The 57,671-nt window shown below is 65.3% G+C and carries 44 protein-coding genes (1 of these 44 cut by a window edge); 24 read left to right on the top strand and 20 right to left on the bottom strand.

What is annotated here, in order from left to right; translation table 11 throughout:
• Together K414_RS0122630 and K414_RS0122625 are read left to right on the top strand one after the other, a co-directional pair.
• On the top strand, positions 1–712 hold the 3' portion of the coding sequence (locus K414_RS0122630; RefSeq protein ID WP_027498007.1) for an enoyl-CoA hydratase/isomerase family protein. Its footprint begins 80 nt before the window's first position; 712 of the gene's 792 nt are visible here — the last part of the coding sequence; its start codon lies beyond the left edge, outside the window; its stop codon occupies positions 710–712.
• Positions 713–722: 10 nt separating this feature from the next.
• Positions 723–1,664, top strand: a complete 942-nt coding sequence (locus tag K414_RS0122625; protein WP_027498006.1) for an adenosine deaminase — start codon at positions 723–725, stop codon at positions 1,662–1,664.
• A gap of 1 nt (position 1,665) precedes the next feature.
• Here the strand turns inward: K414_RS0122625 and K414_RS0122620 are convergent, their stop codons facing one another.
• Together K414_RS0122620 and K414_RS0122615 are read right to left on the bottom strand one after the other, a co-directional pair.
• Positions 1,666–3,153, bottom strand: coding sequence for a molybdopterin-dependent oxidoreductase (locus K414_RS0122620; protein ID WP_037220487.1), 1,488 nt, complete (start codon positions 3,151–3,153; stop codon positions 1,666–1,668).
• 61 nt (positions 3,154–3,214) lie between these two features.
• Positions 3,215–4,528: a D-arabinono-1,4-lactone oxidase gene (locus tag K414_RS0122615; RefSeq protein ID WP_027498004.1), complete on the bottom strand. Its 1,314-nt coding sequence runs from the start codon at positions 4,526–4,528 to the stop codon at positions 3,215–3,217.
• Between the two features lie 75 nt (positions 4,529–4,603).
• On the opposite strand from K414_RS0122615, the gene K414_RS0122610 reads away from it, so the two are divergent.
• Positions 4,604–5,245, top strand: coding sequence for a helix-turn-helix domain-containing protein (locus tag K414_RS0122610; RefSeq protein WP_027498003.1), 642 nt, complete (start codon positions 4,604–4,606; stop codon positions 5,243–5,245).
• Between the two features lie 83 nt (positions 5,246–5,328).
• Positions 5,329–6,543, top strand: coding sequence for an alanine racemase (locus K414_RS0122605; RefSeq protein ID WP_051365244.1), 1,215 nt, complete (start codon positions 5,329–5,331; stop codon positions 6,541–6,543).
• Here K414_RS0122605 and K414_RS0122600 read toward each other — a convergent pair.
• On the bottom strand, positions 6,513–9,962 hold the full coding sequence (locus K414_RS0122600; RefSeq protein WP_027498001.1) for a bifunctional RecB family nuclease/DEAD/DEAH box helicase: 3,450 nt from the start codon (positions 9,960–9,962) through the stop codon (positions 6,513–6,515). The two genes, K414_RS0122605 and K414_RS0122600, sit on opposite strands and share 31 nt — an antisense overlap.
• Positions 9,963–10,043: 81 nt before the next feature.
• On the opposite strand from K414_RS0122600, the gene K414_RS0122595 reads away from it, so the two are divergent.
• A complete protein-coding gene (locus K414_RS0122595; protein ID WP_027498000.1) occupies positions 10,044–10,661 on the top strand; it encodes an alpha/beta fold hydrolase in 618 nt (205 codons plus the stop codon).
• Positions 10,662–10,767: 106 nt separating this feature from the next.
• Here K414_RS0122595 and K414_RS0122590 read toward each other — a convergent pair whose 3' ends face one another.
• Positions 10,768–12,555 (bottom strand): long-chain fatty acid--CoA ligase, encoded by a 1,788-nt coding sequence (locus K414_RS0122590; RefSeq protein ID WP_027497999.1) that lies wholly within the window; start codon positions 12,553–12,555, stop codon positions 10,768–10,770.
• 277 nt (positions 12,556–12,832) lie between these two features.
• On the opposite strand from K414_RS0122590, the gene K414_RS0122585 reads away from it, so the two are divergent.
• From K414_RS0122585 to K414_RS0122570, 4 genes are all read left to right on the top strand, one after another.
• On the top strand, positions 12,833–14,635 hold the full coding sequence (locus K414_RS0122585; RefSeq protein ID WP_037219496.1) for a DEAD/DEAH box helicase: 1,803 nt from the start codon (positions 12,833–12,835) through the stop codon (positions 14,633–14,635).
• Between the two features lie 98 nt (positions 14,636–14,733).
• Entirely contained in the window at positions 14,734–15,234 is a 501-nt protein-coding gene (locus K414_RS0122580; protein WP_027497997.1) for a 2Fe-2S iron-sulfur cluster-binding protein, read from the top strand.
• The gene (locus K414_RS0122575; RefSeq protein WP_027497996.1) at positions 15,231–16,244 is read left to right on the top strand and encodes a xanthine dehydrogenase family protein subunit M; all 1,014 of its coding nucleotides are present in this window, start codon (positions 15,231–15,233) and stop codon (positions 16,242–16,244) included. The genes K414_RS0122580 and K414_RS0122575 overlap by 4 nt, the downstream gene beginning before the upstream one ends.
• Entirely contained in the window at positions 16,241–18,304 is a 2,064-nt protein-coding gene (locus tag K414_RS0122570) for a xanthine dehydrogenase family protein molybdopterin-binding subunit (protein ID WP_027497995.1), read from the top strand. Before K414_RS0122575 ends, K414_RS0122570 begins: the two co-directional genes overlap by 4 nt.
• Positions 18,305–18,320: 16 nt before the next feature.
• Here the strand turns inward: K414_RS0122570 and K414_RS0122565 are convergent, their stop codons facing one another.
• From K414_RS0122565 to K414_RS0122545, 4 genes are read right to left on the bottom strand one after another with little or no spacing between them, the layout of a single operon-like run.
• On the bottom strand, positions 18,321–19,067 hold the full coding sequence (locus K414_RS0122565) for an amino acid ABC transporter ATP-binding protein (protein WP_027497994.1): 747 nt from the start codon (positions 19,065–19,067) through the stop codon (positions 18,321–18,323).
• A complete protein-coding gene (locus K414_RS28690) occupies positions 19,064–20,554 on the bottom strand; it encodes an ABC transporter permease subunit (RefSeq protein WP_081701652.1) in 1,491 nt (496 codons plus the stop codon). Before K414_RS28690 ends, K414_RS0122565 begins: the two co-directional genes overlap by 4 nt.
• A 39-nt stretch (positions 20,555–20,593) precedes the next feature.
• Positions 20,594–21,076 (bottom strand): RidA family protein, encoded by a 483-nt coding sequence (locus K414_RS0122550; protein WP_027497993.1) that lies wholly within the window; start codon positions 21,074–21,076, stop codon positions 20,594–20,596.
• A 14-nt stretch (positions 21,077–21,090) separates the two neighbouring features.
• A complete protein-coding gene (locus K414_RS0122545; RefSeq protein ID WP_027497992.1) occupies positions 21,091–21,645 on the bottom strand; it encodes a histidine phosphatase family protein in 555 nt (184 codons plus the stop codon).
• A gap of 78 nt (positions 21,646–21,723) precedes the next feature.
• On the opposite strand from K414_RS0122545, the gene K414_RS0122540 reads away from it, so the two are divergent.
• On the top strand, positions 21,724–22,899 hold the full coding sequence (locus K414_RS0122540) for an acyl-CoA dehydrogenase family protein (protein WP_027497991.1): 1,176 nt from the start codon (positions 21,724–21,726) through the stop codon (positions 22,897–22,899).
• Between the two features lie 16 nt (positions 22,900–22,915).
• Positions 22,916–24,043, top strand: a complete 1,128-nt coding sequence (locus tag K414_RS0122535) for an acyl-CoA dehydrogenase family protein (RefSeq protein WP_027497990.1) — start codon at positions 22,916–22,918, stop codon at positions 24,041–24,043.
• Positions 24,044–24,112: 69 nt separating this feature from the next.
• Here the strand turns inward: K414_RS0122535 and K414_RS0122530 are convergent, their stop codons facing one another.
• Positions 24,113–24,922 (bottom strand): alpha/beta hydrolase, encoded by an 810-nt coding sequence (locus K414_RS0122530; RefSeq protein WP_027497989.1) that lies wholly within the window; start codon positions 24,920–24,922, stop codon positions 24,113–24,115.
• A 158-nt stretch (positions 24,923–25,080) separates the two neighbouring features.
• Here K414_RS0122530 and K414_RS0122525 point away from each other — a divergent pair, with 158 nt between their 5' ends.
• On the top strand, positions 25,081–25,992 hold the full coding sequence (locus K414_RS0122525) for a phosphodiesterase (RefSeq protein WP_027497988.1): 912 nt from the start codon (positions 25,081–25,083) through the stop codon (positions 25,990–25,992).
• Here K414_RS0122525 and K414_RS0122520 read toward each other — a convergent pair.
• The 3 genes from K414_RS0122520 to K414_RS27735 form a co-directional block, all read right to left on the bottom strand.
• A complete protein-coding gene (locus tag K414_RS0122520; RefSeq protein WP_032371933.1) occupies positions 25,989–27,410 on the bottom strand; it encodes a stealth family protein in 1,422 nt (473 codons plus the stop codon). The genes K414_RS0122525 and K414_RS0122520 overlap by 4 nt on opposite strands.
• Positions 27,411–27,641: 231 nt before the next feature.
• Positions 27,642–28,004, bottom strand: a complete 363-nt coding sequence (locus tag K414_RS0122515) for a VanZ family protein (RefSeq protein ID WP_027497986.1) — start codon at positions 28,002–28,004, stop codon at positions 27,642–27,644.
• A 10-nt stretch (positions 28,005–28,014) separates the two neighbouring features.
• On the bottom strand, positions 28,015–28,683 hold the full coding sequence (locus K414_RS27735) for a class I SAM-dependent methyltransferase (RefSeq protein WP_081701651.1): 669 nt from the start codon (positions 28,681–28,683) through the stop codon (positions 28,015–28,017).
• Positions 28,684–28,767: 84 nt separating this feature from the next.
• Here K414_RS27735 and K414_RS0122505 point away from each other — a divergent pair, with 84 nt between their 5' ends.
• On the top strand, positions 28,768–29,241 hold the full coding sequence (locus K414_RS0122505) for a phosphoribosyltransferase (RefSeq protein ID WP_027497985.1): 474 nt from the start codon (positions 28,768–28,770) through the stop codon (positions 29,239–29,241).
• 1 nt (position 29,242) lies between these two features.
• Here K414_RS0122505 and K414_RS0122500 read toward each other — a convergent pair whose 3' ends face one another.
• Positions 29,243–30,277 (bottom strand): NADPH:quinone reductase, encoded by a 1,035-nt coding sequence (locus K414_RS0122500; RefSeq protein WP_037219494.1) that lies wholly within the window; start codon positions 30,275–30,277, stop codon positions 29,243–29,245.
• 97 nt (positions 30,278–30,374) lie between these two features.
• Between K414_RS0122500 and K414_RS0122495 the strand changes: the two genes are divergently transcribed.
• Positions 30,375–30,884: a DinB family protein gene (locus K414_RS0122495; RefSeq protein WP_027497983.1), complete on the top strand. Its 510-nt coding sequence runs from the start codon at positions 30,375–30,377 to the stop codon at positions 30,882–30,884.
• 3 nt (positions 30,885–30,887) lie between these two features.
• Here K414_RS0122495 and K414_RS0122490 read toward each other — a convergent pair whose 3' ends face one another.
• Positions 30,888–31,382 carry an SRPBCC family protein gene (locus tag K414_RS0122490; RefSeq protein ID WP_027497982.1) on the bottom strand — a complete coding sequence of 165 codons (495 nt, stop codon included), beginning with the start codon at positions 31,380–31,382 and terminating at the stop codon, positions 30,888–30,890.
• The gene (locus K414_RS0122485) at positions 31,379–32,203 is read right to left on the bottom strand and encodes an SDR family oxidoreductase (protein ID WP_027497981.1); all 825 of its coding nucleotides are present in this window, start codon (positions 32,201–32,203) and stop codon (positions 31,379–31,381) included. Before K414_RS0122485 ends, K414_RS0122490 begins: the two co-directional genes overlap by 4 nt.
• 101 nt (positions 32,204–32,304) lie before the next feature.
• Between K414_RS0122485 and K414_RS0122480 the strand changes: the two genes are divergently transcribed.
• Entirely contained in the window at positions 32,305–33,351 is a 1,047-nt protein-coding gene (locus K414_RS0122480) for an iron-siderophore ABC transporter substrate-binding protein (protein ID WP_027497980.1), read from the top strand.
• A 164-nt stretch (positions 33,352–33,515) separates the two neighbouring features.
• Here K414_RS0122480 and K414_RS0122470 read toward each other — a convergent pair whose 3' ends face one another.
• Both K414_RS0122470 and K414_RS0122465 read right to left on the bottom strand, forming a co-directional pair.
• The gene (locus K414_RS0122470) at positions 33,516–34,943 is read right to left on the bottom strand and encodes an HNH endonuclease signature motif containing protein (RefSeq protein ID WP_051365243.1); all 1,428 of its coding nucleotides are present in this window, start codon (positions 34,941–34,943) and stop codon (positions 33,516–33,518) included.
• Between the two features lie 279 nt (positions 34,944–35,222).
• Positions 35,223–36,695: a cryptochrome/photolyase family protein gene (locus K414_RS0122465; protein WP_037219493.1), complete on the bottom strand. Its 1,473-nt coding sequence runs from the start codon at positions 36,693–36,695 to the stop codon at positions 35,223–35,225.
• 127 nt (positions 36,696–36,822) lie between these two features.
• On the opposite strand from K414_RS0122465, the gene K414_RS0122460 reads away from it, so the two are divergent.
• The 4 genes from K414_RS0122460 to K414_RS0122445 all read left to right on the top strand — a co-directional run bounded on the left by K414_RS0122460 (position 36,823) and on the right by K414_RS0122445 (position 40,527).
• Positions 36,823–38,475: an alkaline phosphatase D family protein gene (locus K414_RS0122460; RefSeq protein ID WP_027497977.1), complete on the top strand. Its 1,653-nt coding sequence runs from the start codon at positions 36,823–36,825 to the stop codon at positions 38,473–38,475.
• 18 nt (positions 38,476–38,493) lie between these two features.
• Positions 38,494–39,336: a rhodanese-related sulfurtransferase gene (locus K414_RS0122455; RefSeq protein ID WP_027497976.1), complete on the top strand. Its 843-nt coding sequence runs from the start codon at positions 38,494–38,496 to the stop codon at positions 39,334–39,336.
• Positions 39,337–39,339: 3 nt separating this feature from the next.
• Entirely contained in the window at positions 39,340–40,215 is an 876-nt protein-coding gene (locus K414_RS0122450) for a pseudouridine synthase (protein ID WP_027497975.1), read from the top strand.
• 96 nt (positions 40,216–40,311) lie between these two features.
• Complete coding sequence (locus K414_RS0122445; RefSeq protein ID WP_027497974.1) at positions 40,312–40,527, top strand: hypothetical protein; 216 nt, start codon at positions 40,312–40,314, stop codon at positions 40,525–40,527.
• A 122-nt stretch (positions 40,528–40,649) separates the two neighbouring features.
• On the opposite strand, the gene K414_RS0122440 is transcribed toward K414_RS0122445, so the two are convergent.
• The 3 genes from K414_RS0122440 to K414_RS0122430 form a co-directional block, all read right to left on the bottom strand.
• Positions 40,650–46,127 carry a carboxyl transferase domain-containing protein gene (locus K414_RS0122440; RefSeq protein ID WP_027497973.1) on the bottom strand — a complete coding sequence of 1,826 codons (5,478 nt, stop codon included), beginning with the start codon at positions 46,125–46,127 and terminating at the stop codon, positions 40,650–40,652.
• A 414-nt stretch (positions 46,128–46,541) separates the two neighbouring features.
• Entirely contained in the window at positions 46,542–47,213 is a 672-nt protein-coding gene (locus tag K414_RS0122435; protein WP_027497972.1) for a TetR/AcrR family transcriptional regulator, read from the bottom strand.
• Between the two features lie 14 nt (positions 47,214–47,227).
• Positions 47,228–47,830 (bottom strand): dihydrofolate reductase family protein, encoded by a 603-nt coding sequence (locus K414_RS0122430; protein ID WP_027497971.1) that lies wholly within the window; start codon positions 47,828–47,830, stop codon positions 47,228–47,230.
• Positions 47,831–48,046: 216 nt separating this feature from the next.
• Between K414_RS0122430 and K414_RS0122425 the strand changes: the two genes are divergently transcribed.
• The 5 genes from K414_RS0122425 (at position 48,047) to K414_RS0122400 (ending at position 57,516) form a co-directional block, all read left to right on the top strand.
• A complete protein-coding gene (locus K414_RS0122425; RefSeq protein ID WP_027497970.1) occupies positions 48,047–52,981 on the top strand; it encodes an AAA domain-containing protein in 4,935 nt (1,644 codons plus the stop codon).
• A gap of 101 nt (positions 52,982–53,082) precedes the next feature.
• Positions 53,083–54,300 (top strand): metallophosphoesterase, encoded by a 1,218-nt coding sequence (locus K414_RS0122420; protein ID WP_027497969.1) that lies wholly within the window; start codon positions 53,083–53,085, stop codon positions 54,298–54,300.
• Between the two features lie 28 nt (positions 54,301–54,328).
• Complete coding sequence (locus K414_RS0122415; RefSeq protein WP_027497968.1) at positions 54,329–55,168, top strand: HAD family hydrolase; 840 nt, start codon at positions 54,329–54,331, stop codon at positions 55,166–55,168.
• A gap of 170 nt (positions 55,169–55,338) precedes the next feature.
• Entirely contained in the window at positions 55,339–55,887 is a 549-nt protein-coding gene (locus tag K414_RS0122405) for an LpqN/LpqT family lipoprotein (RefSeq protein ID WP_027497967.1), read from the top strand.
• A gap of 219 nt (positions 55,888–56,106) precedes the next feature.
• Positions 56,107–57,516 (top strand): plasmid pRiA4b ORF-3 family protein, encoded by a 1,410-nt coding sequence (locus K414_RS0122400; RefSeq protein WP_027497966.1) that lies wholly within the window; start codon positions 56,107–56,109, stop codon positions 57,514–57,516.
• Positions 57,517–57,671 lie beyond the last annotated feature (155 nt).

Raw genomic sequence — 57,671 nt, 5'->3', positions numbered from 1 at the left:
CCCCCTCAATCTGTTCGATCAGGCCATGTTCGACGCGGTGGCCGCGAACGTTGCCGATTTGGCCGCGAACCCGCCACGTGCGCTTCTGCTGCGTGCCGAGGGCAAGGTCAACTCGGCGGGCGTCGACGTGCACGTGTTCGAGGGATTGTCCGCGGCCGAGGGTGCCGATCTGTGGCGTGGGTTGTTCGCCGGCATCATTCACCCGCTCGAGGCGTTGCCGTGTCCGGTGATCTACGCCGCGCACGGTTTGACGCTGACCGCGGCGTTCGAGATCTCGCTGGCCTGCGACATCGTTCTGGCCGGACCCAAGGCGAAGTTCGGTCTGGTCGAGACCGTCGTCGGGTTGACGCCGTCGATGGGCGGACCGCAGCGTCTGGCCGAGCGGGCCGGGTCGGGTCGGGCACGTGAATTCGTCATGACCGGTGATCTGTACGACGCCCAGACGTTGAAGGAGTGGGGCGTGGTCAACCAGATCCACGACGACGTCGATGCCGCGGCGCTCGCGTTGACACACCGACTGGCCGACGGCCCTACCGTCGCCCATGCGGCCACGAAACAGATTGTGGCGGCGTGGCGTTCGGGCGGTGTGGCGCACGCGGACGACATCACGTCGGAGGTGTCGGGCGCATTGTTCGAGACCGATGATCTGCGCGGTGCGGTGACGAGCTTCCTCGAGGTCGGCCCTGGTAAGGCGACGTACACCGGCAAGTAGAATCGTATGAGTGAGTAATGATCAACTGGCCGAACTGCACCTGCACATCGAAGGGTCGCTCGAACCGCCGCTGATCTTCGATCTCGCCGAGCGCAACGCAATCACGCTGCCGTACAACGATATCGACGAACTGCAGGCGAAGTACGAGTTCACCGACCTGCAGTCCTTCCTCGATCTGTACTACGCGAACATGGCCGTGTTGCGCACGGCCGAGGACTTCGCCGATCTGGCGCGCGCGTACTTCCGCCGCACCGCGCAGGCCGGGGTGACGCATGCGGAGATCTTCTTCGATCCGCAGGCGCACACCGAGCGCGGTGTACCGCTCCAGGCTGTCGTCGAGGGATTGGCAGACGCGTGCGCGACCAGCGAGCGCGAATTCGGCGTGACCAGCGGGTTGATCGCGTCGATCCTGCGAGACAAGCCGGTGCTGCACGCCAACCAATTGCTCGACGATCTGTTGGCGATGAAGGCTCCGATCATCGGCCTCGGTCTCGACTCCGCCGAGGTCGGCTACCCGCCGTCGCTGTTCGTCGACGTGTTCGCCAAGGCGCGCGCCGAGGGCCTGCACGTGGTCGCCCACGCCGGTGAGGAAGGCCCGCCCGACTACATCTGGCAGGCACTGGATCTGCTGAAGGTCGAGCGCATCGATCACGGCGTGCGATGCCTGGAAGACGAGGCGCTGGTGAATCGACTTGTCGAGGAACAGATTCCGCTCACCGTCTGCCCGTTGTCCAACGTGCGGCTCAAGGTGATCGACGACGTCGCGCAGTTGCCGCTACGGCAGATGCTCGACCGCGGTCTGTCGGTGTCGATCAATTCCGACGACCCCGCTTATTTCGGCGGTTACGTCGACGACAATTTCACCGCCCTCGAAGCCGGCATGGGCCTCACCGCGGACGAACGGAAGCAGTTGGCGGAGAACTCGGTTCGCGCCAGCTTCGCGAGTTCCTGAATCAGTTCGCCGTCACCGAGATTTTCGGGTAGCCGGTTGCTCCGTCGGGGACGGTGTCTGCAGTCTTGTTGGTCTGCAGCTCCCCGGCGGAGTTGGTGGCCCGGGCGCGGATCGCGTGCTGGCCCGCCGGCAGGTCGAGCTCGATCATCCACTGCCGCCACGTGTCCTTGGAGTACTCCTCCGACAGGGTTGCCGGCACCCAATTGCCCTCGTCCACTTGCACTTCCACGGCCTCGATGCCGGTGTGCTGATCCCAGGCGACGCCCGCGAACACGGTCTTACCTGCGGATACGGAGCTGCCCGATCGCGGAGTGTCGATGCGTGCAGCGGTCTTGATCGGACCGAGTGCGCCCCAGCCGCGGTCGGTCCAGTACGCCGTCACCTTGTCGAATCGGGTGATCTCGATGTCGGTGACCCACTTGGTGGCCGAGACGTATCCGTACAGTCCGGGCACGACCAGTCGCGCCGGGTAACCGTGCTCGACGGGTAGCGGCGCGCCGTTCATTCCGACGGCCAACAGCGCGTCCCGACCGTCGAGCAGCACGTCGAGGGGAGTGCCCGCGGTGAAGGCATCGCTGCTGGACGACAGGGCCATGTCTGCGTCGGGGGAGATGCCCGCTTCTTCGAGGATGTCCTTCAGCGGGTAGCCGATCCACGTTGCGTTGCCGACGAGGTCGCCGCCGACGAGGTTGGACACGCAAGTCAACGTGACTGTCTTCTCCACTGCCTGACGCTGCGCCAGATCGGCGAACGTCAACTCGATCTCACGATCCACCATCCCGTGGATCCGCAGCGACCACGTATCGGACGCCACGCGTGGCACGACCAGCGCGGTGTCGATGCGGTAGAAGTCCTCGTTCGGGGTGATGTACGACGCGAGGCCGTCGATCTTCAGGTCCGCCCCCGCCGGTATCGGCGTTTGCGGCGTCGGGGTCGGGAGCATGAAGCCGAGTCGATCGGCGGTGACCGCTCGCGCCGAGGTGAGCATTCGTCCGGCCGTCCCTGCGACGACTCCGAGTACTGCGGCACCGGCGGCGAGGGTCAGAAAACTGCGTCGGTTCATTCCGTCGGTCGCCGGGGTGGCGGATCCGATGAGGGCGTGCAGCACGACGATGCCGACGATGACGCCGCCGACGGTCGGGACTGCGTAGAACACCGTCGCGTCGGGTCGGGTCACCGCGGCGAGGACGCCGATTACGCCCAGGGCGGCGAACACCGCGGCCCCGATCGGTTTGCGAGCGATTCCTGCCGCGGCGGCGATAGCACCGATGACCACGGCCATGCCGATGAACAGGGCGAGCTTGTCGGAGGTGCCGAACGTGTCGATGGCCCATTCACGGACCGGTGCCGGACTGTTGTCGACCGCCGAGGATCCGACGGCGGTCAGTGGTGACGAGTTCGGTCCGATGGGGACGGCGATCAATTCGCCGACGCCGAGGACGACTCCGGCGGCGATGATGCCGGACAGCGCGCGTTTTCCTGTGCTCACCGAGTCCAATGTAAGCGAACTCGTCGTGCGCGGTATTTCGTAGCAGGGTACGAGATACCGCTCACGACAGCAGGTGGTCCAGATAGTCGTTGCGGAACAGCTGCGTCGGGTCCAGTGAATCTCGGATGCGCAGGAAGTCGTCGAAGTGTTCGTAGGAATCACGCAGTTCGGCGCTGCCGAGAGAGTGCAGTTTGCCCCAGTGCGGTCGACCTCCGACGCTGCGGCAGATGGCTTCGACAGCGTCGAAGTACTCGCGGTGATCACGCCGGTGGTACTGGTGCACGGCGATGTACGCCGTCGGACGCCCGGATGCCGTGGACAGCCAGATGTCGTCGGCGGCCGCGAACCGCACCTCGACGGGGAACGCGATGGAGATCGCCGAACGCTCGAGCCAGCGATCCACCTCGCGCAGCACCCAGGCGATCTCGGAGACGGGCACGGCGTATTCCATCTCGACGAACTTGACCGTCCGCGACGACGCGAACACCCGGTACGAGCGGTCGGTGTACTCGCGAGCCGACAGTGCTCGGGCCGAGACCGCGTTCACCCTGGGAATCAACGCAGGCACTCGCGTCACCACTCGGTTGAGGCCCTCGAAGACCGTGTTGGACAGCAGTTCGTCGTCGAGATACGAGCGCACCTTGCCCAGCGGACGCAGATCGGTGTCACCGGGCAGGCGGGTGTTGCGTTTGGTGAGCACACGATCGGTGTGCGGAAACCAATAGAACTCGAAATGGTCGACGCCGGCGACGGTGGCATCGAGGTCGCGCAGCGTCGCCGTCAGCGTCGACGGCGTCTCGACGGCCTGCAGCGCGAACGCCGCGACGCAGTTCAACGTCACACGCGTGATGACGCCGAGAGCGCCGAGACCGATGCGGGCCGCGCCGAACAGTTCTGTGTTCTCGTCTCGGGAGCACTGCACCGACTGTCCGTCTGCGGTCATCAGCTCCAGCGCGTGCACCTGGGTGGCGATGCCGCCGAATCCGGCACCGGTTCCGTGAGTGCCCGTCGAGATGGCCCCGGCGACGGACTGCTCGTCGATGTCGCCCAGATTGGTCATCGCCAGACCGAGCTCCCACAACCGCGCCGACAACTCCCGGAGTCGAGTGCCGGCCAGCACCGTCACCTGGGCAGATCCGTCGTCGGCGCGTTCGACGGATTCGATACCGCTCAGCGCATCCAAGGCGATCTGAATACCGTCGGTGACGGCAATGGGTGTGAAGGAATGCCCTGCCCCGACGCAGCGCACCGGCAGAGAGCGTTCGGCGGCATCGCGCAGAATCGCACGCAGCTCCTCGACCGACGAGGGCTCGGCTCGACGCGCCGGGAATGCATGTTGATTGCCCGCCCAGTTCTGCCACGACCGCTCGATCATCGAATCACTATCTCGCAGCGCGCTCCCCTGGGGCAATCCAAGGCACAGATGTCGACCGCGACCTAGTATCGGGTCATGCAATCGAGGCTGCCCGCCGACGTGCGCCGCGCACAACTGGTGCAGTCGGCAATCGACGTCGCCGAGCGGGTCGGTATCGAGTCGCTCACCGTTCGGGCGCTGTCGGAATATGCCGACGTCACCAAAGGCATCGTGCAATACCACTTCGAGACCAAGCAGGATCTGGTGATCGCGATGGGCGAGCACCTCATCGTCGACGTCACCGAGATACTGCACGCCGCGTTGGACAGCGCGGTCGGAACACACGAACTACCCGGTGTTCGGGGTTTGCGCGAGCTGGTGCACAGCGGGCTGAGCGCGGTGTGGCTGCTGATCGAGAAATCGCATGGTCGGCAGCTGTTGGCGTACGAGATCAAGACGTATCTGTTGCGGCATCGCGCACTGGGTTCGGCCACGGCCGCCGAGATCGCCAGCGGGCAGTATCGAATCCGGGATTCCGAGGCGCAGCTGTTCTTCGAGAATTGTTCCGACCACACCGGCACGCGGTGGCTCGAACCAGTGGAGTCGATCGCCCGCTTCGGGATGGCGACTCTCGACGGTTTGGTCCTGCGGTGGTTGGTCGACGGCGACGATCTCGAAGTGTTGGCCCAGATCGACGACCTGTCCGGGCTGATCGCCGCGAAGGCAGAAGATCGCTGAGTGGAAAACCGCTCGACGGGACTTCTCGGCTGCGGAGTGTTTGACTGTGTCGGCCCGGCAACGACGACGAAGGAATGTGCCGAATGAGTTCGATCGCCGGTGACACCACCACCGCTACGACCCCGCTGTCCCGCATTGTCGCAGCCACCGAGGGTCTCGAATCTCCTTCGGCAGCAGTCGATCTGACAGCTCTCGATGCCAATGCTGCAGCACTGCGCGCACGCGCGAACGGTGTACCGATCAGGATCGCCAGCAAGTCGGTGCGGTGCCGAGCCGTGTTGAATCGGGTCCTCGCGGCGCAGGGTGTATCCGGAGTGATGGCCTATTCGCTGCGCGAAGCGATCTGGTTGGCGCAGTCCGGCGTCGACGACATTCTGATGGGGTACCCGACGGTCGATCGAACAGCGCTCGCCGAGGTGGTCAACGACCGCGTGCTGTCGGGACGCATCACGTTGATGGTCGACGACGTCGCGCAACTGGACCTCGTCCGAGACGCCGCTCGGAGCGACCTGCTCAAGCCCCGCATCTGTATCGACGTGGACGCATCGTTGCGGGTGGGGCCGCTGCACATCGGGGTCAGGCGCTCTCCGCTTCGGGATCCCGAGCAGGTAGCGCAGTTCGCCCGTCAGGCTCGCTCGCGGGGGTTCCGGGTGGTGGGGTTGATGTTCTACGAGGCGCAGATCGCCGGTGTTCCCGACGCCAACATCGCAGTCGAGCTGATGAAGTCGCTGTCGTCTCGCGAGATCGGTGCGCGGAGAACAGCAGTGGTGGACGCCGTGACCGCGGCGATCGGGCCGCTCGAGATCGTCAACAGCGGTGGTACCGGGTCGATCGATTTCTCTGCCGCGGATCCGGCCGTCACCGAGGTCACCGCGGGCTCCGGTCTGTTCGCGCCGACCCTGTTCGATCGGTATCGCGCGTTCTCGGCAGAACCCTCGCTGTTCTTCGCACTGCCGGTGGTGCGCAAGCCGACTCCGCGGATCGCCACCGCGTTCGGCGGCGGCTACATCGCGTCGGGCCCGGCATCCTGGTCGCGGTCACCCCGACCTGTCGGCTGGTCCAGAAGGGCAGCGGGCGTTGTCACGTCGGGCCTGAAACTGCTGCGCAACGAGGGCGCGGGGGAGGTGCAGACCCCGGTGAGCGGGGCCGAGGAGGTACGCATCGGCGATCGAATCTGGTTCCGCCACGCCAAGGCCGGGGAGTTGTGCGAGCGGTTCGACACTCTGGCTCTGGTGCATTCCGACGGATCGGTCGACGCCGTTCCCACCTACCGCGGCGAGGGTATGGCGTTCGGCTGACGTGCGTTCTCGCACAGCCGCATGAACGTGCCGAGCGTGACGAGTCCGTCCGGGGTCGACGGCAGATAACGGGTCAGCGCGCGCGAGCGCACCAGGATCGCGGCCCACTGGCCGCGGGAGATGGCGACGTTGAGTCTGTTGCGCGACAACAGGAATCCCATTCCGCGGGGCACGTCCTCGATGGCCGACGCTGCCATGGAGATGAGGACCACCGGTGCCTGACGGCCCTGGAATTTGTCGACGGTCCCCACCGACACCTCGTCGAGCCCGGCGGCTGCGAGTTGCGCGACGATGACGGCGACCTGTGCGTTGTAGGCCGCGACCACCAGAAAGTCGGACTGCTGCATCGGGCGCGGGTCGCTGCCGTGTGCGGGGTCCACCCACGGCCGACCGAGCAACGACCGCACGCGCGTGACGATCTCGTCGGCTTCCTCGATCGAGTCGGTGGAATTGCCGTGGTGGTCCAGAAGGACGACGTGCAGGCCCGGTTCCAGACCCGACAGCGAACGTGACTGTGTCACATCCTTGTTCGATTCGAGCTTGCCCTCGTACGACAGCATCGACACCGGCGCGCACAGATCCGGATGCATCCGCCACGTCGTCGCCAGGAAGTAGCCGCGGTCGGCGGGCAGGGTGGCGTGCCCGGTCGTCAGCCATCCCAGGGCCGATTCGTCGACGGGCTCGGGGTGGGTGCCCTGACTGACCTGGGGGAGCTGCGCCGGGTCGCCGAGAAGCAGCAGATTGCGCGCCGATACCGAGACCGCGATGGTGTTGGCGAGGGAGAACTGACCGGCCTCGTCGACGACGAGTAGATCGAGGGAGCCGGGTGGAATTCGGCCGGGGTTGGAGAAATCCCAAGCAGTGCCGCCGATGACGCAGCCCTCGTCGGCCTCGGTGACGAAGTGCGAGTATCCGGCGATGTCCACGACGGTGTGCGCGGTCGGGGCCTTCTTGCCCACCTTCGAGGCGTCGACCCCGGCCCCGACGATGGTGTCGAGCAGGTTGTTCACCACGTGATGCGACTGGCCGACCACCCCGATCCGCCAATGATGTGTGTTCACCAGGTGTTCGATGACGCGCGCCGCCGTGTAGGTCTTCCCGGTGCCGGGCGGGCCCTGCACCGCGACGTACGAATTGTCGAGATCGAGCAGCGCGGCCGTGATCGCATGTGCGTAGTCGTTGTCGTGGACCACGGGAAGGCCGGCGCCGGAACGAGTTCGGGGCGTCGAGCGCGTCAGCAGATCGGCGACAGCCGTACGTGGTAGTTCCGGCAACCCGCCGAGAACCTCGGTCGCGACGGAGACGATCGCCTGCTCGAGATGCTTGGTGTTCGGCGGCGGCTCGGGCGCGGTGGCAACCGGGAAATCGGTGTACTCCTCCACGCCCTTGCGTAGATTCTCTTGTACGACAACCACATCCAGGGTTCCCTCGTACCCGGTCTGCACGATCTCGACCGATGTGGTGGCCCGATGCGTCGGTTGCTGCTTCGTCAACCCCTCCGGCGCCGGGTTCTCGTACAGCAGCTTCACCTTCGAGCCGGACAGCACGCCGTTGCTCAGGTGCCCGACCAGTTTGACCTGACGACGCAGCACCCGTTGTCCGGGTGCAGTTTTCATCCAGTCGTGCACCAGCTCGGCGCGCTCGACCTTCAATACGTCTGCGGCGTCGGCCCATTCGTCGAGCGGATGGGTGAGACGGTCGTAGTGGCCCCACCAGAACGGCTTGTTCTCTCGTCGGTGATACCCGATGGCACCGGAGAACAATCCGAGCGCGTGCTGCGTCGGCGTGCGATCCCACGGCAGTCCGGCGTGCTCGGCCAGTTCGAGTTCGAGTGGGGTCGCGGTGCGGTCGACGACGTCCTCGAGGTCCAGCTGCTGCGGGGACCGCGGTGCCACCCCGGCGTCCGATGCCCGATCGAGCAGCCAATCACGCAGTCGCAGTGTCGATTCGCAGTCGGTGCGGTTGTACTCGGCAATGTCGGCGAGCAGAGTTGCCGCCTCGGCGTCCTTGCCTCGATCGCGCAGTTCGCACCAGTGCGCGTATTCGACGATCGACGCCGCCGCGTCGGTGACGTCTCCGTCACGGGCCGCGGGCATGTACAGCGGTTCGAGTTTCTTGATGCTGTACGAGCGGGCGCCGATGCGAACAGCCGACCGCACGACGGGATAGAGATCCACGAGAACGTTCTCCCGCAGCAGATCGTCGACGGCGTCCTCGCCCACTCCGTACCGGCCGGCCAGCCGCAGCAGGGCCGTCTTCTCGTACGGCGCATAGTGGTACACGTGCATTTTCGGATATTCGACTCGGCGGGCGGCGACGTAGTCGAGGAAATCGATGAGCGCACGACGTTCCTGCGCACGGTCGTGTGCCCAGAACGGCAGGAAGTCGCCGTCCGCGGTGTAGACGCCGAACAGGTACTCGAGACCCCAGTCGGACGAACCGGATTCCGCGTACAGCGGATCTCCCTCGAAGTCGAAGAAGATGTCCCCGTCGTCGGGCTCGGGAATCACCCCCAGTGCCTCGGCGTCGAAGATCTCGAATTCGGCTGCCCCGCTGCGCTCTTGGCGTACCTGTAGGGCCGCCTGCGCGCGCAGGTTCTCCAGTGTGCGGGAGGACATGCCGTCCACCGGGGTACTCGACTCGGCGAGCTCGTCGATCGACGAGATCCCTGCGTCCAGTAGGCGGTCCCTGGTGCTGCCGCGCATACCGGCGACGAGCACCAGATCGCGATGCAGCTCCACCTCGGCGGTGCAGGCATCGCACTGCCCGCATCCCGAATACCGCGGATCGAACCACTCGACGACGGTGCCCTCGGCGTGATGCTCGTCGAGAATGTGCTGCAGGTGTGCCCGCGACTGCCGGTAGACCGGGAGAATATCGGCCAGCGCGTGCGCGGAGTCGCTGCCGTCGCCGAGCATCAGATGGACCTGCTCGCTCGGAGTGATACCCCCGGCCTGCAGGGCGTCGGCGTACGCGGCCAATTGCAGCAGCGCCGGCACCTTCGCGTGTCTCGACAGTTTCGTGTCGTAGACGGTGTAACGAGAACCGTCGGCAACCAAGAAGTCGCAGAAACCGAGAAATCGTCCGTCGAAGAAGGTGGCCTGATAGAGCACCGGCGTGCGTGAGGTCAGGGCGGTGAAGGTCGCCCACGCCGCGTCCGCCAGTTCCTGTGCGGTGCGGCCCGGTCGGTCCATGGTCAGGACGCCACCGGGAAAACGCTGCTCGAACGCCTCGAGTTGGCGTCGTTCGTGCTCGAATCCGAGTGTGGAGGTGCGGTCCAGCATCGGGTCGGCTGCGACGCTCTGCCGGGGGATCAGGCCGGTGACAGCGTCCAGTCTTCGGAGCAGTCCGAATTCGCAGGATGCGGCCGCGGCGAGGTCGCTGGCGCTGTAGACGACCTGATCGCCGAGGAGGAACACAAGCGTCCACCCTAGCGACCCGCGACAGCGGCACCGGTCACGTTGCGCGCGGAAGCCGGCGGGAACAGGCAAAATGATTCAATGCCTTTTTTCGACGGAGCCACCGGTGCTGTCCACTATCGAACCTGGACCGTCGCCGACGCTCGATTCGGTCTCGTTTTCCTGCACGGTCTCGGCCAGAACAGCGCCCACTACCACCGCTTCGCTCGGCTACTCAACGAGCGTGGGGTGGACGTGTGGGCGGTCGATCACGTAGGGCACGGCCTGACCGAGGGTGAACTGACCGACGCAGCACAGATCCCCGGTCTCGCCCAGAACGCGCTGCAGTTGATCGACATCGCCGAGGCCGAGCACCCCGAGTTGTCGTTCGCTCTGATGGGCCATTCGCTCGGAGCTGCGACGGCCATCGCAGCGCTGGGTGCGCACCCCGAGGCGGTCCGCTGCGCGATTCTGTGCGGCACACCCAAGTCCGTGACCGGGTCCGCCGACGACCTGTCCGACAACGTCATTCCGTTGCTGGCCGTGCACGGCGTGGACGATCGTCTGGCACCGGTCGATGCCGTCCGCGAGTGGATCGGGAGCGTTCCGCACGCGAGCTTGCGCGAGTTCGAGGACGGCGGCCACGATCTGCTGCACGAGAAGATTCACCAGGCCGTGACCACGGTGGTCGCCGAATTCCTCGACGATCACATGCACTGACGATCACATGCACTGACGATCACATGCACTGACGATCACATGCTGTACGCCGAAGGGCCCGACGCGATTGCTCGCGTTGGGCCCTTCGGCACTCGTGCTGGGCGATCTACGAGTAGATGGCCTCGATGTCGCTGCCACGTTCGGTGTGGATGATGTTGCGCTTGAGCTTCATCGTCGGGGTCAGCTCACCGGTCTCGACGGTGAAGTCGTTCTCGAGGATCGTGTACTTCTTGATCTGCTCGGGGTTGGAGACCTTCTTGTTGGCCTCGGCCACGGCCTTGTCGATCTCGGCGACGAGGTCGGCGTTCTTCGACAGCTCCGAGAACGGGATGTCGGCAGCGAGGTTGTGGCGTTCGAGCCAGCCCGGCATCGCTTCGGGGTCGAGGGTGATGAGCGCACCGATGAACGGCTTTGCATCACCGACGACGAGGCACTGGCTGATGATCGCGTTGGCGCGCAGCGCGTCCTCGAGCACCGCGGGGGCGACGTTCTTGCCACCGGCGGTGACGATGATTTCCTTCTTGCGGCCGGTGATCGAGACGAAGCCTTCCTGATCGATCGACCCCAGATCGCCGGTGTGGAACCAGCCGTCGACGATCGCTTCGGCGGTGGCCTTCTCGTTGTGCCAGTAGCCGCTGAACACCACCGGGCCCTTGAGCAGCAGTTCGCCGTCCTCGGCGACCTTGACCGCGTGACCGTCGATGGGCTTGCCGACGGTGCCGACGCGCTGTTCCTTGGTGGTGTTGACGGTGACGGCCGCGCTGGTCTCGGTCAGTCCGTAGCCCTCGTAGACCGGGACGCCCGCGCCGCGGAAGAAGTGGCCCAGGCGAGCGCCGAGGGGGCCACCGCCCGAGACCGCACGATCGCAGTTACCGCCGAGGGCAGCTCGCAACTTGGAGTAGACGAGCTTGTCGAAGACCGTGTGCTTGAGGTTGAGCACCAGGCCTGCGCCGCCCTTCTCCTGGGCTTCACTCCACTCGATGGCCGTCGCGGCGGCCTTGTCGAAGATGCTGCCCTTGCCGCCGTCGTGTGCCTTCTGCTTGGCCGAGTTGTAGACCTTCTCGAACACGCGCGGCACCGACAGGATGAAGTTCGGCTTGAAGACGGCGAACTGATCCACCAGTGTCGACACGTCCGAGGTGTGGCCCACGGTCACCTTCGACTCGAACGAGCCGAACGACACCGCGCGGGCGAACACGTGCGCCATCGGTAGGAACATCAAGGTGCGGTTGCCCTCGCGCATGGAGTCGTGCAGCGCGATCTGGGTGGCCTGGACCTCGGCGTAGAAGTTCGCGTGTGTCAGCTGCACACCCTTGGGGCGGCCGGTGGTGCCCGAGGTGTAGATCAGTGTCGCGGGGGAGGCGGCAGTGACCTGGTGTCGACGGGTGTGCACGTCCTCGTCGCTGATTCCCGCGCCTCGGGTGGTCAGTTCGTCGATGGCTCCGCCGTCGATCTGGAGTACCTCGCGCAGTTCGGCGGCACCCTCGGTGACGTCCTTCAGGTTCGAGACGTGCGCTGCGGTCTCGACTACGAGCAGCTTGGTAGCGGAGTCCTCGAGGATCCACTGGGCCTGATCGGGCGACGAGGTCTCGTAGATCGCGACGGTGCACCCGCCGGCGGTCCAGATGGCGTAGTCGAGGACGACCCACTCGTAGCGGGTCGCGCTGAGGATCGCGACGCGGTCGCCGAGTTCGACGCCCGACGCGATCAGGCCCTTGGCCACGGCGGTGACCTCTTTGGCGAACTGACCCGCGGTGACGTCGGTCCAGGTGCCGTTCACCAGGCGCTGGAACGGGACGAAGTTCGGTGATTCCTTCTGGTACCGGAAGACGGTGTCGGCCATGGATGCGTCGTCGGGAATGGTGAATGACGCCGGCACAGAATATTCGCGCACTGCTGGACCCCTTACGGATAAATAGCGTGGTAGTTGTGCATTTCATCACACCCGAGTCCGTAACGCACCACCGAGGTTGTCCGCTTTGTGAATTTTCGGTCGTTTTTCGGGGGAGGTGAGTGTGACTCGGGGTACAACATAACGGTGTCCGGTCGTGTGTCTCCGTCGGGTCGCCCTCGCAGGGCCGCGTGTGCGTGCCCCCATCACCGCTGTTTTCGTCACCTGATCAGCGCAGAAGGAGTCGCGGGGGCCGGGCAGGTACTAAACTCGGGTGTATATGAGCACTTCAGAATCTGATCAGGATGCCGCCGTGACGTCTGACGAGACGAGTTCGTCCCCTCCCGTCCACGCAGGTGAGTCTTCTTCGACAGCGGATGACGACATCACTTTTGCCGATCTCGGAATAGACGAGCGGGTCCTGAAGGCCCTGCGCGACGTCGGATACGAGAGCCCGTCGCCCATCCAGGCGGCCACCATCCCGCCGTTGATGGCGGGGAACGACGTCGTCGGCCTCGCGCAGACCGGAACGGGTAAGACCGCCGCGTTCGCGGTGCCGATCCTGTCTCGTCTCGATGTCTCGCGTCGGACGCCGCAGGCCTTGGTGCTGGCACCGACCCGCGAGCTCGCGTTGCAGGTGGCCGAGGCGTTCGGGAAGTACGCCACCCACATTCCGGGTCTGCACATTCTGCCCATCTACGGCGGTCAGGCGTACGGGATCCAGTTGTCCGGCCTGCGCAAGGGTGCCCAGATCATCGTCGGAACCCCGGGCCGTGTGATCGACCACCTCGAGAAGGGCACACTCGACCTCTCCGGGCTCGAATACCTCGTGCTCGACGAGGCCGACGAGATGCTCAAGATGGGGTTCCAGGAGGACGTCGAGCGCATCCTCTCCGACACTCCCGAATACAAGCAGGTCGCGTTGTTCTCGGCCACGATGCCGGCCGCGATTCGCAAGATCTCCAAGCAGTACCTGCACGACCCGGTGGAGATCACCGTCAAGACCAAGACGTCGACGGCACCGAACATCACGCAGCGCTACGTCCAGGTGGCGCATCAGCGCAAGCTCGAAGCGCTCACTCGAATCTTCGAGGTCGAAGAGTTCGAGGCCATGATCATGTTCGTGCGCACCAAGCAGGCCACCGAAGAGCTCGCCGAGAAGTTGCGCGCCCGGGGCTTCTCCGCCGCCGCGATCAACGGCGACATCGTGCAGGCACAGCGTGAGCGCACCATCGGCCAGCTCAAGAACGGCCAGATCGACATTCTGGTGGCCACCGATGTGGCGGCTCGTGGTCTCGACGTCGACCGCATCTCGCACGTCATCAACTACGACATCCCGCACGACACCGAGTCCTACGTGCACCGCATCGGTCGTACCGGCCGCGCGGGTCGCGCCGGTCAGGCTCTGCTGTTCGTCGCGCCCCGGGAGCGTCACCTGCTCAAGGCCATCGAGCGCGCGACGCGTCAGCCCATCACCGAGATGCAGTTGCCCAGCGTCGACGACGTCAATGCGCAGCGCGTGACGAAGTTCAAGGACTCCATCACCGAAAGTCTCGGTAACGAGAATCTGGCGCTGTTCCGCCGGCTCATCGAGGACTACGAGCGCGAGCACGACGTGTCCCTGGTCGACATCGCGGCAGCGCTGGCCATCCAGTCGCGCGACGGCGAAGCGTTCCTGTTGAAGCCTGAGCCGCCTGCCCCGCCGCGCGCACCCCGGGAGCCGCGTGAGCCGCGTCCGCCTCGCACGTTCGACGAGGATGCGGCCAGCTCGCATCACCGCAAGACGGGCCAGGAAATGGCGACGTACCGCATCAGCGTCGGAAAGCGTCATCACGTTGCACCCGGTGCCATCGTCGGTGCCATCGCGAACGAAGGCGGTCTGCGTCGAAGCGACTTCGGACACATCAGCATTCGTCCCGACCACTCGCTGGTCGAGCTGCCTGCGGATCTGGCCGACGAGACGGTCGAGGCGTTGCGTCGTACCCGCATCAGCGGTGTACTGATTCAGCTGCAGCCCGACTCCGGTCCTCCCGGACGTAGTGGCGGTCCGCGCGGAGGCGGAAAGTTCAAGGGCAAGCGCTAGCACCACGTGCGCGGAACCTCGTAGCCTGCTACGAAGTTCCGCGCACGACCCGCCGGCTCGAGCGTTTGGTGGCTCGGGCCCCGGGTATCCGCACGTGCATGACCAACGTCACTCTGCGTGTCAATGGAACCGATCGTGAGATCGACTGCGACACTCGATCCACTCTGCTCGACGCACTTCGCGAAAACCTGGATCTCGTCGGGGCCAAGAAGGGGTGCGACCACGGGCAGTGTGGTGCCTGCACCGTCCTGGTCGACGGCCGGCGAATCAACAGTTGCCTCACGTTCGCCGTCGCGCAGGTCGGGCGCGAGATCACCACGGTCGAGGGACTGTCCGACGGCGACACTCTGCATCCCGTGCAGCAGGCCTTCGTCGATCGTGACGCGTTCCAGTGCGGGTACTGCACGTCCGGGCAGATCTGCTCGGCGGTCGCGGTGATCGAGGAAGCAAAACAGGGCTGGCCCAGCGCGGTCACCGAAGACCTCGAGGCCACCGATGTCGAACTCGACTCCGGCGAAGTGCGCGAGCGCATGAGCGGCAACCTTTGTCGCTGCGGTGCGTACGCGAACATCGTTCCCGCAGTGCAGGACGCGTCATGAGGACCTTCGAATACCGAACCGCCACTGCGATCGACGACGCTCTCGAACGTCTGGCGGGGGACGAGAACGCGATGTTGCTCGGTGGCGGCACCAATCTGGTCGATCTGATGAAGCTAGGTGTGGCCGCACCATCGGCGTTGATCGATGTGACGCGATTGCCGCTGCACGACATCGACGTCGCCGACGACGGAGCGTTGCGGATCGGCTCCGGGGTGTCCAACAGCGATCTCGCGGTGCATCCGGTTGTCCGCCAGCGGTATCCGGTGCTCTCGCGGGCAGTGCTGTCCGGGGCCTCGGGCCAGCTACGCAACATGGCCACCACCGGCGGAAACCTGTTCCAGCGCACTCGATGCGTCTACTTCATGGACGCATCCAAGCCGTGCAACAAGCGCGAACCCGGTTCGGGCTGTCCGGCACGTAACGGCGAGCATCGAAACCTCGCCATCCTCGGAGCCTCGTCGTCGTGCGTGGCGACGCATCCGTCCGACATGGCCGTCGCGCTGTCGGCTCTCGACGCGCGCATCGTCGTTCGCGGAGTCGACGGTGAACGGAAACTCGAGATGGACGAGTTCTACCGATTGCCCGGCGATGATCCGACGCGAGACAACACTGTCGCCCGAGACGAAATCGTCACCGCCATCGAAATTCCGAAGGCTGCCGACGGCACTGTCTCGACCTATCGGAAGGTACGGGACAGGCAGTCGTACGCGTTCGCGGTCGCGTCGATCGGCGCTGTGCTCGACGTCGAGGACGGAATCGTACGTGGGGTGTCGATCGCGCTGGGCGGCGTTGCGCACCGACCGTGGCGGGCCCGAACCGCCGAACATGCACTGCTCGGAACCGCTCCCGACGAGGCGTCGTTCCGGGCTGCGATCACCGAGGAACTGCACGCAGCAGAGCCCTTGCGAGACAACGCCTTCAAAGTTCCGCTGGTCACGAATCTGGTGACGCGCACTCTGGTGGAATTGGCAGAGCTGGGCACACACGAAGAGTTGGGAGATCGGTCATGACGGCATCGATCGGCCAGTCGATTCAGCGCACCGAGTCCGTCGACAAGGTCACCGGCCGAGCGCGCTACGCCGCCGAGCAGCCGATCGCCGGCCAGGTGTACGCCTGGTACGTGCCCGCGACGGTTCCCGTCGGGACGGTCGAGAACGTCGAACTCGCTGACGGGGGCCCGGCGGTGCACGCGCTCCTGTGGCACGGCAACGCCGAGAAGCTGGGCGAGGTGGAAGATGCGGAACTGCATGTGCTGCAATCGAATTCCGTTGCTTACCGCGGCCAGATCGTGGCCGTCGTTCTGGCCGACACCCTCCAGGATGCCCGCGCGGCGGCCGCCCGAGTACAGGTGCGTTACGCCGACGTTCGCTCACCCGACAACACCCTGAGCGCCGATCACAGCTCGCTGTACGCGCCCGAGTCCGTCAACGCGGGATTCCCCACCGACGTCACGATCGGTGATCCGGACGCTGCATTGACGACGGCCGAGCACGTCGTCGACAACTGGTACTCGACGGCTCCGATGCACAACAGTCCGATGGAACCGCATGCCACGACGGCTCAATGGTCCGATGGTGTACTCACGGTCTGGGATTCGACGCAGGCACCGTCGGGAGTTCAGGGCGATCTCGCCACGGCGTTCGGACTGGAACCCGCGAATGTTCGCGTGATTGCCGAGAACGTCGGCGGAGGCTTCGGGGCGAAAGGCAGTACTCGGCCCAACGCGGTTCTCGCTGCGATTGCGGCGCGAGCAACCGGCAAGACCGTCAAGCTGGTTCTACCGAGGCAGGCCCTGTTCGATGTCGTCGGATACCGCACCCCGACCCTCAATCACGTTCGCCTCGGTGCGGATTCGAGTGGCAGGCTGCAGGCCATCGCTCACGATTCCTTTCAACAGACGAGCACGATCTTCGAGTTCTGTGAGCAGACGTCGGAATCGACCCGGCACATCTATGCCTCGCCCAACCGCGCCACAACGCATCGGCTCGCCGCGCTGGATGTCGGCACCCCGCGCTGGATGCGAGCCCCGGGTGAGGCACCCGGCATGTTTGCAGTCGAGACGGCGATCGACGAATTGGCAACGGTCACCGGAATCGATCCGATCGAGCTTCGGATCCGCAACGAACCCGACGTCGATCCCGCGAGTGGGAATCCGTTCAGCTCCCGCAGTGTGGTGCAGTGCCTGCGCGAGGGTGCCGAGAAATTCGGCTGGGACCGTCGAGACTCCACGCCGGGCCGACGCCGAGAAGGCAATGTCTTGCTCGGAATGGGCGTCGCCACAGCGAGTTACCCGGTGCTGATCTCGCCGAGTACCGCGGCGGCTCGCGTCGAGCAGGACGGCACGATCACGGTGTCCGTCGCTGCATCCGACATCGGAACCGGTGCGCGGACCGTGCTGCGACAGATTGCCGCCGATGCGCTCGAGGTCGACGCGGATGCCGTCACACTGGAACTGGGCGACAGCGCTCTGCCCAAGGCCCCCGGTGCCGGTGGATCCTCGGGCACCTCCTCCTGGGGTTGGGCGGTCACCAAGGTCTGTAACGCGTTGCGGGACCAGGGACCGTTGCAGCCGGGTAACTCCGCCGAGGCCGATACAACCGACGACGTCGAAGCCCAGAAAGAGTTGGCGCGCATGGCGTTCGGTGCCCAGTTCGCCGAGGTGGCAGTCGACGTCGACACCGGTGAAGTACGCGTGCGCCGGATGCTGGGGGTGTTCGGCATCGGGAAGGTGATGAATCCACGACTGGCCCGGTCGCAGCTCATCGGCGGCATGACGTTCGGACTCGGAATGGCGTTGATGGAGAGCGGCGTCGTCGATCACGAATTCGGCGGCTTCGCCAACCACGACCTCGCCGAGTACCACATCCCGGCCTGTGCGGACGTCACCGATCTCGAGGCCGTGTGGATCGAGGAGGTCGACACCGAGCTCGCACCGATGGGCGGTAAGGGAATCGGTGAGATCGGTGCGGTGGGCTCGTCGGCGGCCATCGGCAATGCGGTCTACAACGCCACCGGCATCCGAGTCCGCGACCTGCCGATCACCCTGGACAAGGTGCTACCGCACCTCTAGAACGGGCGCAGCCCCTCTACGCCAAGATTCGCTGTAGGAACTGTCGAGTACGGGGCTCGGTCGGGTTCGCGAGAACCTGCTCGGGCGTCCCGCGTTCGACGACGACGCCGTTCTCGAGGAACAACACCTGATCGGCCACCTGCTGGGCGAAACGGATCTCGTGGGTGACGATCACCATCGTCCATCCTTCGGCGGCAAGGCCTTTGATGACGCCCAGTACTTCGCCGACCAGTTCGGGATCGAGCGCGGAGGTCGGCTCGTCGAACAGCATCAGCTTGGGGCGTAAGGCGAGGGCTCGGGCGATTCCGACGCGTTGCTGTTGGCCACCGGAAAGCTGGAACGGGTACTGATCGGACTTGGCGTCGAGACCGATCTGGTCGAGGATCGCGTGTGCGTCGCGAGTGGCGTCGTCCTTGGCCCGTTTCTGGACGATCACCGGTCCCTCGATGATGTTCTGCAGCACGGTCTTGTGGGGAAACAGATTGTGGCTCTGGAACACCATGCCGCTCTGCGCGCGGAAGTGGCGCAGTCGCGCGGCGTCCACGGGCTCGGCGAAGTCGACAGACACGTCGCCGATGCGGATCAGGCCGGCATCGGCTCGGTCGAGAGCGTTGAGCGTTCGCAACACTGTGGTCTTGCCGGAGCCGGACGGCCCGATGATGACGGTGACGGTGCCCGACGGCACGGTGAACGAGACGTCCTTCAATACTTCGATCGGTCCGAACGATTTCTTCAGTGCGGATACTTCCAGCAGGTCTGTCATTTCGCCACGTACCTGTCGAGTCGGACTTCGAGTTTGCCTTGGAAGAACGAGAGAATTATGCAGATCACCCAGTAGTACAGGGCGGCAACGGAGTACAGCGTGAAGAAGTCGAACGTCGGAGCCGCCGCCAGCTGCGCGACGCGCAGCAGTTCGGTCACCAGGATGGTCGATGCCAGCGAGGTGTCCTTGACCAGCGAGATCAACGTGTTCGACAGCGGCGGCACGGCGGTACGCAGTGCCTGCGGAAGCACGATGCGCTGCAACGTGGTTCGGTATCCCATGCCGATCGTCTGCGCGGCCTCCCACTGGCCCTTGGGCACGCTCAGTATCGCAGCGCGAATGACTTCGGCCGCGTAGCCGCCGACATTCAGCGAGAACGCCACGACCGCCGCCGGAAACGGCGAGATCACGATGCCGAACTGCGGCAGGCCGTAGAAGATGATGAACAGCTGCAGCAGTAGGGGAGTGCCGCGAATGATCGAGACGTAGAACCGGGCCACTGCGGCGAGGGGCTTGATCGACGAGATCCGGGCGAGTGCCACGGCCAGCGCGATGACCAGTCCCACAACGAAACTGACGGCGGTCAGCGGGATTGTCATGGTGACCGTCGCCTTCAGCATCGGCCACAGGTTGTCGAGTACCAACTGCATCTTCGACGGCGCAGTGGTTCCTGCGTCCTCGCTCACCGGTGCCGCGGTGTCGGCGGTCGGTGCCGCGACGTCGCTGCCGAAGTACTTCTTCGAGATCTCGGCGATGGTGCCGTTGTCACGAAGGGTGTCGATGGCCGCGTCGACCTCCTCCATCAGGCCGCTGTTCTTGCGGGCCACGAAGGACTGCAGCGTCGTGTCGCCCGTGTTTCCGGAGACCCGCACTCCCGTGTCGCCGGTCTGCTGCAGGTATTCGGCGATGGCGAGCGAGTCGTTGACGGTGGCGTCCACCCGGCCGTCCTTGACGAGCGCGACCGCTTGGACGAATCCCTCGACCGCCTCGACGTTCGCGCCCGCGTCGGCAGCGACCTCGGCCCAGTTGCTCGTCGACGATTGGGCGGTGGTCTTGCCGGCCAGATCGGCCGTCGAGGTGATCGTGGTGTTGTTCGCGGCGGTGAGAATCTGGCCTTCGGACACCGTGTAGGGCTTGGACAGGTCGTAGGTCGACTGCCGGGCGGGGGTGATCGACACCTGGTTCGCGATCAGGTCGAAGCGTTGCGATTGCAGCCCGGCGAAGATCGAGTCGAAGGGGGTTTGCACGAAGTCGACGCGGACGCCCAGTTCGTCGCCGACCGCGTTGATGACGTCGATGTCGTAGCCGGTGAGTTGGCCGTCCCCGCCCTGATAACTGAACGGGCTGTACGTGCCCTCGGTGCCGACGACGAGTACACCGTCGTCGCGCACTCGGTCCAGGAGGGATTGCGACGACGAACTACACCCGGACAATCCGAGTATGCCGATCAGAATCGCGACCAGAACCAGAGTGGATCTGCGCACCATCTAGGCCTGCTTTCGCTGTAATGACGAGTGGAGAAAAACCTACCCGTCGATCTCCAGTTCCGCTGACACGACGACGGTGTTGTTCATCGGCAATGCGGCCGCTCCCAGCGCAGTCCGCGCATGCGCACCGACCTCGGGTCCGAAGATCGCCAACACCAGATCGGAGAACCCGTTGACGACGGTGGTGGTCTGAGTGAAGCCGTGATCGGCGTTGACCGAACCGGTGACGGTCAGCCACGCGCTGATTCGATCGAGATCTCCGATGGCACGGGCGAGGCTGCCCAATACCGCGAGGGCGGTGTCACGCGCGGCGTCGGTGGCGGCGTCGAGGTCGACTTCGGACGGCACTGCACCGAACGGACCGGCGAGGGTTCCGTCCGGTGCGAGCGGCGAATGACCCGAGACGAAGACGCGGCTGCCGCGCACGCGAACCCAATCGAAGGAGAACTCGAATCCCGGTGGTGCGCTCGGTTCACCGGGCAGCTCGAAGCCGAGTTCGGCGATGCGACGTTCGATCTCCATGAACGGAAATCCTGTCAGACCGCAACGCCGTTGATGGTGCGAACTGTCCATCGGGTGCCGTCGTGTTCGAGTGTGGACACACCGGCGTTGAGTATGCGGGGTGAGTGTCGTCGACGGATGGCGTCGAAGATGGCTCGAATGACGCCACCGTGGGCCACGGCGATCACCGCGGAGTCGGGGTAGCGCGAGGCGATCTCGTCGACGGCTCGCACGCCCCGGACGATCAGATTCGATCGTGGCTCGAGGCCCGGGTATCGCCCGTCCGGCCAATGCGAGTACGCGTCCCAGTCGGTGAATCCCTCGGCGTCACCGAAGTGACGCTCGGCCAGATCCGGGAATTCGGCGGTTCGGTTCAGGCCCAGATGGGTCCCGATGATGTCGGCGGTTTCCGCGGCCCGGACCAGCGGCGAACTGACCAGGTGATCCCACGTACGGAACTCCAGTTCGTAGCCCGCCTCGCGGGCCTGAGCTCGTCCGGTGTCGTTGAGAGGGATGTCCGAAGAGCCCTGCAGGCGGCCGTGCAAATTCCAGTTCGTTTCACCGTGCCGAACCAGCGCCAGAAAAGTCATAGTGAGCGGAGAATATCCCAGAGTTACCAGGGAGTACGGTCGATACCGAGATAAGCGAACGAGCACGGAGGATTGTCGATGAATCTTGCCCTGACAGAAGAAGAGGCCGCGTTCCGCGACGAGATGCGGACGTTCTTCACCACGAAGATCCCCGCCGAGATTCGCGAGAAGAACGCGACGGGTCAGGAGTTGAGCAAGGACGAAGTGGTCACGACCATGCGAATCCTGAACGAGAACGGACTGGCAGTACCGCACTGGCCTGCGGAGTTCGGTGGCCGCGATTGGTCTGCGGTCCAGCGTCACATCTGGCTCGACGAAATGCAGCTGGCCTCGGTACCCGAGCCGCTGGCGTTCAACGCGTCGATGGTGGGCCCGGTCATTGCGACGTTCGGGTCGCAGGAGATCAAGGAGAAGTTCCTGCCGAAGACGGCGAACCTCGACATCTGGTGGTGTCAGGGGTTCTCCGAGCCCGAGGCCGGTTCGGATCTCGCCTCGCTGCGTACCACCGCCATTCGGGACGGTGACGACTACATCGTCAACGGCCAGAAGACGTGGACCACTCTCGGCCAGTACGCCGACTGGATCTTCGCGTTGGTACGCACCAACCCCGATGCACCGAAGAAGCAGGCCGGAATTTCGTTCCTGCTCATTGATCTGAACACCCCCGGCATCGAGATGCGTCCCATCAAGCTGGTCGACGGCAGCGTCGAGGTCAACGAGGTGTTCTTCGACAACGTCCGCGTCCCGGCCGAGAACCTCGTGGGCGAGGAGAACCAGGGCTGGAGCTACGCGAAGTTCCTGCTCGGCAACGAGCGCACCGGCGTCGCCCGCGCCGGACACACCAAAGTTCGACTGGGACAGGCGAAGAAGCACGCCGCGCAGACGAAGGTCGGCACCGGGACGCTGCTCGAGGATCCACTGTTCGCGGCCAAGCTTGCCGAGGTGGAGAACGAACTGCTCGCCCTCGAGCTCACCCAGTTGCGGATGGTCTCGAGCTCGGACGACGGCAAGCCGAACCCGGCATCGTCGATTCTGAAGCTGCGGGGTTCCGAATTGCAGCAGACCACAACAGAATTGCTGATGGACATCGCCGGGCCGGACTCCTTGCCCTACGAGGCAGGCGAGGACATCGAGAGCGACGGTTGGGCACAGCGGTCGGTACCGAACTACCTCAACTATCGCAAGGTCTCGATCTACGGCGGCTCGAACGAGGTTCAGCGCACCATCATCGCGTCGGCGATTCTCGGACTGTAAGGGAGCATCTGAAGACATGGATTTCGAACTCAACGAAGAGCAGAAACTGCTGCGCGACACCACCCGTGAGGTTCTCTCGCGCGCCTACGACACCGAGAAGCGCAACAAGATCGTGGCCGGTGAGCTGGGGTGGAGCACCGACGTCTGGAAGCAGCTGGCCGAGGTCGGTCTGCTGGGTCTGACGTTCAGCGAGGACGACGGCGGTATGGACGCCGGTCCCGTGGAGATCATGGCGGTCATGACCGAGGTCGGACGACGGCTCGCGCCGGAGCCCGTTCTCGACGCCGTTCTCGTGCCCGGCGGGCTCATCTCCGAGCTCGGCTCAGCCGATCAGCGCAAGCGACTTCTGCCACCCGTGGCCGAGGGCTCGTCGATGTTGGCGTTCGCGCACAACGAATCCGGCAGCCGCTGGCCCAACGTCGAGGTCGCCACCACGGCGACCGAGGACGGCGGATCGTGGTCGATCAGCGGCGTCAAGAACCCGGTTCCGCACGGCGGCAGCGCTGACGTCATCGTCGTCAGTGCCGTGCTCCCCGGCGGTGGAACCGGATTGTTCGTCGTCGACGGCGACGCGACCGGGCTGACCCGCAAGTCGTACGCCACCCACGACGGGCAGCGCGCCGCGCAGATCGAATTCTCCGACGTTGCTGCAGAACCGCTGGGTTCGGCCGAGAACGCAGCCGCTGCGATCACCGGTGCCGAGGTGCGCGCACAGGCCGCACTGTGTGCCGAGGCAGTGGGAGCAATGGAGGAGGCGCTGCGGCTGACCACCGATTACCTCAAGCAGCGCAAGCAGTTCGGGGTTCCGCTGGCCAAGTTCCAGGCGCTCACCTTCCGTGCGGCGGACATGTACGTGCTACTCGAGCTGGCCCGCAGCATGAGCCTCTACGCCACGATGTCGTTGGCGGACGGCAATGTCGACACGACCATCGCCTCGCGCGCCAAGCTGCAGATCTCGCGTTCCGGTCGCAAGATCGGCCAGGAGGCAATTCAGCTGCACGGCGGAATCGGCGTCACGGCCGAATATCCCGTCGGGCACTACACCAGTCGGCTCGTTGCCATCGAGCACACTCTCGGTGGGGCCGACGAGCACCTGCGCATCCTGTCGGACAAGGTCGCCGATCACGACCTCATCGGAATCTGATCCGGTAAAAGGATACGGGCCCGGCCACCTCGTCCAGGTGGTCGGGCCCGTTCTCGTCTCTCGGACGCGTCAGCTACCCGAATCCGCCTGCACCACAAGGTCGGCCACAGCTGCGGGGTTGGAAACCAGGATCGCGTGCGAGCCCGGAACCTCGGTCACCCGGGCCCCGGCCCGCTGCGCCATGGACCGCTCGGCGGAGGTCGGGATGATCTGATCCTGCTGGGGGATCAGCGCCCACGACGGGGTGTGCGCCCAGGACGGCGGACCGCTCGGTTCGAGCAAGGCACCGGCAGCGATGGTCTTCTGGTGAGCGGCCATGCGGGCGGCCTGCTCCTCGGTGACGTCGGGGGCGAAGAACGGACGGAACAGCGCGGGCGTGATGTACGAGTCGACGTTCTTGCCGATCAGGTTGGACGAATCGTCGACGATAGACAGCCCGATCACCGGTGGGACCAGAGCCGTCACGGGGAATCGGAACGGGTCGAGTTCGAGTGCGACGGGTTCGCCTTCGACCGGCATGAACGCCGCGACGTAGACCAGAGCCTCCACGTTGTCCGCGTGCACGTTGCTGATCACCGTGCCGCCGTAGGAATGGCCGACCAGCACCACGGGCCCGTCGATGTTCTCGACGACGTCGGTCACCGAGGCCGCATCGATCGCCGGGCCGCGCAGTGAGTTCTCGGCGGTGACGACGGGGTAGCCGCGGCCGCGTAGGTCGGCCGCGACACCGTCCCAGCTGGTGCTGTCGGCGAAGGCACCGTGCACGAGGACAACGGTCGGCAGGCCCTGCGCAGCGGCCGGAGCCACCCCGATCCCGAGCATCGTGCCCACGGTCAGTGCCGCGGCTGCGAGCAGGGAGGTCCACTTGGAAGACGTCATGTTCTCAACCTGCCACACGCCAGGAGTTTCCACGGTGTTCACCGTCCGGATTCGACCAGCTTTTTCTCAGTGAACGCTCGTATGCTTGGCTTGTGGCAGTGGCGTTCGCCCGACCGGGTGATCGTGAAACGGTAGGTCCGATCGTGAGCGAGAGTTCGATGAAGTCTCGGATGGCCGAGTACCCACGTCCCCATCACTGCTTGTTGCACATCAGCGACACGCATCTCGTCGACGGCGGCGGTCGCTTGTACGGCGGCGTGGACAGTGAGTTGCGGCTCGAACAAGTGATGACCGATGTTCGGAACTCGGGGGTGCGGCCCGATGCGTTGGTGTTCACCGGTGATCTGACGGACAAGGGCGAGGCGGGTGCCTACGAGAAGCTCCGCGCTCTGGTCGAGCCGGTGGCCGAGGAGCTCGGCGCGCAGATCGTCTGGGCGATGGGCAATCACGACGACCGCGCGACGTTCCGTCGGACCCTGCTCGACGCGGAACCGAGCGGGCAGTCCATCGATCGCGTGCACGACGTCGACGGGCTTCGCATCGTCACCCTGGATACGACGGTCCCCGGAAAGCATCACGGTGAGCTCGCCGACGAGCAATTGGCTTGGCTCGCAGACACTCTCGCAACCCCTGCCGAGTTCGGCACGATTCTGGCGATGCACCACCCGCCGGTACCGACCGTGCTCGATCTCGCAGTTCTGGTCGAGCTCATCGATCAGCCGCGCCTGGCGGACGTGCTGCGCGGCAGCGACGTGAGATCGATACTCGCAGGGCATCTGCACTATTCGACGACAGCGACGTTCGCGGGTATCCCCGTCTCGGTCGCGTCGGCCACGTGCTACACCCAGGATCTCAATGTTCCCGCCGGCGGGTTACGCGGTCGCGACGGAGCCCAGGGCTACAACCTGGTTCACCTCTACGACGACACCGTCGTCCATTCGGTGGTACCGACGGGCTCGTACGACACTGTGGGAGAGGCAGTGTCGGCAGAGGAGACCGCGCGCCGGCTCGACGCAGCGGGAGTGACCATTGCCGACAGCGCCCGTCGAAAGTTGTTCAGCGACGCCTAGTTCTGGGTGCGTTCCCACGGCGCGACGATGGGGAAGTACTTGTCCAGGAACTGCGTCACGGTGCGCGTGCGCAGATCGAGGTCGACCTCCGGGAAGCTGCCGTCGTTGAGGCAGAAGAAGTCGACCGATCTTTTGGGCAGCAGCTTCTCCATCAACTCGAGACCCGCGACGGACGTGGTGTCGATGTACCGAACCTTCGCATCCTTCTGGACCACGGCGCGTCCGCTCATCAGCGCGTAGTAGTGGTACAGCGAATTCGTGACCGAGATGTTCGTACTCGCGCGGAATGCACTGGCAGCGGTGGAGGCGAACTCGTCGGGGAACTCGTTCTCCATTTCCTGCATCACGCTGCGGCGCAACGGCGTTGCCGCATGCTCGAGGTGCCGGGTGGTCGTCATCCCGAAGCGGTCCTGCAGGATCCGACGGTTCACGCGTGCCGCGTTCTCGAAGCCGCTGCGGTCGGCGTCGCTGTAGCCCAATCCGATTCGCGTCGTCGCCTCGATGAACATGCTGATTCCGCCGGGGGAGAAGAACATCGACGGGCTGACGGGGCGACCGAAGAACATGTCGTCGTTCGAGTACAGGAAGTGCTCGGACAACCCGGGGATGTGGTGCAGCTGGCATTCGACGGCCTGCGAATTGTGCGTCGGCAGTACGGAGGTATCGACGAAGAACGCCTCGCTCGGCACGAACGTCACCTTGGGATGGTCGGCGAGCCACGCCGGCCTCGGGGAGTCGGTGGCGACGAAGATGCGCCTGATCCACGGTGCGTACAGGTGAATCGACCGCAGTGCGTACTTCAGTTCGTCGATCTGCCGGTACCGGGCGGCCGAATCGTCGCCTTCGCCGACGACGTAGTTCGCCATCCGGCGGGCGCGTTGAGCCTGGAATTCCGCGGACGAACCGTCGACCCACGAAAACACGATGTCGATGTCGAAATTGATGTCCGACGCGTGGTCGGCGAACATGTTCTCGATGGTCGGCCAGGTTCGGCCGAAGCGCTCGACGGTGCCGCGGACGGCCTCGTCGGGCCGGATGTTGCGGCGAGTGAGCGAGTTCTCGATCGGCAGCACGATCTCGGACGGTGAGAACGACCACAGCTCGATCTGCACCGCGGTCGATGCGCCGTAGTAGAGCCCGCTGAACGGCTCGACACGTGGGCGGTAGAGCCGCACGATGCGTGCGTTCGACGACGGCGACAAGGTGCCATCGGCTACCAGTACCGCTTTTCCGCGGGCGTCGACGGTCTTGGAGTAGAAGGGCTCGGCGCGGCAGGCATGCACCAGGGCCGTTGTCAGTGCCTCGCGAGCGGCCAATTCTATGGCGATGACGGGACGCTCGTCGTTGCCGCGCACCAGTAGATACTTGATCCGCGCGGCGTCGAGCACGGCGCGCACGAACAGCAGATCTTCGACCATCGCCTGGTGCGGGGTGGTCGAGGTGATGGTCAGTGCGTAACGGCCGTCGTGGCTGACGACGTCGGACCGTTCGCTCAAGCGCGCGGCGGCAGCGTCGGATTCTCGGGTGACGGCATCGTTGGTCTCGTGCTCCGGTGGAACGAGGTAGATATCGTGCGGGGCAGAAGACGAGGTGATGACGTTCCTTCCGGAGTGTTCGCGCTGGCCGAGGAACCCCGGTGCCGTCTCAGTCTAGTGCAGGTGCGGTGCCTTTCGGACGCGCTGCGGTAGAACCCTGCTCGCTGCGACCAGGCCCAGTGCGATACCGACGGCGTCGGCGAGTGCGTCGGCGGCCGATCCTGAGCGACCGAGCGGCAGGATCGCCTGCAGGAACTCCGACACCACTGCGAACGCCGACACCCACAGTGCGGTCTTCACCCAGCCGATGCCGGCGAGTCGGGAGGTGTAGGCGAGAGCAGCGAACAGGATGCAATGAATGATCTTGTCGCTGTGCTGAAAGCCGGAAGGCACCCCCGACGCGGGGGTGAAGAGAACGATCAGCGCGACGACGAACGTGACGGCCAGGGGAATTCGGTACGTCGACTGCGAGATCACCGCGAGGAGTTTACCGGCGCTGCAGCACCACCACCGTGTCGATTCGCTCGTCGCCGTCCGGCGTCGTCCGGGTGCGGTGTTCGGCGTGAATCACCTCGAACCCGTCGCCCGCCGCAGCGACGACCGGTTCCGGTGCGAACAGTCGGTGCTTGGCCGGGTGCTGAGAGGCGTGGCTGTCGCTGGGACTGTGCCCGACGATCAGTAGACGGCCCTTCGTCGCGACCGCCGCGGCGAACCTGCGGGTGGTCAGTTCCAATTCGTCCGGCGGCACCTGCAAGAAGTGCACCGACACCAGATCGAACGCCGCGGCCGGGGGAGTCCAGTCCAGTACGTCTTCCTGACGCCAATCCACCGCGAGCGTCTGTGACCCGAGTGCCTGCTGTGCGGCGCGAGCGCGGCCGAGAGCCACATCGGAGATGTCGACGCCGGTCACGTTCCATCCTTCGCCGGCCAGCCAGAGTGAGTCGGCACCTTCACCGCAGCCGATGTCCAGGGCGCGGCCCGGAATCAGCTCGGACGCTTCCTGTACCAACACGGCGTTGGGATTTCCGCTCCAGATGGCGGTGCGTTGGTTGTAGAGGTTGTCCCAGAACGATTCGTCGAAGGCACCGTTCTCGAAATCCGGTTCCGGGTGGGTCGGGTCGGCTGGATGAGTGTGCGCAGGTGTGTGGTCGGCCATGGTTCGAGACTGCCCGCTGTCGTCCCCGAGCGCAAACGAATTTGCTCATTCGGCAAAAATTGGCCTTGGGTAAAGTAGTCCGTCATGACCGAACCGGAACGCGAAGTACTGACGTGGGAGACCTTTGGAGACGCCTCGCGCGATCTGACGAAGAAGATCGTGGGCGACGGGTTCGTTCCGGACATCGTCATCGCGATCGCCCGCGGCGGACTCATCCCTGCCGGTGCCATCTCCTATGCCATGGGCGTCAAGGCTGCCGGCACCCTCAACGTCGAGTTCTACTCCGATATCGAAGAGACTTTGCCCGATCCTGTTGTGCTCGAACCACTTCTGGATACCGACGCGATCGTCGGCAAGAAGCTGCTCGTCGTCGACGATGTCGCCGATTCCGGCCGCACCCTGGCGCTGGTGATCGATCTACTGAAGGCGCACACGGCCGACGTGCGGTCGGCCGTGATCTACACCAAGCCCAGAACCATTGTGCAGCCGGACTACTCGTGGCGAGAGACCGACAAGTGGATCAATTTCCCGTGGTCCACGTTGCCGGTCATCACCTGAGTTATTCGCTGGAGACGTCGATCAGCACCTTGCCTACGGTTCCGTTCTCCACGGCGTCGTGTGCGGCCGCGGTCTCGCTCAGCGGGAAGCGGTGCAGTGGCAGGCCGGTGGCTTCGCCCACCTCCAGCACGCCTGCTGCCGCCGCTGCGCTGACGTCCGCCTCGGCGTTGCGCAGAGCCTCGTCGCCCACGGTGTAGAGCAGCACGAACTGGTAGCGAGTGTTGAGCACCATGTTCGGCCGGACGTCGAGGGTGATGGTGTCGCCGCCGTTGTTGGCGTAGACGGCTACGGATGCTCGGTTCGCTCCGACGGCCGCGTTGAGCGCGGCGTTCTGTGCGGGAGCGACCTCGACCACCAGATCGATTCCGCCGGGCACCAATTCGCGGATGTCAGCGGCGGCGTCTCCGGCCTTGTAGTTCACCACGTGGTGCGCGCCGGCAGCGGTGGCCAGTGCGCCCTTCTCCGGTCCGCTGACGGTCGTCACCACGGTCGCGCCTGCCCAGCGGGCCAATTGGATCGCGGCATGGCCGACGGCACCGGCGCCACCGGCGACGAGTACCGACTTGCCTTCCAACGCGCCGGGATGCAAGCGAGACGGGCCGTCCTCGGACACCGTCAGTGCGCGGTGTGCCGTCATCGCGGGTACGCCGAGGCTCGCGCCGACGTCGAAGCTGACGCCGTCGGGGAGAGCCACCACACGTGATGCGGGAAGGTTGGTGAACTTCTGCGCCGTTCCGGTCGGACGCTGATGCTGGGCCAGGTACACCCAGACGCGATCTCCTACGGCCAGCCCCTCGACATCAGGGCCCACGGCGTCGATCACTCCGGCACCGTCCTGGTTCGGAACCACCTCGTCGAACGCCAGCTTCTCGCCCGGTCCGGAACCGGTCCTGTTCTTCCAGTCCGTCGGATTGACGCCCGAGACCACGACGCGTACGCGCACTTCGCCTGCGGCCGGCTCGGTCACCTCGCGATCTTTCGGTTCGAGGACGGACGAATCGCCGGTGCGGGTGTACACAATTGCTGGAGAAGTCATACCGGGTTCAACGCGCCTGGAGGGCCCCGATGTTCCCTTCGAAGCAATCGGGGTATGCATGACTGGCTATCAGTGCTCGACGAAAGAGGCGTACTCGATGAACCACAACGACCTGCTGACCGACGCATTCGGTCGAATAAAGGAACTCGTTCACTCGGTGTTGGACGACATCCCCGCTGCCGCGTTGACCTATCGGCCCGACGCCGATGCCAACAGCATCGCGTGGTTGCTGTGGCACCTGACGCGTGTGCAAGACGACCACATCGCGGGTGTGGCCGGGAGCGAACAGGTCTGGACGTCGGACTCGTGGTTCGAGCGTTTCGGATTGCCGTTCGACAAGTCCGACATCGGGTACGGCCAATCGTCCTCCGACGTGGCTCAGGTCACCTCGAGCGCCGAGTTGTTGCGCGAATACCACGACGCCGTGCACTCGAAAACCGTTGCGTACCTGAGCGGTATCTCGACCGACGATCTGGACCGAATCGTCGACGAGAACTGGGATCCGCCGGTCACGTTGGGTGCGCGCCTGGTGTCCGTGGTCTCCGACGACCTTCAGCATGCCGGGCAGGCGTCGTACGTTCTCGGCCTGTACACCCGGCAGGCCTAGCCGTCAGGCGTAACGCTTCTGCAGGTTCTCCAGCGTCTTTCGGATGTTGCGACGCTGGAACTGCGGGAACGTCTTGCCGCTGGTGACGATCTTGTCGAACACGAGCGCCAGGGCATCGGGCCATTTCGTTCTGTCGTCGGTCCAGGTTTCGGTGACCTTTGTGCCGCCCGCGACCGGCTCGAAGTCGTATCGCCAGGTTGCGTTCGCGCCCTTGATCTTCGGAGCGCTCTTACCGATGGCGTGGACGCGGAACTCGAAGGTCTTGCCCGGGTCGGCTGCGGTCACGGTGCAGCGAGTGATCCACTTCGCCCGGCCGCGCTTGTTGGTTCCGTCGAATACCATTCCCACGTAGGCGCTCTCGCGAGGATCGTGCACGGTGGCACCGGTATTTTCGGGACTCCACCGGCCCATCTTGGTGGGGTCGCTGATCGCTGCGTAGAGGGTGTCGGCGTCGGCGTTGACAACGACGCTGTCGGACACCGTGAACTCGCGGCTCATGAGGATGCGCCGTTCTTCAGGCCTGGATGAATACGAGTGAGCATGGGCACCAACAATGTTCGCGGGGTGATCTGGGCGAAGATCGATCCGATGCGGTTGGCGGGCCCGGGGATCGACACCATCCGTCCCTTGGCCATGTCGTCGACGGCGGTCTTGGCCACCGTTTCTGCCGACACCCACATGATCGATGGCAGTGCCTTCTCGGCGTCGTCTTTCGCGAAGCCCGCGGCCTCGCCGAAACCGGTCTGCACCGGTCCAGGGCACAGCGCGGTGGCTGTCACTCCCGTTCCGCGCAGTTCTCCGGTCAGAGACTGGGTGTAGGAGAGAACGAACGCCTTGCATGCGCCGTAGCCCGCTTGGCCGGGAAGCGGCTGGAACGCGGCGGTGGAGGCCACGTTCAGCAGAGCTCCGCGTCGTCGCTCGGTCATGCCGGGGAGGAAGCGAGTGCAGAGATCGGCGACGGCAACCACGTCGACCTCGATCATGTTCATCTCTGCTTCGGGGTCGGATTCGACGACCGGGCCGAGCGTCGACAGCCCGGCGTTGTTCACCAGGATGTCCGGTATCAGTCCGAGTTCGGTGACGCGCCCGAGCAATTCGGCGCGGGCGCTGCGATCGGACAGGTCTGCTGCGAGCACCTCGGCGCGAACTCCCCGCGAGCGGAGTTCGTTCGCAAGCTCGTCGAGCCTGTCGGCGCGGCGGGCGACGAGGGTGACTCCGTGACCTCGGGAGGCGAGTTCGCGAGCGATGGCGGCACCGATTCCGGAAGACGCTCCGGTCACGACGGCAGTCCGGTCGGGTGCGGGGCGAGGAAGGCTCATGCCCCCACCGTAGCGAACGCCCGCTGTGCAGCGCATTTGAATCCGGATGAGAGGTTAGCCTAGGGTTACTTTAAATTCCCTTTGCTTGTCGAAAGGTAACCATGTTCTTTGTTTCACCGAACGGTCGACGGACTGCTCGCCGCGCAACCCTGCTGTCCGCGCTCACGGTGTCGGCCCTTGTGGTCGGCGCGTGTTCGAGTACCGATACCGCGGAGGAACCACAGGCGGCCAGCGACTTCGCGGCCGTCACCATCGATTCGGCGCTGGGTCAGGCCGTCATCACCGAGAAGCCGGAGCGCATCGTGACGCTCGGCCAGGGCTCGGCCGAAACGGCGATCGCGCTGGGTACCGTCCCGGTGGGCGTCGAGGAGTATTCCTGGGGTGCCGACGACACCGGCTATCTGCCGTGGGTGCACGACGCGGTCACCGAATTGGGTGCCGAGCTTCCCCAGCAATTCACGGGCGGAACCGAATTGAACATCGAGGCCGTCGCGGCTCTCGAACCGGATCTGATTCTGGCACCGTGGTCGGGCGTCACGCAGGATCAGTTCGACAAGCTCAGTGCCTTCGCCCCGGTGGTCGCATACGAGGAGAAGCCGTGGACCACGACGTGGCAGGACCAGATCACCGTCATCGGCAAGGCCATGGGCGAGGAGCAAAAGGCGGTCGAGGAGATCGACAAGATCGAGAACCGCTTCGCCGACGCCGCGGCCCAGCACCCCGAGTATTCGGACGTGAGCTTCTCTTACATCTACAACACCGGTCCCGGAACGCTCGGAGTGTTCCTCGCCGACGAGCAGCGCGTCGCGATGGTGCGCGGTCTCGGGCTGCAGGTCGATCCGGTGGTGAACACGCTCGACGAGACCGAGGGCACCGACTCATCGGTGATCGGCTTGGAGAACGCGAATCTGTTGAACGATTCCGACCTGATCTTCACCTTCTACTCCGATCCGCAGAACCGCACCGACACCGAGAATCAGCCTGCCTACAAGCAGATTCCGGCCGTGTCCCGCGGTTCGGTCGTTGCGCCGACGGATCAGTCCTTCGTCACCGGGTCGTCGATCATCAACCCGCTGACAGTGCCGTGGGCACTCGAGCGCTACGTGCCGATGATCGACGAGGCTGTCGCGAAGCTCGACGCGAAGTAGGTCACCGGTCGCTCGATCGGAGCGGAGACGAGCAGGATCGGCTTCACGCAGGTCGTGTACATGCGCAGGAAGCATGCAGTGTCTGATCGAAACACCCAGCTCGACAATCTCTTCCAGCCCCGCACCGTGTTCTCGGTGCGGGGCTGGATTGTTTTCGCGCGTCTCTATGCGATGTGAGGGCCTGCTCGGGCGTGGGATTGTCTCGGTTGTCGGTAGGGGTCGACGGTGGCCGGGGGTACGAACCAGGGGTGTTGATCGGTGCCGATGAATACTTCCCAATCGGAGTGGTGGATGAGTCGGTGGTGGAATCCGCACAGGAGGACGAGGTTGTTCATGTCGGTGGGTCCGCCGTCGGTCCAGTGCCAGATGTGGTGACCTTCGGTCCAGGCGGCGGGTTTGCCGCAGCCGGGGAACGCGCAGCCGTGATCGCGGGCGGTCAATGCTCGTTTCTGTTTGGCGGTGACGGTGCGGGCGGTGCGGGCGAGGTTGAGTGGGTTGCCGTTCTCGTCCATGACGATGGCGGTGAGAAGGCAATCGCAGGCGAGTTGGCGAGAGGTGTTGCGGGAGAGTGGTCCCATCCACGGCAGCCAGCCGACGGTGGTGCCGTCGCCGAACAGGTCCCGATATGCACCGCGATCCGGGCTCGGTCCGGCAGCGCTGTCGGTCTCGAGTTCATTCGCCGCGTCCGACTCGGTCGGGTCGGATCGTATTGGGTCGGAGTGGATCGGGTTGCCGGCGTCGATGTCCACCGGGTCGGCTGGATCGGCGTTGTCGGATTCTGCTGCAGCGCGGGTGGTTTCGTCGTCGGTGATGTCGTCGCTGTTCTGACCGCTCAGGCTCTGGAGGTCCTGCAACCGGATGTGGAGGTTGATGTGGGGTCTCTCTCCGCCTTCGGTGGGGCGATCCTTCGAGGCGAGGTAGTGGTCGAGGATCTGCCCGAATGCGTCGGCGCGTCGCCTCGCAGGACTGCGTTCGTCGGGGGTGCCGTCGGCTGCGGGCCGAGGTTCGGTCAGCGGTGAGAGTGCGGTGAAGAGCTTTTCCGCGGTGACGGCATCGAAGTCGGCCTTGAGGCACAGGCGTTGGTTGAGCATCTTCGATGCGAACAGTTCGTTGCGGTCGGTGTCTTCCGGGGGCGGCTTGTCGCTGCCGTAGGTGTCTTCGAGTTTGGTGATCGCTTCACGGATCTTGTCGGTGCGTGCCCCAGGCCCGGTGGCGGCGGTGATCATCGCGGTGCGGGCGATATCGCGACCCTCTTGCGGGAGGTTCTTCGGTGGTGTTTCGGCGAAGGTGAGGATCAGGGCGGCGTGGTCGACGGACATGACGCCGGTGTTGACGGCGTCGGCGATGTCGGGGAAGTTCTTCAGCCCGCGAGCGAGGGCCACGATCTTGTTCGCTTTGCTCGGGGTGAGGAGGGTGGTGGAGGTCAGCCAGCCTGCGGGTCCGGGGAAGCCGAGTTTCTCCCGGCTCACGCGGGTGTCGATGTCGGCGACGAGAGCGATGCGCCGTGCTTCCAGCAATTGGATGTCGTGGGAGACCGCGGCAGCGTCGGCGAGCAGTTCTGCTTCGCTCAGTTGCCAGATCTCCGTGGTCATAGGAAGAAGTGTATCGAACGGGTGTTCGATGCGCAATGATGGTGCAATCGAAAACTATTGCTGTGCATAAGGATTCGATAATCCGAACCTGTCGGTGGCGCATGGTAAAGGCTCGATCTCTCCGACGATCGCGCCAGACCGCCATTCTGCCGCGACAGGAGCTGTGGAACACGGCCGGCTCCCGTGGCAGCGCCTCACTAATAGTGGTGCGCGTTGCGCAGTCGATACCAACAGAGACCAGTCGACAGGGTCCGGCCGTGCACAACTTGCCGGGGCGCGTCAGTACACCTCGCGTTGACGTTCCTGTTCCAGCACCTGCTCGAGGTCGTTCAATCGGTTCATCGACGACACCTGTCGCGCGGTGCGGTGGTTCAGTGCCAGCATCTCGCGGTGTCGGTGGACGAAGGCCCAGTAGCCGGCGGTGAAGGGGCAGGCGTCGTCACCCAGCCTCTTTTTCGGATTGAATTCGCATGTGCCGCAGTAGTCGGTCATGCGGTTCAGGTACGCCCCACCCGAAGCGTAGGGCTTGGTGGCGATCACTCCACCGTCCGCGTGCTGGCTCATGCCGATGACGTTCACCGGCATCACCCAGGCGAATCCGTCGACGAAAGCCGTGGCGAACCACTCGGTCAACGCTCGTGGGTCCCAGGCATGTTGCAGCGCAAAGTTTCCCAGGATCATCAGCCGCGGAATGTGGTGCACCCAGCCGCGGTCGCGTACGCCGTCGACGGTACTGGACAGGCACTTCGCGACCACCGCATCGCCGTCCAACTCGAGAAGCCAATCCGGTAGTGGCTCATGGGCTTCGAGTTTGTTCCGTTCGAGATACTCCGGCCTCATATGCCAGTAGAGGTGCCACACGTATTCGCGCCAGCCGAGGATCTGCCGAACGAAGCCCTCCACGCTCGCCAGCGGGGTGCCGTCGCGATGGGCGTCCTCGGCGGCGTGTGCCACGTCCAACGGTTGCAGCAGACCGAGGTTGAGCGGGACCGACAACAGCGAGTGCGACATCGTCCAGTCGTCGGCCATCACCGCGTCCTCGTATTTGCCGAAGTCGTCCAGGCGGTAATCGATGAAGTGCGCCAACGCTTCCGAGGCCTCAGAAGCAGTTACCGCGAACACTCGTTTCCCGTCGACTCCGACTGTGTCCAGCTCCCACGAATCGAGATCGGCACGCACCTCGTCGTCGATGGCATCCTCGGTCGGCCACCACGGTTCTTCGACGCCCAGGGTCAGCCGTCCCTTCGGGGGTGGCGACTGATTCTCGGCGTCGAGGTTCCATTTGCCAGAGACTGGGTCGGCACCGTCCATCAGCACATCGAATCTCTTGCGCTGCTCGCGGTAGAACGTCTCCATGCGAAAGGTGCCGCGCTCGGCCGCCCAGTCGGCGAACTCGGCCCGGGGGAGCGCGAACATCGGCGTCGGCAGAATTTCCGAGACCAGACCCTCCTCGTGCAAGGCAGCGACGAACTTCTCCGCCGCATGCGAGGTGGGCTCGAACACCACCACGGGCTTGCCGTACTCGGCCAGGGCTTCGCGATACGTCTCGGTCTGCAGATAAGTGACGCGATCACCCAGCTCGTCGGCCAGATGACGCATCCCCGACAGCACGAGATGGAGCTTCTGTCGGTGGTATCGCCGGCGTCGAAACACGCGCCGGGACTCGATCATCAGCACGTCTCGCTCGGCATGCTCGTCCACGGAGTGGAAGTGCGGGCCGAGCTGATCACCGAACAACCACAGAGCGTCCATTCTCGGAGTGTTCTCCCGCAGCGACGACGGCAAACCAGCGTCCGCAGCATGGCCGGCTGGTGAACACTGTGGCCGACCCAGGCGCGCCTTACTTGACCACCGACGATCCATCGCATGGACTGACCCGATGCCCGCTGATTCTGCGCTGTCCAGAAGAACGTTTCTTCGCTCGTCGTCGGTGGCCGTTGCCGTGGCCGGAGTCGTCACGACACTGCCCGCGGTCGCCCACGCCCAAGGCAGCGACCGAGGCTTTCTGCACGGGGTGGCATCGGGAGATCCGTTGCCCGACGCGATCATTCTGTGGACCCGCATCACCCCCACGCCCGACGCCACCCCGGGCTCCGGCGTCGGCCCGCAGGTATCGGTGACCTGGCGCATCGCCCGGAACGTAGACATGAGTGGCGTCGTCGCCTCCGGAACCGTTTCCACCGGCCCCGATACCGATCACACCGTGAAAGTCGACGTCGACGGCCTCAGCGCAGACACCACGTACTTCTACGACTTCCGGACGAGCGACGCGGCATCGGCCGTCGGCACCACGCACACCGCCCCGGCCAACGATGCCGACATCGATGTGGTGCGTTTCGGCGTCGTCTCGTGCTCCAACTGGGAATCGGGGTACTTCGGTGCCTATCGCCACCTGGCAGCCAGGGGAGACCTCGACGCCATCGTCCATCTCGGCGACTACATCTACGAGTACGAGACGGGCGGCTTTCCGGGGCGCGACGGCGTCGTCCGGCAGCATTCGCCCACCCACGAGATCGTCACCCTTGCCGACTACCGCCAGCGGCACGGTCAGTACAAGTCCGACCCGGATCTGCAAGCAGCGCACGTCGACGTTCCGTGGATCTGCACGTGGGACGACCACGAGTCGGCCAACGACGCGTACGACGGCGGCGCCGAGAACCACACGCCGGCCACCGAGGGCGATTGGTACACGCGCAAGGCCAATTCGGAGAAGGCCTACTACGAGTGGATGCCGGTCCGGGCAGCAGGCACTGCCACCAACCGTCACCTGTACCGCAGGCTGCGGTTCGGCAACTTGCTCGAACTCTCGATGCTGGATCTGCGCACCTACCGCTCGCAGCAGGTGTTGCCGTTCAACGGCCCCGAGGTCGATTCACCGAACCGCACCATCACCGGTGCCGAGCAGATGCAGTGGCTCACCGACGGCATCGTGTCGTCGCCGACGCAGTGGAAGATCGTCGGCAACCCGGTGATGATCACGCCCACTCTGATCCCACCGCTCGATCGAGACGCAGCCAGGGCCGTCACCTCGCTCCTCGGAATCCCGGAGGGCGGCTTGCCCTACAACGCAGATCCTTGGGACGGATACACGGCCGACCGCCGCAAGCTGCTCGGTGCCATCGTGGACGCAGGCGTCGACAACACCGTCTTCATCACCGGCGACATCCACTCCGCTTGGGCCTGCGAGGTACCCCTCGACGCAGCGCACTACGCAACGACGGAACCGGCTGCCACCGAGCTCGTCGTCACCTCGGTGAGCTCGGCCAACATCGACGATCTGACGCACACTCCGCCGCACACGCTGGGCCGGGTCGCCGAGGAAGCGTTCAAGGCGCTCAACCAGCACGTGAAGTTCGTCGATCTAGACAGTCACGGTTTCGGCGTCTTCGACGTCACCAAGACGGCGGCTCGGATGGACCACTGGTTCCTCACCGCCAAGGAGGATCCGCGGACCGGCGTGTACTGGGGAGCGGGCTTCACCGTCGACTCCGGCACCCAGCGGCTTCGGGCGGCGGCACCGCCACTGGGCTGACCCGCCATACTGGACGGCGTGGCTGTACCGAAAATCGTCCTGTTCTACGTGTTCACTCCATTGCCAGATCCCGAGGCGATCCGGCTGTGGCAGCAGACGCTGGCCGCGTCCAACAACCTGACCGGACGCATCCTCATCTCCGAACACGGCATCAACGCGACGGTGGGCGGCGACGTCGACGACGTCAAGAGGTACGTCCGCGGTACCCGCAGCTATCCGGCCTTGAAGTCGGCCGACATCAAGTGGTCCGACGGGCTCGGCAACGACTTCCCGCGATTGAGCGTGCGAGTGCGCGACGAGATCGTCACGTTCGGTGCCCCCGGGGAACTGAAGGTCGACGCCGACGGCGTGGTCGGCGGTGGCACTCATCTGAGCCCGCAGCAGGTGCATGAGCTTGTCGATTCCCGCGGCGACGACGTGGTCTTCTTCGACGGCCGCAACGCGTTCGAGGCGCAGATCGGCAAGTTCAAGAATGCAGTGGTCCCCGACGTGGAGACGACGAGGGACTTCGTCTCGCAGCTCGATTCCGGTGCCTACGACCATCTCAAGAAGTCCCCGGTGGTCACGTACTGCACCGGGGGAGTGCGGTGTGAGGTGCTGTCCTCGTTGATGGTGGCTCGCGGGTTCGAGGAGGTCTATCAGCTCGACGGCGGAATCGTCCGGTACGCAGAGACTTTCGGCGACGACGCGCTCTGGGAGGGCTCGCTCTTCGTCTTCGACAAGCGGATGGCACAGAACTTCTCCGACCACACCGCCGTCATCGGTCGCTGCAGTGCCTGCGGCAACCCGACGTCCCGGTACCAGGACTTCGACGGTGATGCCGGCCGTGGTTTGCGGTTGATCTGTCTCGACTGCGCCTGAGTGATGCTGCCTTTTCGAGACGGTCTCGCGCCTCTGAGACTGCTTCTACCGCATGGTGATCCGTCCGCCACCATCGTCGAATACCTCGAACGTGAGATGCCCGACGACGATTGGCGTCGGGCAATCGGCGACGCCGAACTGGTGGACGAGAAGAGTCGGCCCATAACTTTGGACACTCGCTACCGCGCCGGCAGTCTGGTGTACTTCTATCGTGTTCCGGCGCACGAGGTTCCGGTGCCGTTCGAGATCGGCATCCTGCACGAGGACGAAAATCTGCTGGTGGTCGACAAGCCACATTTCCTCGCCACCATCCCGCGTGGTCGGCACGTCACCGAAACCGCGACCGTGCGGCTGCGCAAGCAGTTCGACTGCCCCGACCTCACGCCCGCGCATCGACTCGATCGCGCCACCGCTGGAGTGCTGCTCTTCACCAAGACCAAGCATGCCCGACGGCCGTACCAGGAACTCTTCTCGACGCGCAACGTCACCAAGGAATACGAGACCGTCGCGGGTTTCGATGCAGCACTGCAGTTTCCGCGCGTCGTGCAGAGCAGGATCCTCAAGGAACACGGTGTCATGACGGCGTACGAGGAGCCGGGGGAGCCGAACAGTGAAACCAGAATCGAGCTCATCGACACTCTCCACGACCTCGCCCGCTATCGGCTCTTTCCCAAGACGGGTAAGACTCATCAGCTGCGAATCCATCTGTCGTCGTTGGGGATTCCCATCGTCAACGATCCGTACTATCCGGCGTACACATCGACTCCAGCCGACGACTTCACTCGGCCGTTGCAACTCCTGGCCCGGGCACTGGACTTCACCGACCCGCTCACCGGCGAACAGCGGCGATTCGCCAGCGCCCGAGAACTCCAGCTCTGACGCCCAGGAATCGTTCGTTCGGACGATGGTGACAATTCGGACGCGAGGTTAGCGTAACGATCGAAACATGTCCGATGGAGCACAGAGGAGAACTGCGTGAAGCGTCGTATTGCTGTTGTGTGGGGAGCTGCCGTCATCGCCATAGCGTCGCCAGCGGTTGCCGTGGCCGATACCGGAAGCGCGAGCACCGGTAGCGCGAACGGAGTGTCGAGCTTGTTCTCGGATCTGTCCCGGTTGTGGGAGGCCTGCTCGGTGACCATCTTCACCGGACAGTGCACCGGAATCGTCGCAACGGACGTGACCTACTGGTAGCGCACGCCCTGCACTGAACCCCCAACCGACAAACGCGCGCGCGTCCGCCGGACGCTCGCGGAACAGGTAACCATTCCGCTCGCATCCAGCAAACGCGCGCGCGTGTGCGTGGAGCCTGAGCCCTACTTGGCCAGCGACCGCGCCATTCCGCGTTCGACGGCGGCCACCAGCTGCGGTCGCAGTTCGGCGGCGGGGACGATGTGGTGCACCGATCCGACGCTCTGTGCGCGCTGGATGTTGTGGATGGCCTCGAATTCGGCTGCCACTTCACCCAGTTTGGCGTTGCGGGCGTTCGCTCGCACGGTGGCGAGTTCGACGCGCAGTGCCGAGCGAGTGGCGTCGTCCTCGGCCGCGTTCAGTCGTGCTTCGAGCTCCTTGACGTCGGCGTCCGCTGCGGTGCGGGCGTTGACGTCGCGGGTGAACACCACTGCGGCTGCCGGGGCACCGCCGAGTACGGAGGCGAAGGAGCCCTCGACCGCGAGGACCTCCATGTTGTCGTTGAGTGCTCCGGAGAACACCACGAACGCGCCGCCGTGGTAACGCGAGACGACGCAGAACACGACCGGTCCGTCGAAGTTGACGATGGCGCGGCCGATTTCGGCACCGTATTCGAGCTGGATGTTGCGCAGCGATTCCGGTGATCCGTCGAAGCCGGAGAGGTTGGCCAGCACCACGATCGGCCGGCTTCCGCTGGCGGCGTTGATGGCGCGGGCCGTCTTCTTCGACGAGTTCGGGAACAGGGTTCCCGAGGTCCACTGATCGGGGCCGTCGGACGGGAACCAGCCCTTGCGGGGGATGGCTCGCGATTCGATACCGATCACACTCACCGGGATTCCGGCGAGGTGGGCGTCGAACACCACCGAGGTGTCGGCGTCGGCCATGTCGGCCCACCGCTCGAGCACCGAGTGGTCCTGGTCGACCACGGCGCGCATCACGGTGCGAATGTCGAACGGCTTCTTGCGGTCCGGGTTGGTGACCGAGGAGAAGATGTCGCCGACGGTGGTGAAGTCGCTCGACGGGTGGACGTGCGGGTAGGTACGCACGTCGCGCTCGGTCGGGTCGGCCGTGGCCGCACGGCGTGGGAAGCGTTCTCCCGGTGCGGCATACGCGTGATCGTAGTGAGCGAACAGGATGTCGCATGCGGCCCGCAGGTTCGGTGCCCAGTACTGCGCCTGGCCGTTGGGGCCCATGACGCGGTCGTAGCCACCGATACCGAAGTTGTCCTCGGCCGAGACGCCGCCGGAGTAGTCCAGGGACTGCTTTCCGGTGAGCACCATCGCACTGTCGGGGGTCATCACCAGGATGCCCTTGGTGTGGGTGAGCATCGTGGCTTCGGCGTTCCAGTACGGCTGCGCGCCGACGTTGATGCCCGCGACGACGATGTTGATCTCTCCGCCGGCCTGGGTGAAGGTGATGATGCGACGCAGACCACGCGAGACCCAGTCCATGTTCTCGGTGCCCGATTCCATGGAAATCGTTGCGCCGGAAGACAATGCGAACCATTCGACGGGGGTACCGAGTTGTTCGGCGAGGTCGATGGCCGCAACGATCCGCGAGCATTCCGCCTCGGCGACGGTGCCGAGCGCCTTGGTGGGGTCACCGAAGAGTGCGACGCGGGTGATTCCCTCGGGGTACTTGGCGGTCGGGGTGGTGGCCACACCGACGATGACACCCGCGGAGTTGCGGCCGTAGGGACGATCGACCGGGGCGAGCACGCCGTCGGCGTCGAAGTCGTACTCGGTGAACGTGCCACCGTTGCTGCTGAGCAACGGAATCAGCTCGTACGGGTACACGGTGCCGCGGGCCTGGGACCGCTGCACCTTCTGGGTGTACTCGTCGAGCGGGCGCATCGGCTCGGTCGGCGGCGGGGTCACCTTGGCGACGATGCCGGCACCGGACCGGTACGACAGGCGCAGAGCCACCTCGCGCGGTGTCGCGCCCGGTGTTTCGGCCAGGCGTGCGATCAGCGTGATCTCTTCGAGTCCGGCTCCGATGGTCAGCGGTGCGATGTGCCGGGCGATGGTGGCGATGCGGTCGGCAGGCACGTTCAGTACCGGCCAGACGTAGAGCACGACGCGGTTGGCGTCGAGACGCTTCTTGCCGCGTCCGGCCTGTGCGCGGCGGATGCCGTCGAGGCAGGCTGCGACGGTTCGTTCGATCTCCGGAACGGCGACGATGTTTCCGGCGTCGTCCAACTGTGTTGTGATGCCGCGGATCTCGGCGAGGGCGACGAGTCGCTCGTCGGACGGGTTGGCCTTGGACGTCAGGTGGAACAGGTAGGTTCCGGCGCTGGCGGGCAGGCGAACTCCGTCGAAGTTCTTCAGTCGCCACAGGTCGAGTCGCTGACCGGTGAGTGGGTGCATGTCCCGGATGATGGTGTCCTCGGCGAGGGGCTCGGATCCCTCGACCGTGGTGCGGCGGTACGTCATCTTTCGCGTGACCGCGCCGAACACGGTGACCGTGACCCGGCGCCAGCGGCCGGAGCCGGAGTGGGCGGCCAGAACTTCCTGCAGTCGGGCCGAGAGCACGTCGCCGTCGGCGGGGGCGTCCGGCCACGACAGGTACAGGTCGACGGCCAGGTTTTCCGGCGACGGGCCGGCGATGTCCTCGACAGCGTCGAGAGTCGTTGCGAGGGAATCGAAGTCCGTCGCGGTCGAGATCAGATGCAGTCGTTCGCCCGAGAGCTCGAAGTTGCCGGTGACGAAGTGCTTACCGTCGCGGTCGAAGGCCTTGACATCCTCGAGGGTGCGAATTTCGTAGTACTGACGGGTGATCACCTCGAGCAGAGCACCGGGATCGGTGATCCGTTGTGCCAGAAGCTCGATCAGCGGTTCCGGTGTCGCCACGAGAGCGGCTACACGCGCCGAGTAGTCGGCTGCGTCGGGGTTCTCGGCCAGGTACTGCAGGCTGCCACGGACGCCGTCGTAGACCTTCTCGCGGGCGATCCGGATCTGCGGCTCGTCGAACAACCGGAAGCGCAGGTTGCGGGCGACGTCGCCGATAACGGGGTAGCGGGCCTGAGTGGCACCGATGAGGCGCTCGAGTACCTCGGCCATGGCCGGGGTGGCTTCGGGCTGGGCGGAGGAGTCGCTGAGCCAGTGGCCGAGGAGGGCCGCAATGACCGGAACCTGGTTCTCCATGCGCTGCAGGGCGAGGAAGACGCGGTAGACGGCCTCTTCGAGAGCCGGGGTTCGGCCCTCGTCGATGGCAGCGTCGTAATGCGCGAGCGCGCGAGTGAGCTTGGCGCGGAACGACTCCGGCAGACCCTGGACGTCCGCGTCGAGCGAGTGCAGGAACGAGTGGAAGTGCTCGCGGGGGGAGTGGACTCGCTCGTCGCCCGTCTCCTCGTCCATCGTCGGACGGTTGCGGGAGAGCTCGCAGATGTCGGCGAAGGTGTTCAGCAACGCCAGTTCGGCGGTGACCAGCTCCGAATCGTCACGTGGCACCTCGGCACGCAGAGTCTCGTAGGTGGACAACAGGTTTCGAGCCCGGGCACCGCTGACGTCGAAGCCGGTGATGAGGGCTGCGAGTTCGTCGAGCCGATCCAGTGCGCGACGCTGCGGCGAGCGCTGCGCGGCGTCGTCGACGCCACGGAACTGCACCCGAGGTGCCTGCTCGGAGACTTTCTGTTCTCCGGCCTGATCGACGCGCAGCAGTGCAGCTCCCGCGTCGACCTGTCCGTTGACCGAGGCCAGGACCTCACGCACGGTGCCCGCGTACGGGGACCGGACGGCAGTTTCCATCTTCATCGATTCGAGGACGACGAGGGTCTGTCCTGCTTCGACCTCGTCGCCGACGGCGACCGGGACGGCAACGACGACAGCGGGTGCAGGCGCGCGGACCAGCCCGGCCTCGTCCTGGGAGATCTGGTGGCTGATGCCGTCGACCTCGACGAGGAAGTGGGCGGCTCCGGCGACGGTGACCACCTGGTAGCGGCGGTCACCGATGACGAGGCGGCTCTCGTAGGTGCCGAGGCGCTCGACGTCGACCTGCAGTTCGCCGATGCCGTCGCTTTCGATGCTGTAGCGGTGAGTTCCGGTCTGGCCGACCTCGAGCTTGTAGGCCTGGCCCTGGTAGTTCAGCTCGACGGTGCGGCCGATGGCGTGTGTCGCGCGTGGGCGGCCGCCGCGAGCGGAGTTGAGGAACGAGGTGCGTTCGCGGCCTTCTTCGGCGTCGTAGGCGTCGATCGCTGCGGCGATGATGGCGATGTCGGCGACGGCGGTCGGCCCCACCTGGGAACCGGCTTCGGTGCGGTCGAGCCAGCCGGTGTCGGCGGAGGCGGAGATGACTTCCTCGCGGTCGAGCAGGCTGAGCAGGAACGACTTGGTGGTGGTGCCGCCGTCGATGACGACCGTGGTCTCGCGCAGTGCGTTGCGCAGTCTCGCCAGCGCTTCGCTACGGTCGCGGCCCCAGGCGATGACCTTGGCGACCATGGAGTCGTAGTCGGGTGGGATGACGTCGCCCTGGGCGATGCCGGTGTCGACGCGGATGCCGGTGCCGAGGGGGAACTTGAGCAGCTCGACGGTGCCGGGGGCCGGTGCGAAGCCGTTGTCGGCGTCCTCGGCGTTGAGGCGGGCCTCGACGGCGTGACCGAACTCGGGCGGGCAGTCGCCGGGCAGTGCCTGGCCGTCGGCGACGAGGATCTGCAGCTTCACCAGGTCGATGCCGGTGGTGTATTCGGTGATCGGGTGCTCGACCTGCAGGCGGGTGTTGACCTCGAGGAACGTGAAGATCTTCTGCTCGGGCTGGTAGAGGTACTCCACGGTGCCCGCGCCCTGATACCCGGCGGCCTTGACCAGCTCGGCCGACGCGGTGCGCAGCTGATCGGACTGTTCCTTGGTCAGCAGCGGGGAGCTGGACTCCTCGATGACTTTCTGGTTGCGACGCTGAATCGAGCAGTCGCGCACACCGGGGGCCCACACGTTGCCGTGACTGTCGGCAATGACCTGGACCTCGACGTGCCGGGCATCGGTGACCAGACGCTCGAGGAATACGACGGGGTCGCCGAACGAGCGCTCGGCCTCACCCTGGGTGCGTTCGAGGGACAGTTCGAGTTCGTCCTCGTGGAACACCTTGCGGATGCCGCGGCCACCGCCGCCCGAGCGGGCTTTGATGATCAACGGGTAACCGATCGCCGCGGCGTGGCGACGGGCGTCGGCGCGGGTCTCGACGGGGCCGCCGGACCACGGTGCGACGGGAACGCCGACTTTCTCGGCGAGAATCTTGGCCTCGACCTTGTCACCCAGCAGGCGCATCGCGTCCGCGGACGGGCCGATGAAGGTGATGTTCAGGCGGGCGACCAGGTCGGCGAACGTCGGGTCCTCGGCGACGAAGCCCCAGCCGACCCATACGGCGTCGGCCCCGGATTCCACCAGCGCTGCTTCCAGCACGCCGTAATCGAGGTAGGCCGAGCCGCTCGCAGGCTTACGCAGCGTGACCGCTTCGTCGGCCAGGCGGACGAACATGGCCCGCTTCTCGGCCTCGGTGTGCAGCGCTACGGTGCGGATGCCGTAATCGTGTTCGGCGTTGAGCTCTCGGACGGCTCGGATCAGCCGTACTGCTGCCTCGCCTCGGTTGACTACTGCAATCCGCTTGAACAACGTATCTCTCTTCGCTCGGTGTAGGCGCACATCGCGTCGGTGCACTCGATGGGAGGTGGGTCCGGCTGGGCATGTCCGTTTGATGGTTGTCGGGTCGTTCCGCAGGCTCCGGTCCTGCGCCCATGCAGCACTCCGGTCGACTTATTCTAGCGGCAACCGGGCCCTGTGCCGTGCCAACGGCGTTCGGGTTGAGTGTGATTGATCACGAACGAGCCAATTCAATTCTGTGACAACGCATTCCGTATTCGACATTTTCTTTCCTCTGCCTCACGACAGATTCGTACTCACGAGTAGCGTTGTCGGGACGCATAATTCGTGATTCCTCACCATCTCTGGCTACCGGCGAGTACATTACCGACGGGTACAGGTCGACGAAGGTGGTTTCGGACGAGCAGCAGGTTGCCGAGGAGGCGTTCATCCGGTGTGTCCGACGCTCTTGTCCGGTATCCGCAACGCGTTGACCCACAGCCTCGTCGCAGTGGCGAGCAGCGCCTCGTAGTCGGCGTCGGGATTGCCGTCCTCGGCGTCGACGACGAAGTGGTTGAACGCGAGACGACTGATCATCGACGACAGCGCGCGGGAGGCGAGCAGAGGGTCGAGGTCGGTATCCGCCACGCCGCGTTTCTGCAGGCTCTCGATACTGCGTGCATTGCGTCGAACGAACGCGTCGGCGCGTTCGCGGCGCAGGCGGCGAAAGTCTGGATCGATGTTGGAGACCTGCTCGAGCAGTGCCATCAGCTTGGCGTTGCGCCGATATGCCTCGAAGTAGGCCCGGTTGCTGGCTGCGATCACGGCAGCGGGATCGTCGTGCGGGTCCACCCGTTCCGTGCCGGGGTGCAGCATGTCGTCCCTGGCCTGTTCGAGCACCGCGGCCAGAATCTCTTCCTTGCTGATGAAATACGTGTAGAAGGTCCCAGCCGAGCAGTGCGCGGCTCTGGTGATGTCGATCAGCCGGGAATCGAGGTAGCCGCTGTCCTCGAACACGCGTCGGGCGGCTGCCACCAAGGCGGATCGGGTCCGTAGCCCGCGCTGGGTCGTCGGCCGGCGAGTCGGCTGCTCCCCTTCGGACACCGGTGCGGCAGGCATTCAGTCTTTATACGTCATCGCTCACCGCCGTCGGGGCGAACCAGCCGGGTGAACCGCACGCCGCTGTCGAACTGGCGTGAGTGCAGATGCTCGAACCGTCGTGCGATCGGCGGCTCGGGTCCGGTATCGGGCGCGAACAGCCCGATGCCTCGGCCGAGCACGACGGGATAGACCTTGAGAAACAGCTCGTCCATCTCGTCGACGAGCTGCCCCGCGAGGCGGCCGCCGCCGCAGAGCCACACGTCGGCGTCGCTGTCCTCGGCTTTGAGTTCTCGAACCAGGTCGATCGGGTTCCGGACGACGATCGGCTCGGTCGGGTCCGTCGCGGCAGGCAACGTATGGGAGAGCACGTACTGCCGCAGATGGGGGTACGGGCTGGTGATGCCGATGTCGAGTGCGGGTTGCAGGGTCGCCCGGCCCATCACCACGGTGTCGAACCGCGCCGGCGGGGCATCGATGTCGAGCGCGGCGCGGACGTGCACCGGCAGCGTCTCGGGCAGCTCGGTCACGATGGCCTCGAGGTGATCACCCTCGGTCGCGAAGCAGTCGTAGGTGCCGTCGGGCGCGGCGATGAATCCGTCGAGTGTGACGGCGATGTAGTAGACCAGATTGCGCATGCGACGCTCCTGCGATCGGCGGCCGGCGCGTGTCCGGACGGGCCGCGTTTTCTGTTGTTGTTCCAAGCAACCAAGTCGGTCTTTGTGACCGAACACTAGAACGCATTCTGTGTGCTCGGACCCCGGTGAACAACTGCTTTTCAACGGCTACTGTGACGCGGGTGCGTAAGCACTGTCCCCTGGCGGGACGGCCATTCGAGCATTTGTGGGGAAACTGTGACGGCTGCAGCGGCTACCGGTCGTGAATACGACGACGAGCTCAAGAGCAGGGTTGCGCGCCTGTTGCGCTTCCTGCGCGAGATAGTCGAGGCGCGGTCGAATCCGGTCCTGAGGTTCGACGATCATGTCCAGGTCGAGTGGCTGTACTCCAGTGAGATTCCGGTTCGTCTCGACTCGAAGGCCGGCCAGGGCGGGGTCGTACTTCGGGCGCCGCGCATCGCCGTCGACGACCCACCCGAGCCACCGGCGCTTCTGACGGGTTGGCTCGATCCCCAGGTCGTCGGAGACAGTCGCTACCGCGAGATCGAGCTCGCCGACGCGTCGACGGCGGCATCACGTCGTCGCGGCGAGGCGCAGGAGTCCGACGCCGATTTCGATATTCGCAAGGCCTACGAGATCAAGAAGGCTTTCGAGCAGTACTCGGAGTCCTGGAAGCAGTGGGCTCAGGAAGATCGAGACCGGCGGCCCAAGGCAGCGCTGTACCAGGCATTGCAACTGATGATGCAAGAGCTCGCCTCGCGCCCCGAGTCGATCGAACTGGTGGTGGCGTCGGGTCTGCTGACGTCGAGCAACCCCGACCCCCAGCGCAGCGTGCGTACTCACCTCCTCACCCAGTCGGCCGGAATCGAACGTGATGTGCGGACCGGCGACCTGTTGGTTCGACTGGTCGCCGGTAGTGCCCCGCGTCTCGAGGACGGCCAGCTGCTCACCGGATCGAAGGACTTCGATACCTCCGGCTCGGTGGCTCTCGCCGAGAAGCTGCACGGCAACGTCGACTCGCCCCTCGGTGAGGGCGTCGAAGAATTCTTGCGTGAATGGGCGACGCGAGTTCCCCGTCACGAGATCGAGGTGCTCGATCGCCTCGGGCCCCCGGGAGCTCTCGCGTACATCGACGACGATCGAACGCTGACGGTCTCACCCGCACTCGTGCTCCGAACCCGCGACTCGTTCGCGCTGGTCGAGTACTACGAGCAGATGATCGCCGATCTCGACGCCGCCGACTCACCGGTTCCGCTGGGCCTCGCGCAACTGGTCGACGCGATCGAGCCGGCCGATCGGATGGCATGGCTCGAACGGACCGGAGCCGGCGCGTCGGCGGCGCTGGCCGAAGATCCTCTGTTTCCGCTGCCGGCCAACGCCGAGCAGTCGCAGATCATCGAACGACTCGGACGCGACAGCGGTGTGGTCGTCGAAGGGCCGCCCGGGACGGGGAAGACCCACACCATCGCGAACCTGATGTCCGGGCTGCTGGCGCGAGGTCAGCGGGTTCTGGTCACTAGTGAAAAGTCACAAGCTTTGCGAGTCCTGCGCGACAAGCTGCCGCCCGAGTTGCAGGAGCTCTGCGTCTCGATCACCGACCTCTCCCGTGGTGGTTCGGACGAGTTGAATCGCAGCGTCGCCAAGATCGCCGAGCGTAAGACCTCGTTCGACGAAGCCAGTGAGCAGCAGAAGATCGACGCGCTCACCACCCGCCGCGCGGCCGCGCTCGCTCGTCGGACGGAACTGCTGAACCGTGTCAGCGCCCTTCGCGAATCCGAAACCGTTGTGCACGAATATGTTTCGGATGGGTACGACGGCACGGTGGCGTCGATCGTACGTAAGGTCAAAGCAGCCGAAGGCGCCCACGAGTGGCTGCCCGGGCCGTTGCTCGCCGACCGGCCACCGTTCGACGGTGCCCAGGTCGACCAACTCCGAGCGCTGATTGCGACCTCCGACGGAGCCCGCGAGCAACGATCGCGCCAGGTGCTGCCGCGCCCCGAAACGATGCTGCCGAATTCGGCCGAACTCGCAGCGCTGTGCCGACGTGTGCATACGCCGATAGACGCCGTCCCGCCGCTGGCTGCCGACCTCATCACGTTGCTGGGCGGCGTCGAACCTGCCGTCTCGTCCGACATCCGTTCTCTCTGCGAGGAATTGGCGGCTCGCGTGCGAGTGGTCGCGGAGCTCGATGCCACGTATGCGCGGGTGACCGACTCGGTGCTGTCCGGCGAAGCGTCTCACCTGTGGTCGCGGGTCAGCGGAATCGACGACCTCGTTGCCACTGCCGCAGCGTCCGACCGGTACATCGGCGCGCACGACGTGCAGTGCTCGTCCACGTCTGCTGCGACTCTGCAGGCTATGGATGCGCTCGCAGCTGCGCTGGAATCGGGAATCGAATGGAAGCCGCGATTTCGGCGTAGCGAGGAGCAGAAGACCGTCGAAGCTCTCGGCATCGTCGCCACCGTCGACGGGCAACCGGCGACGAGTGCGATGGCCGCTCGGCTTGTCGCGGAACACATTCGGGCTCTCGACACCGTGCAGACGGCGGCGGTGTTGCTGGCCGACCTGGCGATCGTCGTCCCCCTCGACGGCCCTCGATCGATTCGCGTAAACACCGTTGCGCAGATCGCCGATCGGCTCCGTTCCGTAGCGGCAGTGGTTGCCGCTCGTGACGCGCTGGTACACCGGCTCTACACGGTGTCGCCTGCTGCGCCGTGGATCCGAAGCCTCGCCGAAGCTCAGGAGATAGCCGGAGCCGCTGCGGCTATCTCCGCCCGCGTCGACATCGACATCGCCCGCGCCGAGCTGGACGCTCTGCAGTTCGCGGTGGCCACTCGTGTCGACGCGGGACCGTCGCCCGAAGGTCTGAATCTGGTGACGGCCCCCGGCGCTGCCGATCCTGCGGAATTGGCAGGCGCGGTCTCCGCCTACGCTCAGGCCTGCGCGGAGCAGGAGAATCAGCTGCTGCTCGAGTCGATGTCGGCCACACTGTCGGCAGTCGCGCCGGCCCTGTTCGAGTTGGTCAAGGACACCGCGGCAGACCCGGAATGGGACGAGCTCAGTTGGCAGCTGTCCAAGGCGTGGGCGTGGCGTCGCGCGCGCGAATGGGTCGGTGAGCAGCACCACGGGGGTCTCGAGCAGCAGCTGGAAGCGGAGTTGGCCGCCGCGGATGTCGACATCGCTTATCTCACGACGCGTCTCGCTGCCGCGAGTGCCTGGCTCAACAGCCTGCAGCGGATGACGGCCGTCGAGGTTCGCGCACTGCAGACTTACCGCGAGCACATTTCCAGTATCGGTTCGGGTGCCGGCAAGTACGCCGAAACCTACCGCAGCGCAGCACGATCGGCGATGCGAGAGGCACAGAGCGCGGTGCCCGCCTGGGTCATGCCGCTCTCCCAGGTGCTCGCGTCGATTCCGCCGGTGCCGGGTAGCTTCGACGTCGTCATCGTCGACGAGGCCAGCCAGGCCGACATCACGAGCCTGTTCCTGCTGTACCTCGCGCCTCGGGTGATCGTGGTGGGAGACGACCGGCAGTGCGCGCCCGCCGATGTCCCTCAGGCCGGCACGCTCGAGGACGTGTTCGACCGCCTCGATGTATATCTCCCGGACCTACCGGAGCACGTGCGGGCGACGCTGACACCGCGGTCGAGTCTGTTCTCGATGCTGCGCACCCGGTTCGGTCAGGTGGTACGACTACGAGAGCACTTCCGTTCGATGCCGGAGATCATCAATTGGTCGAGTCAGCAGTTCTACGGAGACTCGCCACTGGTGCCGGTGCGGCAGTTCGGTGCCGATCGCCTGCCGCCGCTTCGGCACACGTACGTTCGCGGGGCGACGGTCACCGGAAAGAACGCCTCGCTCGTCAACCGGACCGAGGCCATTGCCATCGCCGAGCAGATATCCGAGTGCCTCGCCGATACGGCGTACGACGACTCGACCTTCGGAGTCGTTGTGCTTCAGGGGCAGTCGCAGGTCGACGAGATTCGCAACGAGCTGATCAAACGTATCGGCATCGAACAGTGGGAACAACGCCGCTTGCGAGTGGGCACCCCACCGGACTTCCAGGGCGACGAGCGCAACGTCGTGTTCCTGTCGATGGTGGTAGCACCGGATCAGAACTTCGCCACCCTGACCTCGAACCAGTACAAGCGTCGGTTCAACGTGGCCGCGTCGCGGGCGCAGGATCAGTTGTGGCTGTTCCATTCGGTCACCGTCGATCGCCTCAAACGAGCAGACCTGCGTAACTCTCTGCTCGGCTACGTCACGTCGGTCTCACCCGCTCCCGCCGATCCGATGCCCCAGAACGTCTCGCGCGAGATCAGGAAAGCCCCGTTCGAGACGCTGCTGGAACAGCAGCTGTTCAACGACCTCGTCGAGCGTGGCTTCCACGTCAATCCCGGTGTCGAAGTGAACAATCGGCGTATCGCGCTCGTCGTCACGGGGGAGTCCTCTCGCCTCGCCGTCGAATGCGACGTCGATTCGTTCTCGACCACCCCCGCGCAACGATCGGCGGATCTGCAACGCGAGCAGGAACTCAAGCGATGCGGGTGGACGTTCTGGCGCGTGCGGGAATCGGAGTACCACCTCGATCGTGACGGTGCTCTCGACAGTCTGTGGTTCACCCTCGCGCGATTGGGAATCAAGCCCGGTGCCGTTGGTGCGGAAGGCGGAACGGCGTTCGAGGAGACCTGGACACCGGTACCGCTCGAGTCCTCGCAGTTCGACGATTCCGGGGCTTTCGAGGCTGCGACACGAACGAACGCACCCGTTCGGCATGATTCGGTGCTGTCTCTGTGGACGATGCCCCGCCTCGACATACCTAGCGACAACACCGCCGACACCGACACCACGAACGGAACCGGCACATCCAGACGGTCGGGGTCGACCAACGGAACCGGTGCTGCGAACGGTTCGAGCACGATCGACGCGACCGGAGCTCCGCGCGCGTCCACACCCCCGACAGCGCCGAAAGAGCCTGCCGCAGCTGCGGGCTCGGACGGACCGGGTGCATCCGATTCGGTCGACAGCTCCGAAGAAGTGCGGGGCGCGGTCGACGGAGTCGAATCGAGTGGTGGCGTCGAGGAGTCCGAGAGCTCGGTCGACGAGGTGGTCGCCGAGCACCAACTGCCTCTCAACGGACTGCGGGGATACACCACGCGCCGAAGCCCGTAGGTGTAGTCCGCGGGAGTCGCGGCCCGTCAGCGTGCAGCTCGTTACCGTCGTAGTCTGGTTCGCGGTATTCGCGCACGTTCGAGCAAAGAGGGTCTCCGCCGATGGCAGATCGACAGACGCAGGGGCTGCACGCCGACAGGGCGGTGCCCGAACGGCCCGACCGAACACTTCGTCGGCGAATCATGCTGCCGGCCACGGTCGTTGCCCTGTGTGCGGTGCTGTTCGGGCTGCCCATGTGGACCGTGCTGTTCGCGGGTGCGCATTGGCCGCCGGTGGTTCGGCTGCTCGGCGCGGCACTGGTGATCGCTGCCGCGCTCGCCTTGCCCACCGCGATGTATCTCGGTCACCGGCCCGGCATCGAGGGGGACAGGAAGGACGCCTGGGCGCGTCTCGGCGACGTCCTGTTGGGTCTCGCCTGGATCGCGTTCGTATGGTCGGCGCTCTCACTGTTGCTCAGGCTCGGGCTGTGGGCGGCCGGTGTCGACGATCCATTGCGGTCGCGAATCACGGCGGCGGCGACGGTGACAGTGATCGTCGGCCTTGCCCTCTGGGGCCATTACGAGGCCATGCGCACTCCGCGCGTTCGGCACACGAGCGTCAGCATTGCCCGGCTCGGTGCCCGATTCGACGGCCTGCGAGTCGTCCTGGTCACCGACACCCACTTCGGTCCGGTGAACCGAACCGTGTGGTCGAGGCGACTGACCGACGCCGTCAATGCGCTCGAACCGGACGTGCTCGCGCACGTCGGCGACATTGCCGACGGTTCCGTGTCGACGCGCAGGCAACAGGCTGCGCCGCTGGAATCGATGCGCGCGTCCGCCGCCCGCGTCTACGTCACCGGTAATCACGAGTATTTCGGTGAGGCGCAGGAGTGGCTGGACCACATGCAGAGCATCGGGTGGAACGCGCTGCACAATCGTCATGTCGTGCTGCATCGAGGTGACGATGCCTTGGTCATCGCCGGTGTTGACGACGCCACGGCAGCAGGGTCGGGTGCCCCCGGCCACGGTGCCGATCTGGCTGGGGCACTGGCCGGGGCCGATCCGTCGATCCCGGTGTTGCTGCTGGCCCACCAGCCGAAACAGATCGGCGACGCCGTCCGAGCGGGCGTCGATCTGCAGGTGTCCGGCCACACCCACGGCGGTCAGATCTGGCCGTTCGCGGCATTGGTTCGACCGGACCAGCCGGTGGTGCACGGATTGAGCAGGCATGGAGCGCGTACGCAGCTCTACACCAGTCGGGGGTCGGGATTCTGGGGGCCGCCGTTCCGGGTGTTCGCACCGAGTGAGATCTCGGTCCTGACGTTGGTGGCAGGCTGACGCGTCGGCACCTGGCAGTATCGGACGGGTGAGGCACACGGGAGAGATCCAGGTAGTCGCAACCGATCTCGACGGCACGCTACTTCGTTCGGATCGAACGGTGTCGGCGCGGACGGCAGATGCGATGGCCGCGGCCGAAGCCGCAGGCATCCGGGTGGTGTGGGCGACGGCGCGGGCGCGGCACTCCATCGCCGAGCTTGCGGCGTCGTGTGGGTTCACCGGTACGGCAGTGGGAGCGAACGGTGCGGTGGTGCTGGACCTTGCCGATGGCAGCCCGGTCATCGTCGCGACCAGGTCGGTGCCGACGGAGACGGTCGCGGCTGTCACCTCCGCCGTTCGATCTCTGGTTCCCGGCGTGGCGTTCGCAACTGTGGGTGCCACTCGTTTCGTCGCCGAGTCGCGATACGCGGAGCTGTGTGTCTTCGCCGACCATCACCGCCACCCGCACGAGATGGAGCTGTCGGAGGACGGTCTGTCGGCCGACATCGAGCCGACAGTCAAAATTGTTGCACGACACAGTGATACGCCGAGCGAGGAGTTGTACGCGTTGGTGGCCGAGGCAGGTCTCGTCGGTGTGGAGCTGACGCACTCCGGGGCACCGTACATCGAGATGTCCGCCGCCGGGGTATCCAAGGCCACTGCTCTGGCGGAGTTGTGCGAACAGTGGGGCGTAGCTCAGGACGACGTGGCAGCGGTGGGAGATGCGCGCAACGACCTTCCCATGCTGGCGTGGGCCGGTACCGCGCTGTGTCCATCGAATGCTGCGGAGCCGGTGCGCGCTGTGGCCGATCGTGTACTGCATTCGCACGACGACGATGCGGTTGCTCGCTATCTCGAAGAACTCACCGAGCGTCGAGTGCAGCGGTAGTCGTTCGCGATACTCTTCTCGGTCGACCGGCCCTCGACCCACCTGGGTCCGACATCACGGATGGCGTTGTCTCCGAACAACAGTGCCCTGCTGTGTGGAGTCGTCGAGGTAGGTTCGGCGGACGCCGGTAGCCTCGGTCGTGCCGAATTGACCACCACGAAGGGCCTGCAGTGAACGACTCTCCCACGACCCGACCGTCCGAACCCACCACGATCGCCGAGTATCTCGACGCTCATGCACTGCAGGTGTTGCCGCTGGACGGCGCTGCGGCGGCCGATCTCGGCACCACGGTGCCGGTTCCCGCGGGGTGGCAGACGCTCGATCCGGCACAGTTTCCCGGTGCGACCCAAGTGACGGTCGAGCCGAACCTGGTGGAGAACGGTTTCGCGCCGAATGCGGTCTTGCTGGTCGGGAAGCTCTCTCACTCCATCGACCCGGAAGCGTTGATGGCGTTGGGTTTCGGTGACGGGCGCGCGATGCCCGGGTGGGTCGAGCGGGAGACGAGTACGGCGTCGTGGGTCGGGTGGCCGTCACGGTTCATTCGGGGCACCTACGTCGCCCAAGGGCTCGAGGCTGCGGTGACGACGCGCTACGCAGTGGTCGGCGAGGAAGCTCAGTACTTGGTCCAGTTGACCGTGACGACGCTCGAGTCTCAGCTGGATGCGCTCGCATTCGACGTGTCCGCGATCAACGACGGACTGACGCTTCCCGCGGCGTAGAGGCACTCGGATTTTCTATGCCAACCCCGTGCTGTCGGGCCGGGAAAGATGCAGTCGGGCGGACGCCCCGGCGACCGAGCCGCAGCAGTCCAGGGCGCACGGAGTCTGCTCCGCGCGAGAGTAGGCGATGCCTGTCCGCTCTATCGCCGCAGACGGCGTCCGAGTGCGCCGGGCAGCGACACCTGGGTATGCCGCACCGATCCGGCTAGGGTCGTTCGCATGTCGATCAGAACCGGCCGCGTTCGGCACCTGTCGGTGGTGCCGGATATCCCCGGAGCCGACGAGCCGGCCGAGCACAGCGCAACGGAGGGTGCCGCGCGTGGCCTGGCGAATCTGGTGCTGAGGGTGAGTATCGATCACACGCGGCCGTCGATCTGGCGACGAGTGCGCGTGCGATCGGATCTGTTGTTGTCCGAGTTGCATTCGGTACTGCAGATCGCCGTGGGCTGGGAAGACCGACACCTGCACGCATTCAGCGTCAGAACCGCGGGGGCGACCCGACGGTTCGAGATGCAGGAGACACTCGACGACGAACCGGACGACGACGCCTCCAGCGAGGAGCGGGTACGCGTCGACGAGGTGTTGACGCACCCGGGATCCGTCATGACGTACGAATACGATTTCGGTGACGGGTGGACCCACACAGTCGAGCTGGAACACGAAGACTCCGATATCGACGACCTTCGTTCGATCTGTCTCGACGGTGCCCGCGCGTGTCCTCCCGAGTCCTCGGGCGGTCCGTCGCGCTATACCCAGGCGCTGGACATCGCGGCAGACTCGTCCGACCCCGAACACTCCGAACTTCTCTCCCAGTGGGGTCCGACGTTCGACCCGGCCCGTTTCGAGGTCGATGCAGTCAACCGCGTGCTGCAATCGGCAGATGTCGGTAGGTCGACGCTCGCCGAAGCTGTGGCGGCCGCACCGGCCATCGGGCGACTGTTCGACCGAGTACGACCCACCCACGTGCCGTCACTGATGGCGTTGCTGCCCCGGTGCGAGCTCACCGTCGAGAGCTCGGTGGACCTGCCGGTTGCCGAGATCGCGATGGCCAAGCTCACCTGGTTTCTCCGAAAGGTCGGCGACGGCGGCGCTGTCCTCACCGATGCCGGCTACCTCAAGCCCGCTTTCGTGGCAGCGATCCGCGACGAGCTCGATTGGGGTCTGGGGTGGGTTGGGTCGAGCAGCCGCGAGATCGACCACCATCAGGTCACCGACTTGCGCGAGGCGGTCCGACACCTCGGGTTGACCCGCATCGCGAAGGGGCGGCTGCTGCGCACGAAGCTCGGCGAATCACTGGCAGACGACCCGATCGGCATGTGGCGCCATGCGGCCTCGCGGCTTCCGCTGGGGAGGGAGACTTACGAGACCGATGCCGCGACGCTGTTCCTGATCTCCCTGGCCGCATCGGCCTCAGCAGCCCACCGTAACGAGATGCTGATCGAGACGGTCTCGGAATTAGGCTGGGCCAGTGAGGATTCCGGTGTTTTCGACGCCAAGTTCGCTGCTCAGACGACCATGAGCTTTCTCGACCTCATCGGTGCCCATGGCCCGAGCTTCTACTTTCGGGAAGCCGTATCGGACTCACCGAGTTGGTCCCGTCGATTTGCGCGCGACGCTTTGTCCAGTTGACCGCCGATTCCGAGGCGTTCGGTGCCGTCTCGGCCGGCTCGACGCGTCTCCAGCGCCCTGACCTGCCGATTTGCGTGTGTGGGGTTGGTGGCGTAGCTTTTGTCGAGTCAGAGCGACGGACACCGACCCGGTCTTCACGGACTGGGTGAACGAGG

This window comes from Rhodococcus sp. JG-3 (assembly GCF_000482405.1).
GTDB lineage: Bacteria > Actinomycetota > Actinomycetes > Mycobacteriales > Mycobacteriaceae > Rhodococcoides > Rhodococcoides fascians.
The sequence above is the reverse complement of the archived record's forward strand: the minus strand, read 5'-3'. Positions and strand labels throughout refer to the sequence as shown.

Excerpts from the sequence above, each read along its gene's own strand:
- K414_RS0122615 (WP_027498004.1), bottom strand. The coding sequence starts at position 4,528 with ATGATCGAGCGGTCGTGGCAGAACTGGGCGGGCAATCAACATGCATTC.
- K414_RS0122610 (WP_027498003.1), top strand. The coding sequence starts at position 4,604 with ATGCAATCGAGGCTGCCCGCCGACGTGCGCCGCGCACAACTGGTGCAG.
- K414_RS0122605 (WP_051365244.1), top strand. The coding sequence starts at position 5,329 with ATGAGTTCGATCGCCGGTGACACCACCACCGCTACGACCCCGCTGTCC.
- K414_RS0122595 (WP_027498000.1), top strand. The coding sequence starts at position 10,044 with ATGCCTTTTTTCGACGGAGCCACCGGTGCTGTCCACTATCGAACCTGG.
- K414_RS0122585 (WP_037219496.1), top strand. The coding sequence starts at position 12,833 with ATGAGCACTTCAGAATCTGATCAGGATGCCGCCGTGACGTCTGACGAG.
- K414_RS0122580 (WP_027497997.1), top strand. The coding sequence starts at position 14,734 with ATGACCAACGTCACTCTGCGTGTCAATGGAACCGATCGTGAGATCGAC.
- K414_RS0122575 (WP_027497996.1), top strand. The coding sequence starts at position 15,231 with ATGAGGACCTTCGAATACCGAACCGCCACTGCGATCGACGACGCTCTC.
- K414_RS0122570 (WP_027497995.1), top strand. The coding sequence starts at position 16,241 with ATGACGGCATCGATCGGCCAGTCGATTCAGCGCACCGAGTCCGTCGAC.
- K414_RS0122565 (WP_027497994.1), bottom strand. The coding sequence starts at position 19,067 with ATGACAGACCTGCTGGAAGTATCCGCACTGAAGAAATCGTTCGGACCG.
- K414_RS28690 (WP_081701652.1), bottom strand. The coding sequence starts at position 20,554 with ATGGTGCGCAGATCCACTCTGGTTCTGGTCGCGATTCTGATCGGCATA.
- K414_RS0122550 (WP_027497993.1), bottom strand. The coding sequence starts at position 21,076 with ATGGAGATCGAACGTCGCATCGCCGAACTCGGCTTCGAGCTGCCCGGT.
- K414_RS0122545 (WP_027497992.1), bottom strand. The coding sequence starts at position 21,645 with ATGACTTTTCTGGCGCTGGTTCGGCACGGTGAAACGAACTGGAATTTG.
- K414_RS0122540 (WP_027497991.1), top strand. The coding sequence starts at position 21,724 with ATGAATCTTGCCCTGACAGAAGAAGAGGCCGCGTTCCGCGACGAGATG.
- K414_RS0122535 (WP_027497990.1), top strand. The coding sequence starts at position 22,916 with ATGGATTTCGAACTCAACGAAGAGCAGAAACTGCTGCGCGACACCACC.
- K414_RS0122530 (WP_027497989.1), bottom strand. The coding sequence starts at position 24,922 with ATGACGTCTTCCAAGTGGACCTCCCTGCTCGCAGCCGCGGCACTGACC.
- K414_RS0122525 (WP_027497988.1), top strand. The coding sequence starts at position 25,081 with ATGAAGTCTCGGATGGCCGAGTACCCACGTCCCCATCACTGCTTGTTG.
- K414_RS0122520 (WP_032371933.1), bottom strand. The coding sequence starts at position 27,410 with ATGGTCGAAGATCTGCTGTTCGTGCGCGCCGTGCTCGACGCCGCGCGG.
- K414_RS27735 (WP_081701651.1), bottom strand. The coding sequence starts at position 28,683 with ATGGCCGACCACACACCTGCGCACACTCATCCAGCCGACCCGACCCAC.
- K414_RS0122505 (WP_027497985.1), top strand. The coding sequence starts at position 28,768 with ATGACCGAACCGGAACGCGAAGTACTGACGTGGGAGACCTTTGGAGAC.
- K414_RS0122500 (WP_037219494.1), bottom strand. The coding sequence starts at position 30,277 with ATGACTTCTCCAGCAATTGTGTACACCCGCACCGGCGATTCGTCCGTC.
- K414_RS0122495 (WP_027497983.1), top strand. The coding sequence starts at position 30,375 with ATGAACCACAACGACCTGCTGACCGACGCATTCGGTCGAATAAAGGAA.
- K414_RS0122490 (WP_027497982.1), bottom strand. The coding sequence starts at position 31,382 with ATGAGCCGCGAGTTCACGGTGTCCGACAGCGTCGTTGTCAACGCCGAC.
- K414_RS0122485 (WP_027497981.1), bottom strand. The coding sequence starts at position 32,203 with ATGAGCCTTCCTCGCCCCGCACCCGACCGGACTGCCGTCGTGACCGGA.
- K414_RS0122480 (WP_027497980.1), top strand. The coding sequence starts at position 32,305 with ATGTTCTTTGTTTCACCGAACGGTCGACGGACTGCTCGCCGCGCAACC.
- K414_RS0122470 (WP_051365243.1), bottom strand. The coding sequence starts at position 34,943 with ATGACCACGGAGATCTGGCAACTGAGCGAAGCAGAACTGCTCGCCGAC.
- K414_RS0122465 (WP_037219493.1), bottom strand. The coding sequence starts at position 36,695 with ATGGACGCTCTGTGGTTGTTCGGTGATCAGCTCGGCCCGCACTTCCAC.
- K414_RS0122460 (WP_027497977.1), top strand. The coding sequence starts at position 36,823 with ATGCCCGCTGATTCTGCGCTGTCCAGAAGAACGTTTCTTCGCTCGTCG.
- K414_RS0122450 (WP_027497975.1), top strand. The coding sequence starts at position 39,340 with ATGCTGCCTTTTCGAGACGGTCTCGCGCCTCTGAGACTGCTTCTACCG.
- K414_RS0122435 (WP_027497972.1), bottom strand. The coding sequence starts at position 47,213 with ATGCCTGCCGCACCGGTGTCCGAAGGGGAGCAGCCGACTCGCCGGCCG.
- K414_RS0122430 (WP_027497971.1), bottom strand. The coding sequence starts at position 47,830 with ATGCGCAATCTGGTCTACTACATCGCCGTCACACTCGACGGATTCATC.
- K414_RS0122420 (WP_027497969.1), top strand. The coding sequence starts at position 53,083 with ATGGCAGATCGACAGACGCAGGGGCTGCACGCCGACAGGGCGGTGCCC.
- K414_RS0122400 (WP_027497966.1), top strand. The coding sequence starts at position 56,107 with ATGTCGATCAGAACCGGCCGCGTTCGGCACCTGTCGGTGGTGCCGGAT.